The organism is Paraburkholderia translucens (genome assembly GCF_020881035.1).
Classification (GTDB): domain Bacteria; phylum Pseudomonadota; class Gammaproteobacteria; order Burkholderiales; family Burkholderiaceae; genus Paraburkholderia; species Paraburkholderia translucens.
This window is the reverse complement of record NZ_JAJITC010000007.1, coordinates 341,329-382,857: the sequence shown is the minus strand read 5'-3', so window position 1 is coordinate 382,857 and position 41,529 is coordinate 341,329. Positions and strand designations below refer to the sequence as shown.

Below are 41,529 nucleotides of genomic sequence, written 5' to 3'. Positions count from 1 at the left end.
AGGACCGTGAAACGACTCCACGCCGATGATAGTGCGGATTGCCCGTGTGAAAGTAGGTAATCGTCAGGCTCCTTACCCCAGACAGAAACCCCACCCAGCGCGGTGGGGTTTCTGCGTTTACGCGGCCTTTTACGCGCTTCGTTACTTTCCAATCCGCAGCGCGTCCGCGTAACCCGTCAGTTCCGGACACGTTCGCGCAACATCCGTGTCCTTTCGGCTCGCCTGATCAGCGCTTCCTCCAAAGAACGCTAAGCCCGTTTGCGCGCTGGCGCCCGATCGGTTCCACCGGAAATAAAGCGGTCAAGCTTTTCACTGGCCTCCGTAATCGCCCAGAGCGGAGCGCGATGCAGTTGTCGATCGTAGCAGGTTGCGATCGATGCAAAGAGCTCGAATCCTGCATCGTCCAGTTTCCATTCGTTGCGTTCCCGACCTGCATCGAACACCATCGCCGAGATTCGGTCGGCTGCATGGAGCTCTTCGCGGCTCATCGAACCAAAGCCGGCATCGGCCAGGTAGCTAGTCAGCAGCATCATCTGCGTCAGCGTCTGTGCGTCGCTCCTCGTGCCGACGCCGCGGCGCAGGGCGTCGAGCGACAGATGAACTCGCAACGCGAGATCGTCGGCGATTTGGCGCGCGATGGGCAACAGCATGGCCTTGGCATGTCGCGCGCGGGCGGCGCCAGAGTTGCGGAAGGGAATCGGTTGTGCCATGGAGATCCAATGGGTTTGCCTGAGCACATGCAATAACGGCGCGCTTCGCAAAAGGTTGAGCCTTGGTTGCGCTTGACCGCTTCGTCCGACGGAAACGTTTGCTGGCGGCCTTTTAAGCGCAGATTGCCGGCACCTCGCGACGCGCGTATCCGGGCGACTTCGCCTCCAACACTTACTGTCTGAAAGGCGCCGCGCACTGGCGCCTCGCGAACAACCGGCGATCTACCCCGACCACAACCTCCCTATCATGACAAATTGAACGACGCCGACCAGCAAGCCGAACGGAGGAAGTGCCTCAGGCCGAGGGCCATCCAGCAGTCTTCGACACGAGGAGGCATCGATGCAGGCTCGTCCATCCAACATTGTCTCGACGACCGCCGATCTATAGATCGATGGAGCGCGAATGTGGGACAGTTTCGTGCAGTTGGCGCAGATCGATGCGACCGACAAAGGCGGCGGATGCTCTCTCGTGCCGACCGACCTCGACCGGGAGGCGAGCGATCAGTTCGTCGCGTGGGCGAAGGAGATCGGCTGCGCGATGCGAGTCGATCCAATCGGCGATGCCTTCGTGCGGCGGCCAAGGCTCGAGGTCCCGGTATGCTGGACGAGACCAACGTGGAGCCGATCGCGCCGCTCAAGGTCACCGCGCGGACGAACGAGGACGGCTCGCCCTTCGAACCCGCGATGATGGGCTCCGGCGAATTCGCCGGCGCGTTCCCCTTGGAGCATGCGCCAGCGCAATACCCTCGCGACTGCGTGTCGGTTCGCGACGCGCTAGCGGCGATCGGCTATGCAGGCGAGCATCGCAAGGCTCACGCGGTCGGCGCATATTTCGAAGCGCATATTGAACAGGGGCCGGTGCTCGAAGCGCACGATAAGGTCATTGATGTGATGCCGGGCGCGCTTGGGCAACGCTGGTGCGACGTGACCCTGCACGGCACGAAAGCGCACGCGGGCTCGACGCCGATGGCGCTGCCCCGCTACGCGCTCATAGTCGCCGAGTATCCCATCCAGTCGGTGAACCGCATCGCGCTCGATCGTGCGCGGCATGGCCGATTGCCTCGAGGGTGCGTCCGGACTCGCGCAACTTCATGCCGGGCCCTGTGAAATTCAGCGTCGATACGCTCGCAGCCAATGACGCATCGCTTACTTCGATAGTTAACGCATCGCGTACGGCACGCGTGCAAGCTACCGCGAGGTGGCGCAACACCGCGGCCCACAGCGCCAGCCGCAGCCATTCGCCGCGCAATGGGGCGCCGACATTAGGTAGTGCGCCGAGCCGCTCGGTGTGTCGTCGATGAAGATAATCAGCGGCGCGGGCCACGACGCGGTCTATCTTGTGCGCGTCGCGCCTTCACCGGCCAGCGCGCCTGCATGGCACGCGCCGCGGTGCTCGACACCGGCGCGGTGAATATCGTCGTGACCGAGCGCACGCATGAGCCGTCGGATCTCGGTGTGTTCGAAAGCGTCGGCATCGATCCGCGCCGCGCGTTTTCTGTGCTCAAACCGCGCATGGATTGCCGACCTGTTTTTGTGCCGATCGCGGCGGCGCTCGTCGAATGCGATAGCCGTGGCGTCACGAGTTCGGACGACGGTCTATTCCGTTTCGAGCACGTAAAGCGGCCGGTTTATCGATTGGGCCCGCGCACCGAATGGACCGCGGCGAACTGATCAACACGCATGCATCGCGATAAATTGCGGCAAGGGCTTGTGCGGTCCTCGATGACTCTCTATAATTCGCGCCTCTAAAGGCTCGTAGCTCAGTTGGTTAGAGCACCACCTTGACATGGTGGGGGTCGTTGGTTCGAATCCAATCGAGCCTACCAACGCATCTGTGACGTAGACGAAAGCGGTTCCGCTTTCGTCTACGGTCCTGTCAAATCCATCCCGTCGTTCCCGCAGTTTCGCCGTTCGGCATCGCGTTCCCTTCGTTTCCATTGTCTGCTTGCGGCGCGCGTTCGTACGTGCTTTCTTGCTATCGCGTCGTCGTTCGTCGATGCGCGGTACAGTTAGACCTTCCGCTTTCGCCGCTGACCCGACTGCCATTCGTATCGCATCGTGTCGTCACATGATGCCGGCAGCATCCAACGGAGCTGACGCAATGAAGAAGCTCATCAACGATGTGTCCACCGTGGTCCCCGACATGGTCGACGGCCTCGTCGCGCTCAATCCTCATCTCTCGCTGTTGCAGGGCGGCACGATCGTCGTGCGAGCCGATGCCGAGGCCGCGGCCGCGCGCGGTGAAGTCGCACTGATCTCGGGCGGCGGCTCGGGCCACGAGCCCGCCCACGGCGGCTACGTGGGCCACGGCATGTTGAGCGCCGCGGTGGCCGGCGAGGTCTTCACATCGCCGTCCACCGACGCCGTACTCGACGCGATTCGCGCGGTGACCGGGCCCGCGGGCGCGTTGCTGATCGTCAAGAACTATACGGGCGACCGTTTCAACTTCGGCCTGGCGGCTGAAATCGCTCGCGCCGAGGGCATCCCGGTCGACATGGTGATCGTCGCAGACGACGTCGCGCTGAGCGCGAGCGGCGATCACGCGGGCCGCCGCGGACTCGCGGGCACGGTGCTGGTTCACAAGATCGCCGGCGCGGCCGCCGCGCGCGGTTTGCCGTTGACCGAGGTCGCGCGGATCGCGCGCGAGGCGGCCGCGTCGCTCGGCACGATGGGCGTCGCGCTGACGCCGTGCACGGTGCCGGCCGCGGGCAAGCCGGGCTTCGACCTGGCCGATGGCGAAATCGAATGGGGCCTCGGCATTCATGGCGAACCCGGCGTGGCGCGAGGCGCGCTGGAGCCAGCCGACGCGATCGTCGGCAAGCTGCTCGCGAAGATCGTCGACGATCTCGCGTTGCGAGCGGGCGAGCGCGTCGTCCTGCTCGTGAACAATCTGGGCGGCACGCCACCGAGCGAGCTCAACGTGGTGGCCGGCGCCGCGCTGCGCCAGCTTGACGAGCGCGGCATCGAGGTCGCGCGCGCATGGGCGGGCACATTCCTGAGCGCGCTCGAAATGGCCGGCGTTTCGCTGACGCTGCTGCGTGTCGACGACGACCGGCTGAGCCTGCTCGACGCCGTGACCGATACGAGCGCATGGCCGGCGCTGAGCGGGCGTGTCGCGCAGGTTGCGGTGCGTGCGGCGCCACGCGCGCCAACGGACGCGAGCGGCGCGACACTTGCGCGCGACGCGACGCTGCGTCGTGCGATCGAAGCGGTCTGCGAGTGCTTGCTGGCAGCCGAGCCTACCTTGACCGAGATGGACCAGCGTGTCGGCGATGGCGACCTCGGCATCAGCCTGGCGCGCGGCGCACGTGCAGTGCAGCTCGAACTTGATTCATACGCGTCCGAGACAACGCCGGGCGTGGTGTTGCGCGGCATGTCGGCGACGCTGCGGCGCGTGGTGGGCGGCACCTCGGGTCCGTTGTACGCGGTGATGCTGCTGCGCGCGGCGGCCGTGCTCGAACAGTCGGATGAGATCACAGCGCAGCAATGGGCGGCGGCGTTCAGCGCCGGTGTCGATGGGTTGATGGAGTTGGGCGGCGCAAGGCCTGGTGATCGCACGATGGTCGATGCGCTGAAGCCTGGTGCCGACGTGCTGCATATCGCGCTCGCTCAGGCGTCGTCGACGGATGCCGCGCTGCACGCCGCAGTCGATGCGGCAATCGATGGCGCCTCGCGCACCGCATCGATGCATCCGCGTCGCGGGCGTTCCAGCTATGTCGGCGATCGCGCACTGGGCCATGCGGACCCCGGCGCGCATGCGGTGGCGTTGTGGCTCGCGGCGATTCGCGACGAGCTGGCGTGAAGCGCATCGTTCGGATGGCGAATCAAACGAACGCGCGCGCTTGCAAGGAAGAGAGAAACAATGCGGCCTTCAGGGCCGCAGCAGATCGAACCCCGCGAGCGCCACGACACCGCTCAGGGCGATCAACGCCACCGAGTGCTGTCCAGCGTACAGCAGCCCGGCGGCGGACCAACATGTTGCGGCGAAGAGGGCAATATGCTTCATGCTTTTGTGTTCTACGGCGCAAACTCGAATACTGTTTCAAAAGCCCAGCGCAACGGCCAACAAACCACTGACGATACCGCACACCACCACCGCGCAGGCGACCACCGTCAGCACGCGCCGCGGAAACGACCGCGCAAGCATCGCGAACGACGGCACGCTGACGAGCGGCAGCGTCATCAGGAGCGCGCCGGCGGGCCCGGCGGCCATGCCGAACGACAGCATCGCCTGAATGATCGGCACTTCGCCTGCGGTCGGAATCACGAACAGCGTGCCGGCAATCGACAGCGCGATGATCCACAGCAGGCTGTTGTCGATGTCCGGGCCGATGTGCGGAAACAGCCACGCGCGCGCCGCACCCAGAATCAGTACGAGCACGATGTATTCCGGCACAAGCCGTAGCGTCATGCGCCCGAGAATCGTGATCCAGCGCGAGAACGCGGTCCCGGGATCGTCCGTGCTGACCAATTGCGCGACGGCCTCCCGCGACGCTTGCGCCTCCTGCGGCGTGACCATGCGGTTCACGACATAGCCCAGGCCGAATACCATCACGATGCCGAGGGCGAGTCGCAGGCCCATCCACTGCCAGCCGAGCACGAAGCCCATGAAGATGAGCGTCGCGGGATTCAGCGCGGTGTTGCCGAGCCAGAACGCAATCGCCGCGCCCGGTGCTGCTTCGCGTGCGCGCAGGCCCGCGACGACCGGCGCCGCGCAGCACGTGCACATCATGCCCGGCAACGACATCAGGCCGCCTTTGACGACGCTGTTGAAGTCGGCACGGCCCAGCGCGCGCGCAACCCACTGCGGCGGAATCAGCGCTTGCACGGCGGAGCCGAGCAGCAGGCCGAGCACCATTGCCTGCCAGATCGCCTTGCCGTAGGCGAGCGCGTAGTCGGTCGCCGCCTGCCACGAGGCCGCAGGCGCGCTCGCGGACGTGCCCATCAGGATCGACTTGCCGATCGAATGCTGGCCCGCGGCGACGAACGCGCGGTTGTAGTACGGAAACCACTTCACATAGAAGAGGCCGACGACGGCGATCAGCAGGAACACGATCCAGCCAGGCTTGACGCGGGGTTGACGAAGGGTTGATTGCATGGGGTGTCTAAATTGTCGTTACGGGTCAGCCGACGACGAGCGTGCGGCTGTCGAGCTGCGCGAGCAGCGTTTTCGCCTGCTCGACGACATCGGCGTCGTTCGGGCGGAAATCGAGTGGCAGTGCATTCGGGAGCTGCTCGAAATGCTGACCGCTGCTGCGCGCATAGGCGGGATCGTAATGCCGTTCGAGCAGCTCGCGCGCGAGCTCGGCGCGCCGGTTGTCGTCGACGAGCCGCAGCCAGCCCGTGACTCGCTCGCGGCTGTGCAGGCCGATCAGCCGTGACAACTGTCCCTTCAGGTAGTCGGGATCATCGAAAAGATGCGCGTAATCCTGCAGCAGAAACGCCGCGCGATCCTCGCGGCTCGAGCGCACCTCCACGCATGCGCCGCGATGAAACGTTTCGAGCAGCGCGAGCGGCAGCGTGACGGCGCCGATGCGCCGGCTTTCCGCCTCGACGAACACCGGCCGATTCACATCGAAGCCGCGCAGCTCGGTGACGAGCAGCGTGTCGAAACGCTTTTGCGAGGGCTGCGGCACGCCAGAATACGCGCCGAGCAGCGAACCGCGGTGTGACGCGAGCGCCTCGAGGTCGAGCGTTTGCGCGCCGGCCTCACGCAGCGCCAGGAGCAGCCGCGTCTTGCCGCTGCCGGTCGGGCCGACGAGCGTGACGTAGCTGAAGCGGCGCGGCAGCGTTTCGAGCCTCTCGAGCGTCGCGCGCCGGTAGCTCTTGTAGCCGCCGTCGAGTTGGCGCGCCGGCCAGCCGATCATGTTGAACAGCGTCGTGACCGAGCCCGAGCGCTTGCCGCCGCGCCAGCAATAGATCAGCGGGCGCCAGTTGCGCGGGCGGTCGGCGAAGGTGGTTTCCAGATGATGCGCGATGTTGCGCGCGACGAACGCCGCGCCGAGCCGCGTGCCCTCGAACGGCGATACCTGCTTGTAGGTCGTGCCGACCAGCACGCGCTCCTCGTTGCTCAGCACCGGCGCGTTGGTTGCGCCCGGAATATGGTCTTCCTCGAATTCGAGCGGTGTGCGAACGTCGACGATTTCGTCGAAATCGCCGGCTTTGTCGAGGCTGACTAGAAGGTTTTTCAAGGGAGTAGGGACAAAACGGACCGCGGGAAGACCGAAATTATCGCATGGGCGGCTCATTCGGGCCGCTTGCGTGTTTCTCCCGCGTCCTTCAGCGGCTTCGTTCAGCCGCCTGCCTCAGATGACTTCTACCCGCGCTTGCCCGCTCACCATTTCGCCGATCACCCGTGCGTCGGCGAAGCCATCGGCGCGGAACAGCGCGAGCACTTCGTCGACCGCTTCGGGCGCGCACGACACCAGCAGGCCGCCCGACGTCTGCGGATCGGTCAGCAGCGCGCGGCTGGCGGGCGGCAGCGTGGCCGGCAGGACGACGTCGTGGCCGTAGGCATCCCAGTTGCGGCCCGATGCGCCAGTGAAAATGCCGGCCTCGGCGAGGTTCGCGACGTTCGGCAGCCATGGCAGGTCCGCATAGCGCACCTGAGCTGTCAGCTTCGAGCCGCGTGCGAGTTCCAGCGTATGGCCGAGCAGGCCGAAGCCGGTGATGTCGGTCAGCCCATGCACGCCGTCGAGCCGCGCCAGCTCGGCGCCCGGCCGGTTCAGCTTGGTGGTCGCGCCGATCATAGCGGCATAGCCGGCATCGTCGAGCCGGTCTTTCTTCAGTGCCGCGGACAGAATGCCGACGCCAAGCGGCTTGCCGAGAATCAGCACGTCGCCGGCCTGGCTGCCCGCGTTGCGCTTGACTCGCTTCGGGTCGACGAGGCCCAGTGCGACGAGGCCGTAAATCGGCTCGACCGAATCGATCGAATGGCCGCCCGCGAGCGGGATGCCCGCGTCCGCGCAGACCGATTCGCCGCCCTTCAGCACGGCCGCGATCACGTCGTGCGGCAGCACGTTGATCGGCATGCCGACGATCGCGAGCGCCATGATCGGCCTGCCGCCCATCGCGTACACGTCCGAGATCGCGTTGGTCGCGGCGATGCGGCCGAAGTCGAACGGGTCGTCGACGATCGGCATGAAGAAGTCGGTGGTGGCGACGATCGCCTGGTCTTCGTTGAGCTTGTAGACGGCGGCGTCGTCGGCGGTGTCGTTGCCGACCAGCAGGTCTGGGAAAAACGGCAACGGCGCGCTGCGCTTGAGCAGATCGGCCAGCAGGCCGGGCGCGATCTTGCAGCCGCAGCCGCCGCCGTGCGACAGGCTCGTGAGGCGGGGCGGCTGGCTTGCTTGGGCTTGGGTCATGGAGACGGGAGTTCCGGTTCGTCGAATGACCGCATTATGAGGGTTGTTTTCACAGTGTGCAGGGTCGGCGCCGGCGCGAACGGCTTTATGCCGAACCCGTTTATCTTCACGACAAACGCCCGCGTAAAAAATACGAATGCCGAGAAGAACGGCGTCGACAATTAACAAACCGATTAGCGCGCGATTCTAGAACCTCATTTATTGCTTCCCGCGCCGGTTCCGTATAGGCCATTGTTAAATCCGCCGGCCCCCTGGGGTTTTTGTTCCTGGCCGGCGGTTTTACCGCGCGCATCACCTTGGCCGCTGTTTTCCGACTGGGGTTTCTTCGACTCGTGAACGGCCGAGGCGGCCGGTTCGGGCGTCGAACCCATCGAGGACGCGCGGCTTTCCATATGCGAGGAGCCTTGCGGCTGGGGAATTTGCGCGAGGCTGAGCGGGCTCGTGGCCAGCAACGCGGCGCCGAGCAGCGCCACCGAGGCCGCGCCGCCTGCCGCGCGACCGTAGAAGGTTGTGGAGTTCATAGAGCGCAATGGTCCATCGATGGGGTTAATGGAATTTCACTATTCGGGTAGGCAGCATGAACGGTGCCCGGCAGCGGGAATAAATCGTGCAGGGGCGCCGCCGCCCATTCAAGCGGACCTATCCGTGTCCCACTGACGCGGGTGACGAATGCACTACGATCTCGCAGCATGTCGCGAAACGGCATCTATAATCATTTTTGTCCCCAAAAGAGCCGAGGCCATGCAATGACGCAAATGACTCGGCGACAATTCCTGAAGGTCTCTGCCACGACGCTCGCCGGATCGAGCCTGGCCCTGATGGGCTTCTCACCGACTCCCGCGCTGGCCGAAGTCCGTCAGTACAAATTGTCGCGTGCGACCGAAACCCGCAATACCTGCCCGTACTGTTCGGTGGGCTGCGGCATCCTGATGTACGGCCTTGGCGACGAAGCCAAGAACGTCAAGACGAGCATCTTCCACATCGAGGGCGACCCCGACCATCCGGTCAATCGCGGCACGCTGTGCCCGAAGGGCGCGAGCCTGATCGACTTCATCCATAGCCCGAGCCGTCTGCGTTATCCCGAGTACCGCGCGGCCGGGGCGAGCGAGTGGAAGCGCATCTCATGGGAAGACGCGCTAGACCGCATCGCGAAGCTGATGAAGGAAGACCGCGACGCGAACTTCGTCGAGACGACCGCCGACGGCAAGAAAGTCAACCGCTGGCTGACAACCGGGATGCTCGCGGCGTCGGCCAGCAGTAACGAGGTGGGCTACCTGACGCACAAGACTGCTCGCAGTCTTGGCATGCTCGGATTCGACAATCAGGCGCGTGTCTGACATGGCCCGACGGTGGCAGGTCTTGCCCCGACGTTTGGCCGTGGAGCGATGACGAACCATTGGGTCGACATCAGAAACGCGGACTTGATTCTCGTGATGGGCGGCAATGCCGCCGAGGCACACCCGTGCGGTTTCAAATGGGTCACCGAGGCCAAGGCGCACCGCAAGGCGCGCCTGATCGTGGTCGACCCGCGCTTTAACCGCACGGCGTCGGTCGCGGACTACTACGCGCCGATCCGCACCGGCACGGACGTCGCGTTCCTGGGCGGGGTGATCAACTATCTGCTGACGAACGACAAGATCCAGCACGAGTACGTGAAGAACTACACGGACGTGTCGTTCATCGTCCGTGAGGACTTTGCGTTCAACGACGGCCTGTTCTCCGGTTACAACGCCGACAAGCGCAGCTACGACAAGACCTCGTGGGACTACGAGCGCGGCGACGACGGCTTCGCCAAGGTCGATCCGACGCTGCAGGACCCCCGCTGCGTCTATCAGTTGATGAAGAAGCACTACTCGCGCTACACGCCCGAGCAGGTCGAAAGAATCTGCGGCACGCCGAAGGACAAGTTCCTGCACGTGTGCGAGATGCTCGCAGCGACGTCGGTGCCCGGACGTGCGACCACCATCATGTACGCGCTTGGCTGGACGCAGCACTCGACCGGCTCGCAGATGATCCGCACCGCCGCGATGGTACAGCTCCTGCTCGGCAACATCGGCATCGCGGGCGGCGGCATGAATGCGCTGCGCGGTCACTCGAACATTCAGGGCCTGACGGACCTCGGCCTGATGTCGAACCTGCTGCCGGGCTACATGACGCTGCCGATGGAAGCGGAGCAGGACTTTGACGCCTACATCGCGAAACGCGCCGCGCAGCCGCTGCGGCCGAACCAGCTGAGCTACTGGCGCAACTATCGAGCGTTCCATGTGAGCTTCATGAAGTCGTGGTGGGGCGACAAGGCCACCGCCGAGAATAACTTCGCTTTCGACTATCTGCCGAAGCTCGACAAGTCCTACGACCTGCTGCAGGTCTTCGAGCTGATGAGTCAGGGCAAGATGACCGGCTACATCGCGCAGGGCTTCAACCCGCTTGCCGCCGCGCCGTTCAAGTCAAAGAACGGCGCGGCTCTGGCCAAGCTGAAGTGGCTCGTGATCATGGATCCGCTCGCGACTGAAACGTCCGAGTTCTGGAAGAACCACGGCCCGTTCAACGACGTCGACAGCGCATCGATCCAAACCGAGGTTTACCGTCTGCCGACCACCTGCTTTGCCGAGGAACGCGGCTCGCTCGTCAGTTCGAGCCGGGTGCTGCAATGGCACTGGCAGGGCGCGGACGGTCCAGGCGAAGCGAAGAGCGACCTCGAGATCATGGCTGGGCTGTGGCTGCGGATTCGCGAGGCTTATCGCAAGGACGGCGGCAAGTATCCCGATCCGATCCTGAACATGAGCTGGCCGTATGCGAGGCCGGACAGCCCGTCGCCCGAAGAACTCGCGATGGAATTCAACGGCAAGGCGCTCGCGGACGTCACCGATCCGAAGGACCCGACCAAGGTGCTCGCGAAGAAAGGCGAGCAGCTCGCGAGTTTCGCGCTGCTGCGCGACGACGGCTCGACTTCGAGCGGTTGCTGGATTTTCTGCGGCGCGTGGACCCAGGCGGGCAACCTGATGGGCCGCCGCGACAATTCGGACCCGAGCGGCATCGGCAACACGCTGAACTGGGCGTGGGCATGGCCGGTGAACCGGCGGGTTCTGTACAACCGCGCGTCGTGCGATCTCAACGGCAAGCCGTTCGATCCGACGCGCAAGCTGATCGCGTGGAACGGCAGTACGTGGTCAGGTGCCGACATCCCGGATTTCAAGGTTGACGAGCCACCTGAAAACGGCATGAACCCGTTCATCATGAATCCGGAAGGCGTCGCGCGGTTCTTCGCGCGCGACGCGATGGCCGAAGGGCCGTTCCCCGAGCACTATGAACCGTTCGAGACGCCGCTCGGCTACAACCCGCTGCATCCGGACAACAAGCTGGTCGTCAGCAACCCGGCGGCGCGCGTGTTCCCGGGCGACAGGGCCACGTTCGGCACGCACGAGAACTTCCCGCATACCGCGACCAGCTATCGTCTGACCGAGCATTTCCACTACTGGACGAAGCACGTGAAGCTGAACTCGATCGTCCAGCCCGAGCAGTTCGTCGAGATCGGCGAAGACCTCGCGAAGGAGATCGGTGTGGTGGCCGGCGATCGGGTCAAGGTCAGCTCGAACCGGGGGCACCTGATAGCCGTCGCTGTCGTGACGAAGCGCATCAAACCGTTGATGGTCGAAGGCAAGAAGGTGCAGACCGTCGGGCTGCCGATTCATTGGGGCTTCATGGGGGTCGCGAGGCCCGGCTATCTCGTCAATACGCTGACGCCGCCGGTGGGCGACGGGAATTCGCAGACACCGGAAACCAAGTCGTTCCTCGTCAAGGTCGAAAAGGCATAAGGTAAAGAGATGGCACTGCAATCACTAGACATCAGACGCGTCTCGGCCACGACCACGCAGCCGCCGGTGGCCCGCGAGCCGGCCACGGGGTCGGTCGCGAAGCTCATCGACGTATCGAAGTGCATCGGCTGCAAGGCGTGTCAGACGGCCTGCATGGAGTGGAACGATCTGCGCGACGAGATCGGCGTAAACGTCGGCGTCTACGACAATCCGCCCGACCTGACCGAGCATTCGTGGACCGTCATGCGGTTCGCCGAGTACGAGAATTCAGCAGGCGACATCGAATGGCTGATCCGCAAGGACGGCTGCATGCACTGCGAGGACCCGGGCTGTCTGAAGGCCTGTCCGTCGCCGGGCGCGATCGTGCAGTACACGAACGGCATCGTGGACTTCCATCAGGAGAACTGCATCGGTTGCGGCTTCTGTATTGCCGGCTGTCCGTTCAACATACCGCGCATGTCGAGGCAGGATCGTCGCGTGTACAAGTGCACATTGTGTTCGGACCGCGTGGCGGTCGGCCAGGAGCCGGCTTGCGTGAAGACCTGCCCAACCGGCGCGATCATGTTCGGCACCAAGGAGGACATGAAGCAGCAGGCCGAGGACCGCATCGTCGATCTGAAGGAGCGCGGTTTCCAGAACGCTGGCCTGTATAACCCGGAGAAGGTCGGCGGCACGCATGTCATGTACGTGCTGCACCATGCTGATCGGCCGTCGCTGTATCACGGCCTGCCGGACGATCCGCGCATCAGTCCGCTGGTGTCATTGTGGAAGGGGGTGGCCAAGCCGATCGGGCTCGTCGTGATGGGGCTCGCGGCGCTCGCGGGCTTCTTCCACTACACGCGCGTCGGTCCGAACGAGGTATCCGAGGCCGACGAGGCCGCGGCACTCAAGGAAGCCGAAGAAACGCGCCGTTCGCGGGAGGGCACACAATGAACCACTCGGAGCACACTGACCTCACGGACGTGAAGGGCAATCACCTGATCGTGCGCTATACGCCGAACGAGCGCACGAATCACTGGATCACCGCGATTTGTTTCGTCCTGCTCGCGCTGTCGGGTCTCGCGTTGTTTCATCCGTCGATGGCGTTTCTGTACGCGGTCCTCGGCGGAGGGCAGTGGACGCGGATTCTGCATCCGTTCATCGGCTGCGTCATGTTCATCTCGTTCCTGATTCTTGCGCTGCGCTTCTGGCATCACAATTATCTGGACAGCGCCGACGTGCAGTGGATGAAGCAACTCGACGACGTCCTGAACAATCGCGAGGAACGCCTGCCGGCGATCGGCAAGTACAACGCCGGCCAAAAGCTGCTGTTCTTCGTGATGGTGATCTGTTTGCTGCTGCTGATGCTGAGCGGAATCGTGATCTGGCGGCGCTACTTCTCGCAATATTTCCCGATCGGCGTGATCCGGCTCGCGGCGCTCGTGCATGCGTTCACGGCGTTCGTGCTGATGGTGGGCATCATCGTGCATATCTATGCGGCTCTGTGGGTCAAGGGCTCCGTAGGTGCGATGACGCGCGGCACGGTCACGTACGGCTGGGCACGCAAGCATCATCCGAACTGGTTCAGGGAAGTCATCCGCAAGTAAGGTACGCTTCATCTGCGCTGCACAGGCACGCGTTTCAATGCGCCAGATGCAGCCTCCGCGCAACGGGCCGCCGCGCCTCGTCGATGACGGGCGGCGGCTCTTCAGTTTTCAGAGGTCGATACCTTGGTTCAACGCATTCTCGAAGCCGCCGACATCGAGTCGCTCGATCCCTCCGCGATACCCCGCATCCGGATGCCGGAGCGGCTCGCGGTGTTCGCGCCGCGCGCCGCGCGCCTGCGTCAGCTCGCGTCCCGCAGCAATCCGATCGCCGGCTATTTGCGGCTCATGGCGGCCCTCGCCGATGCGCAACAGGCGGTGCTCGCACATTTCAAGGCGCAACCGCCGAGCCCCGAGCTGATCGCCAGCGCGCAGCAGTATTCGATGCCGCTGATTCCGGCGCTCTCCGGCGCGCGCGATCCGGCGTGGCGCGACGTGCTGCTGGAACTGCTCGACAGGGTCGAAGCCGCGGGCCCGCTGACGCCGCCGCTCGTGGCGCTGTTCGCGCACTTGCGCTCGCTGGACTTTGCCACGCTCGAAGCGCAGGCCGACGCGATCTTCGCGCAGCGCTTCGCCGACGTCGAACCGGCAAGCGCGCCATTCATCATGGCCGCGCTGCAGGTCGTGTGGACCGACCTCGCCGCCGACATCGACAAGCGCGCCGTGCCGTACCTCGACACGCCGGGCCTGTGTCCGGTTTGCGGTTCGCATCCGGTCGCAAGCACGGTGCGCATCGGCGGCGCGTACGACAACTATCGCTATCTGCAATGCGGGCTGTGCGCGACCGAGTGGCATATGGTCCGCAGCAAATGCTCGAATTGCGATTCGACGAAGGGCATCGCGTATCACGTGGCCGGCTCGCCCGACGCCGATACCGCCACGCGCGAAGCCGAATCGAAAAACGCCGCGTTGAAGGCGGAGTCGTGCGACGAATGCCATACTTACCGCAAGATCGGCGTCCAGGCGAAGGACTTCGAATTCGATCCGTTCGCGGACGACCTTGCGAGCCTTACGCTCGATCTGCTGATGGGCGCGGAAGGGTACCGGCGCGCGTCGCCGCATCCGTGGCTGTGGCCGGAGCAGACGGCCGGCGCAACGGAAGCGGAGGACGACGAGTCCGCATAGCGGCGGCCAGAGCGCATGCAACCTCGAATCGACATAAGGATGGCTCGTGAGCGACGTGAGCAGCTCCGAATTGCACGCGCTGATGGCGCGCGTACCGTCGGTGGACAAAGTCGTGGCGTCGGCGGAATTCGCACCGCTCGTCAGCGAATACGGCCGCACGCAGGTGCTCAACGCGCTGCGCGACGTGCTCGACGCGTGGCGGATCAGCGCGCAATCGGGCGATGCAACGGCTAACCCGGCGGTAAGCGCGCTCGATGCTGCGCAACTGCATGCGAGCGTCGCCGCGGCGCTCGTCGCGCGCAACGCGTCACGGCTGCGTAGCGTGTTCAACCTGACCGGCACGGTGCTGCACACGAACCTCGGCCGCGCGCTGTTGCCCGACGAGTCGGTGCGCGCCGTGATGACCGCCCTCACGCAACCGGCCAACCTCGAGTTCGATCTCGCCACCGGCAAGCGCGGCGACCGCGACGACCTGATCGACGGGCTGATCTGCGAGCTGAGCGGCGCCGAAGCGGCGACCATCGTCAACAACAACGCGGCCGCGGTGCTGCTCACGCTGTCTGCGCTCGCGGCGAAAAAGGAAGTGGTGGTGTCGCGCGGCGAGCTCGTCGAAATCGGCGGCGCGTTTCGCATTCCCGACATCATGAGCCGCGCGGGCGCGAAGCTGCGCGAAGTCGGCACGACGAACCGCACCCATCTGAAAGACTACGAACAGGCGATCAACGCGCGCACCGCTCTGCTGATGAAGGTCCACGCGAGCAACTATGCGATCAGCGGTTTCACGAAGGAGGTCAGCATCGAAGAGATCGCCTCGCTCGCGCATGCGCGCGGGCTCGCTGTCGCCGTCGATCTAGGCAGCGGCACGCTCGTCGATCTCGGCGAATGGGGCTTGCCGCGCGAGCCGACCGTGCGCGCGACCGTCGAGGCCGGCGCGGATCTCGTCACGTTCAGCGGCGACAAGCTGCTCGGCGGCCCGCAGGCGGGGCTGATCGTCGGGCGGCGCGACCTGATCGCGAAGATCAAGAAGCATCCGCTCAAGCGCGCACTGCGCGTCGGCAAACTGACGCTCGCTGCGTTGGAGCCGGTGCTGCAGCTGTATCGCGCGCCGGAAAAGCTGACGGAGCGGCTGACCACGCTGCGGCTGCTCACGCGGCCCGCCGAAGATATTCATGGCGCCGCGCAGCGCGTGTCGCCGGCGTTGCAGCAGGCGATCGACGCGCGCTACAGCGTGTCCGTGGAGGCGATGTTCAGCCAGATCGGCAGCGGCGCATTGCCCGTGGACGTGCTGCCGAGCTATGGCCTCGTCGTCCGGATGGCCGACGGCAAGCGCGGCGGCCGGCATCTGCTTGCGCTCGAAAAGCAGTTGCGCGAGATGGCGCGGCCGGTGATCGGCCGGATCGCGGACGACGCGTTGCGGCTCGATCTGCGCTGCCTCGAATCCGCTGACGAAGCGCAGTTGATCGCTCAGCTGGCCGCTCAACCGAAAAGCAGCTGAAGGACAGGCACGCATGATCGTCGGTACTGCTGGACATATCGACCACGGCAAGACGAGCCTCGTGAAGGCACTCACCGGCGTCGACACGGACCGGCTCAAGGAAGAAAAGGCGCGCGGCATTTCGATCGAGCTCGGTTACGCGTACGTGCCGCTCGAGAACGGCGACGTGCTCGGTCTGATCGACGTGCCTGGCCATGAGAAGCTCGTGCACACGATGACCGCGGGCGCGAGCGGCATCGACTTCGCGCTGCTCGTGATTGCCGCCGACGACGGCGTGATGCCGCAAACACGTGAGCATCTGGCCATCGTCGAATTGCTCGGTATCCGGCGCGGCGCGATCGCGCTGACGAAAGTCGATCGCGTCGACGAGCAGCGCCTGCGCGAAGTGCGCGACGAAGTGACCGCGTTCGTCGGCGAGACTGTGCTGCGCGACGCGCCGGTGTTCGACACCTGCGCGACGCGCGCGGGCGATGCGGGCGTCGCCGCGTTGAACGCGCATCTGCGCGAGCAAGCCGCCGCATGGCGGATGAAGCGCGACGACGGCCTGTTCCGCCTTGCCGTCGATCGCGTGTTCACGCTCGCGGGGCAGGGCACGATCGTCACCGGGACCGTGGTCGCGGGCAGCGTGAGCGTCGGCGAGACGATGCTGCTCGCGCCGAAAAATCAGGCCGTGCGCGTGCGCAGCATCCATGCGCAGAATCGCCCCGCCGAAACCGGTCGCGCCGGCCAGCGCTGCGCGCTGAATCTGGCGGGGATCGAGAAGAGTGCGATCGAGCGCGGCGACTGGGTCGTCGATCCTCGACTATCGCAGGCGAGCGAGCGCATCGACGTAATGTTGACGCTGCTTGGCGACGCGCCGCATGCGCTCGCCCATTGGATGCCGCTGCACGTGCACCTCGGCACGCAGCATCAGGTCGCGCACGTGGCGCTGCTCGAAGGCGACGCGCTGGCGCCGGGTCAGTGCGCGCGTGCGCAATTCGTGTTCGAGCGGCCGCTGTGCGCGGTGCCGGGCGATCGCTTCGTCGTGCGAAATCCACAGGGCAATCGCACGGTGGGCGGCGGCCACGTGCTCGATCCGTTTGCTCCGGCGCGCAAGCGGCGCTCGCCGGAGCGGATCGCGTGGCTCGACGCGATTCAGACATTGCTCGATACCGGTTCACTCGACGCGCTGTTCGCCCGCGCGCCGCGCGGTTTGTCGCGTGCGCTGCTGGAGCACTTGACCGGGATGCCGGCGGCCGCACTTGCATTGCCCGCCGATACACGCACGATCGAACTGCCGGGCCACGACGCGTTACTGGTCACGAGCGCAACATGGCGCGCGCTCGCGGAACGGCTGACGAGCGCGCTCGCGCGATACCACGAGCGCGCGCCCGATGAACTCGGCCCGGACGCATCGCGCCTGCGGCGCATCGCGGCGCCTCTGCTCGACGACGCATTGTGGCGCGCGTTGGTCGACGATGCGGCGGCGCGCGGCGAGCTCGTCAAACGCGGCCCGTGGCTGCATTTGCCCGGCCACACCGTGACGCTCGACACCGCCGATCAGGCGCTCGCCGCGTGCCTGCTGCCCGAGATCCAGTCGGGGCGTTTCGATCCGCCGTGGGTGCGCGACCTCGCGAAGGCGCACGGCGTGCCCGAGGAGCGCGTGCGCCAGTTGCTGCGCAAGCTCGCGCGCCAGGGCGAATTGTTCCAGGTCGTGCAGGATCTGTTCTACGACCAGCAGGTGATTCGCGAGCTTGCGTCGATCGCGGCGGGCGAAGCACAAAGGAACGGCGGCACCGTGGCGGCCGCACCGTTTCGCGACGCGACCGGACTCGGCCGAAAACGCGCGATCCAGCTTTTGGAGTTCTTCGACCGGGCTGGGTATACTCGCTTTCACCGTGGCCTGCACCTCGTGCGCGCGGATAGTCGCTGGCTTGATCTGTCCTGATCTGGCTGGCGGTCTGTTTCAACCGGCCACGCGTCATTCAATCACCGTGGGAAGGCATTCGTATCCGGTGGTGCGGCTGGGCTTCAAACCCAGTTGAGGGCGTCAGACGCTCTCAGGTCGGTTCGACTCCGGCTGCCTTCCGCCCAGTGGGCCTTCCGGGTCATTCCGGCTTCTTCCGTTGATGTCCTGTAGATCGCTGATTTTAAAGCGGTTTATGGGTAACGACGTGCTTGCGACTACCGTTGACGTCCCGCACAATTTCCTCACGAAGTATGGGTAGCGATGTGGGTTTGTGGGTAGGGAGGGCAACATGGCTGGACGACAGTTGCATCGACTCAGCGCTCTGCGGGTCGTGAAAGAGGTGACGCCGGGTCATTACGCGGATGGCGGTGGCCTCTATATGCAGATCGCGGACAGCGGTGCGCGCTCATGGGTGTTCCGGTTCAAACTGAACGGCCGTATGCGGGAGATGGGGCTTGGTCCGCTCTCGCGTGTTTCTCTGGGCGAGGCGCGAAAACTCGCCGCCGGGTATCGCGATATGGTGAGGGACCTGATCGATCCCATCCTTGCGCGGCGCGAACAGCAGCGCCGACAGTTGCTCGATATATCGCCGGACGCCAACGTGACGTTTCGGGAAGCAACTGAAGCGTTTATCCGTGCGCATGAACCTCAGTGGCGAAATCGCAAGCACGTCCAGCAGTGGGGTAACACGCTTAAGACCTATGCGTATCCAGTAATCGGTGACGTCCGGGTGCGCGACATTGACACCGCGATGATCGTGCGGATTCTTCAGCCCATCTGGACCAAGAAGGCGGAGACTGCGCGCCGCGTGCGCGGCCGCATCAAGGCGATTCTCGACGCTGAGACGGTGTTGGGTCATCGCGTCGGCAGCAACCCGGCACGATACGTCGATCATCTGCAACTCGTGTTGCCGCGGTCGAAGAAGCGTTCGCAGGTGAACCATCACCCGGCACTGCCCTGGGAGGACTTGCCTGCGTTTATCCACGAGCTTGAACAACGTCCGCGGCGTGCTGCACGGGTGTTGCATCTGCTGATCCTCACGGCGACCCGCACGAACGAGGTGCGTTTTGCGCGGCCGGAGGAGTTTGACCTCGCCGCCCGCATGTGGTCAATTCCTGGCGACCGTACCAAGAGCGGCCGGCCGCTTCGCGTACCGCTTTGTGACCGCGCTGTCGAGATCGTGCGCAGCGCATTGCCCAAGGCGAAATACGGCTATCTATTCCCGGGCTGCAAGGAAGGGCGTCCGTTGTCGAACATGGCGATGCTGACGCTTTTAAAACGTATGTCGCGACACGGAATCACCGTACACGGTTTCCGGTCGACGTTCCGCGACTGGGTTGCCGAATGTACGGACTATCCCGATTCGCTCGCGGAGGAAGCCCTGGCTCATGTCATCGCATCGCAGACAGTGGCGGCCTACCGACGTCGCGACCAACTCGAGCGTCGGCGCCTGATGATGGAGGACTGGGGAAGGTACTGCGGCGAAAAGAGAGAGGGCACTGCGATGATGGCCTCGGCTGCATAACATGCGTTCGCTGCATAGTTGTTGTTCAGGAGCAACTTAGGGGCGCGCAGAGCCTTACTGGGTGGAGATTGGCGGCTGCTTCTTGAATGGAAACGTGAACTTTTGCCTGCAATTTGCCTGCAGGAAGCGACTGCTGACTGCAGCAAGGCTTCTGAAACATAGCGCGCGGACCAGGAGAGGACTCGAATATTGGTCATAAGTGTATGAATATAAAGACTAAAATATACTATTCCAAATGGTATATACGCACCCGTATACGTAAAAATCGGGCATGTCAGCGACTTATCGCGCAGTGCGCCGAACAGATCCGTGCCCGACCAGTTATGGCGACCCGCTAGGGCATTCAGTTCAACGGTCTTCGCTAGCGTGACGAACATCAATCCGTCCCGATACGGATTCGCACTTCGGAAACGAGCCCGGCTACGCGTCTCAGATACGGATGGCGGCACAGGCTGGAGTGCCAAGCGCACAATTCATGTCAATTTCGAGGGGGCAGAGTTGTAATCGATGTCGTCGTTGCGAGTGACCATTGGCGCTTGGCAAGCGCAGGGTTCGATGGACATGTCCGATGACCTGCCACTTTGGCGCATCATCGAACTTAAGCGGACCGGGCAGTGCGCGAATGCGGTGGGATTTGTCGACCACTTGATGAAAGCGCAATGGCGAGCGCGACGGCAAAGTTCGCCCGTTGAGCAGTGGAGGGTGTGAATGGTGCCCAGTCGCGGCGTCGGGTGGCGCAGCCGCTTCGCCGCGTATGCGTCGATCTCGTTGTAATAGGTGCCTGTCGCAATTTCATTTTGCCCTCGTCGTGACCGGGTAGGTAGCAGGCACATGGAATGCGCTTTGAATAGTTTTCGCGCAATGCCGGCGAACTGACCAGGGCCTACCATGCAAAACCAATCCTGCGTGCCATATCGTGGATACACCATCGATGTCCGGGTCACCCAGACAAAATCTCCGTCGCTTGACGGCCAGCAGCTTCGGTACGCCGTCTCCTGGTTGATCCTTCCCGCTGCTCCGCCCGCATCGGCCATCGCAAGCTTGCCGGAGCACCTTAACTTCCTCTCGGCTGAGGCCGCGTTCGCGTATGCAGAGCGGCAGGCGCGGCGATTCATCGACGGTTGCAACAGCGATCCCGAACTTGATGGGGTGGCAACGTAACTTTGTCGGTTTCGCGTCGTCACGTTGCAACTCCCCCGTTCCGCTCACCTGTTTCCGGACGACAGCGCCATATGAGTGCGATTTGCCGGAATACTCCCAAATAAGACGATGTAACTCCTCGCATAGTCTGCGCTCCGACCCGTTGCTCGCGAGGCACGTGATTGTCGAGGTTGAACGAGTTTTGTCAGCAGAATGGGCACCCCCGCAGACAGTGAGGCCGACCGCGGGAGTGCCGTCATCATGCCTGCTCACCCGGCACGGGTCGTTCGATCACGATGGGCAGTCGCAGTGTGAATTCGCTACCGGCACCGGGCCCTGCGCTGCTAGCCAATACGGTTCCGCCATGCGACTCGGCGACGGCTTTCACGACGGCAAGACCTACTCCCAAACCGCCAGCACTCGCCCCAATCGTTCTGCTGGATTGAGCGAAGAGGTCAAATATATGTGGCAGAAGCGCTCCCGATATGCCCAGCCCATTGTCCTTGACCGATACGACGAGGTCCTTTCCTTCAGAAAGTACATTCACCGTGATGCAACCGTTCTCGGGTGTGTATTTCACCGCGTTCTGCAGGAGGTTGTTGACGGCCTGTGCAAGACGAACCGGGTCGCCCATAACGCGCAGCGTCCTGTCGGCAAGCTGCACCGTGAATGTCTGGCCACGTTTGGCCGTCGCCATTGCCGCCGCGGCGAACGGGGCGGCCAGAAACCCGACTACGTCGACGCGGTCCCGGCGCAGGCGAAGGACATCGCCGTCGATCCGTGTAGCGTCCATTAAATCCTCGGCGAGCCGCGATAACTGTGCGATCTGCCGGTCGATCGTGTCGAGCGACAGGAGCACTTCTGGTCGATCCGCTGACGCCCGGCGGATCAACTGCGTGGCGAGTTGCAGCGGCGTGAGCGGTCCACGAAGCTCGTGCGCCCCCATGGCCAGAACCTGGCTCTTCAATTTCTGCGTGCCGACATGGTCGCGAGCCGGATGGGACGAATTCAGGAGGAAGACTGTAGACTGCCGCGGACGGCGTTCGATGATTTCGTCTATCAAGTCTGCATGGCGCGCGTCACGCGTGCCATCCAAGCGTCGGAAAGACGTTGAACGTACTAACATGTTGATCCCCATATCACGCCTTTCGGGCGCGATGTACCAATACCAGGCGATTCGCTAATGCCTGCTACGCGAGCGTGATGCGAAGATCACTGCTACGGGCAGATTGGAATAGCACGATCCCATGGACGATGAGGTAAGTCTGTACGGTGGCGTGCAGGTTTCGCGTGCGAACGGTTGCCCGCTGCGTATCTGAAGTTGGTCGCTTCTGCGTCAGCATCCGGCTTCCTGGGCAGCTTCTGCGGGTGACATCCTCGCCATATTCACTCTGTAGGTCCTCCCGTTGATGGCACCCCCCTCATCTGCGCTCGACCGGGTCGACCTGAAGTCGATGCCGTCAGCCGTAGCGCGGTACCGTACGGTACCGACACCGATCTCAATGATGTGCAAGGTATCTCTGATGCTATGAGTCTTCAGTTTCAAGGCACTTTCGACGCGGCCGGGCGATTGTCTTCTGGCATGTGGAGGATGCGAAAAAGGCGGCGCTCGCCATCACGGATTATCGCGAGGCCATCGATGCGATTACCCATGGAGACCGCGATGAACCTTAGTCCTCTCGCCGGTAAGTCGGCGCCCCATGCGATGCTGGTCAACGTCCCACGGCTTGTCACGGCGTACTACACCGAAAAGCCGGACCCTGCGATCCCGGGCCAACGGGTCGCGTTCGGCACATCCGGCCATCGCGGCTCGGCGTTTGTGCGCAGCTTCAATGAGTGGCATGTGCTCGCCATTACGCAGGCCATCTGCCACTACCGGAAGCAGCAGGGTATCGACGGTCCGCTGTTTATCGGCATCGACACGCATGCACTGTCTGAACCCGCTTACGCGAGCACGCTCGAGGTGCTGGCTGCCAACGGTGTCGACGTCATGATCGCGCAAAACGGCGGATACACGCCCACGCCGGCAGTGTCGCATGCCATCCTTGCTTACAATCGCGGCCGGACGGCGGGTCTTGCAGACGGCATCGTCATGACGCCGTCGCACAATCCGCCAGAAAGCGGTGGTTTCAAATACAACCCGCCGAACGGCGGCCCGGCCGACGAGACGGTAACGGGCTGGATCGAAAGAGCGGCGAACGGCCTGCTCGAAAGCAGGCTCGATGGCGTGCTGCGCGTGTGTTTGCCGAAAGCACTGCGCGCCACGACGACGCATCGGCATGACTTCCTCAACGCTTATGTCGGAGATCTCGTCAACGTCATCGATATGGATGTGGTGCGCGGCGCGCCGATCCGTCTCGGCGTCGATCCGCTTGGTGGTGCGGGTGTGCACTACTGGGGGCCGATTGCCGAGCGTTATAACCTGGATCTCACCGTGATCAACGACGAGGTCGATCCAACCTTCCGCTTCATGAGCGTCGATTGGGACGGACGGATTCGCATGGATCCGTCGTCGCCGTATGCGATGCAGACGCTGATCGATCAGAAAGATCGCTTTGACGTGGCCTTTGCCTGCGACACCGATCACGATCGCCACGGTATCGTCACCCGGCAAGGGGGACTGCTGCCACCGAATCATTATCTCGCGGTCCTCGTTCACTATCTGTACACACATCGCCCGCTGTGGCGCGCTCAGGCGGGAGTGGGCAAGACCGTCGTCAGCAGTCAGTTGATCGATCGGGTGACGGAAGAACTCGGCCGCCCGCTTTACGAGGTGCCGGTCGGCTTCAAATGGTTCGTCGATGGCCTGCTCGACGGTTCGCTGGGTTTCGCCGGTGAAGAGAGCGCGGGTGCCAGCTGTCTGGCGCTAGACGGTACGGCGTGGAGTACCGACAAGGACGGTATCGTTCCCGCTTTGCTTGCTGCCGAAATCACGATCAGCACGGGCCGGGATCCCGCTGAAACTTACCGGGATCTGACCCAGCGGCTGGGCGAGCCGGTTGAGCGTCGCGTGCAGGCGGCGGCGACGGCGTCGCAACGCACGCTGCTTGCGCGGCTGGCGCCCGCGCAGTTTCCCCACACTGAACTGGCCGGCGAAAAGATCGAGCAGGTGCTTGACCGGGCACCTGGCAACGGTGCGGCCATTGGCGGCATCAAGGTGGTGACGAAGAGCGGATGGTTTGCCGCTCGGCCGTCAGGCACCGAAGATATCTACAAGATCTATGCGGAAAGCTTCCGCGGCGAGGACCACCTGACGCGTATCGTCGACGAGGCTGAGGCGTTGGTCGGCAGCGCGCTAGAGGCACAAGCGGCCACGGATGAGGGCACGTAGGGATAAGTTGCTCGCAACTTGAAGTGCGGACGGCACGCTCCCGTATCCACCTGTCCGCGCCACTTGAGCGGCTCGCTCGGTCAGCGGCGCGTCATTACCGATTGATGCAGCGGTTGAGGGGCCTTGACCGCTACCGTACAGACCGGTTCAGTCGCACGTGAGAACGTGACGGTACGCCCTGCGGGCACGAGCCATTCCATGATCGCCATTGGAAGGCTCGCATTGGCGTACAACCGGGCGCTGACTTTTTTTCTTTCCGGGAAGATTCTGGTGTCCCGAACATATCGACCCGCGTACCCGTTACCGGAGGTCATCATGCGCACCCATCGTCCCGAGAAACATCCGAATAGTGAAAAGAGTGAACACAACATCGACGAAGCCGTCGAGGGTACATTTCCCGCTAGTGATCCTCCCTCGATCGGTGGCGCGACGAAAATTTTCTCCGCACCCGATCAGCGGAAATCGCACAGGAAGACGTTGCAGGCGAAACACAGGTAGGAGTTTTGCCCATTTGATATCAAGTGGCTGCCGCGGTTGAGCGAACCGAATTCAACTGAAGAGCGAGCCATGATCCGATGGCTGCTGTTCGACGTGAGTGGCCAACTGCATCTCGATTCACGGCGTCTTTGTGGGTAATCGTACTGGCCGACTCCGGGCAGTTTGCGAATTTACGAATGAGACATGCCCGGCGCCCAGAACGGACGTCATGGATTGACATTGGAGAATCATCATGAGCAAAAGGCACGCCGCCGCGGAACCCGACAGGACTCGCTCCACTCAGGTCGCGCTCGTCGCATTGGCCAGTCACATCCAGACCCTGGTTGCTGATGGGTCGCTGGACGGTCGATGTGCAGCGAAGCTCGTTAAATGCCTGAAAAAGGAAGCAGTCGCCGTGGAGGACAGCAGCAGTGGGACGAGGGCGGAGCGAAAGATGCTACTGAAGACGTTTGATGCACTCGATACAGCGCTGTTTGAGCAGGGCGCGACGATGCTGGTGGCGGCCAACGCAGCACTTCGAGCGGATGACGTGTCAGACGGTGCGGAAAAGAAAAGGACGTCATGCGAAGTTCAATGCGTTGCCGCGCAGATGAACGTCGGTACATGAGCTGCTCACGTGCAGTATGCGCTGCGCCGGCAACTCCGGTTCTTCATCTGGCGTCTTCCCTGTCGGATCGAACGCGGGGTAGGCCCATTTCCCATAGGTTGAGCCCACCCCAATACAGGCTTTTTATGCTTCGCTACATGATTTCTCCGCAATCCGAAAGCCAGAAACTCGCCATATGGGAGATCCTTTGTGGGGCTCTCTAGAATGATGTGAGTCGGGTGACTTTCGTGCCTTGAAGCGATGCGCCCGCCATCAACCCTCCGTTCGCCAGAACAAAGGCATCCACCTGGCCTGTAGCCGTGCTCGTATCGACTGCGCCGTTCGCCCCGAGTTTCAGTACGGCCACCGACGCGTCTGCGCCAGCCGACCAGCCATCGGCGCTACGGAACCGGTTGAGCGACTGCTCGGTCATGAAGAGGAACACGATCGCGCGGGACTGCGCGCCGATCTGCCATCCGACCGAACCCGTTGCCGTGCTGTAGTACCCGACGGTATTTCCGCCAACGCGCAACGAGCCTTCCCCATACTGGCCACCGACTACGAAGCCCGCATCGATGACCGACGGAAATATCAGCACGCCGCGAGCCTTGCCGACCAGTTCACGCGAGCCATTTGCCGAGACATAAAGCCGGGCCAGGGTCGAGTCGACGCCTGCATCGATCGTATGGCGCTTGTCCATCTGCTGACCGCGGGCGTCGGTCGAGTTGGTTGTCGTGCAACCAGAGACCGCGAGGCCCAGAGCCAGGATCGACCCCGGCGTGGTCCATATGAAGGTTCGCCTGAGCATGATGTTCTCCTGATTTTCGATGGTGACTCTGACCCTACGCCCTGGCGAAAGTAGATGCGGTACGACAGCGTACAGACGCTAGGCTTCATTAGCTGCAGTATGTGTTACTGCTTCTCACTCGTTCCGCACTCCGCGGGAGGTGTCGACGCAATGCCTGCGATGAGCCGTCTCCCCCTTTTTCAAGGGAACACCATGACATACGCGATGTGGGGAATCCTGACCGGGATGGCGCTGATATTCGGCGTTTCTTTGTACCGCTCGGGGCATCCAGTCGAGCATGGGCAGCGTCCCAGTCCGTCGACCGGAGAGCGCGAGCAGGTCAGTTAATAAAAGGAGGCCATATGCCATTCCTGCCCGATGCAAATAACCCCACCCGGAATAGGCGGGCGGAATACGGTCACGCCGACGAGGAACGTGAGAAAAAGCGCACGCGCGATGACGCGGCCGGAATTGATCCTGCGGCGGTCAAGTGGAGATATCGACCCGCGAATGCCGCCACGAACACGAAGCGATAGAACCCGCTGTGCGGCCATGCCTGCCGTTGATGAAGTGGCCCCGACTGCACCTCCTGTCCCGATTGAAAAAGGCACCTTGATGTTCGCTTTCTCGCGCATCCTGCGGGGCCGTACCTTGCCTTCTCCATGGGACAGTAACGAGCCAGTCCGCGAAGAACTCTTCGGCGAAGAACGGTTGGCGCAACATGCCCGCAGCCTCGCCGCCGCGCAGAAAATTGCGCTGGGCTCCGCATCCGCCGGTTCACTCGTCGCACGACTCAAGGACAACGCACGCTACCTGGTGCGGGCGTATGAAGCGACGGTAACCGCGGCAGCGAATGACGAGGCAATCACGCCAGCGGCCGAATGGTTGCTGGACAACTACTATCTGGTCGACGAACAGGTCCGCAAGATACGCGACGACCTCCCGCCGGGTTACTACCGGCAGTTGCCCAAGCTCGGCGAGGGGCCGTTTTCCGGGTACCCGCGGGTGTTCGGCCTCGCGTGGGCATTCGTCGCGCACACCGACAGCCGCTTCGATCCGGATCTCCTGTGTCGGTTCGTCCATGCCTACCAAACGGTTCAGCCGTTGACGATCGGGGAACTCTGGGCTGTGGCGATCACGCTGCGTATCGTGCTGATCGAGAATCTGCGGCGGCTCGCGGACCAGATCGATCACGGGCGGACCGCCCGTCTCGATGCAGATGCTATGGCTGACCGCATTCTCGGCGTAGGCGGACAAAGCCCGGAGCCGGTCAGTGCGCTCATCGCGCGCTACGGACGTTCGGCGCTACTCGACACGTTTGCCGTGCAGTTGATCCAGCGGCTGCATGACCAGGACCCCGAGGTCACGCCGGCGGTGATGTGGCTGCACGAGCGCCTCGCCGCCCAGCACACCACGGCGGATCAGATTGTGGCCAACGTCCATCAGCAACAGGGCGCCGCCAGCGTGACGGTGCGCAATGTCATTACGAGCATGCGGTTGATCTCGGATGTGGACTGGACCGAGTTGTTCGAACGAATCAGCCCGGTTGACGAAGTGCTGCGCACGCATTCCGGTTTCGTCGAGATGGATTTTGCGACCCGTAACCTGTATCGCGGCGCGATCGAGGCGCTCGCGCGCGGTTCGTCGGTCAGCGAGCCCGAAATCGCGCGGCGGGCCGTTGCGGCGGCACAGGCTGCGGCCGCGAACGCACGCGAGCCAGGCAGTGAACCATCCGGCAGCACGATGCCCGACCGGGAGGCTGATCCAGGCTATCACCTGCTCTCGGGCGGCCGGCGCGCACTGGAGGTTGGGATCGGGTATCGGCCACCGATGGCAGTCTGGCTTCACCGTTTCACCCGTCGCGCTGGTCTTGGCGGCTATGTCGGTCGCATCCTGTTGCTGGCCGTGCTGCTCCTGGCGGGCGTGCTCGTGCTGCTGGCCGGTCTCACACCTGTTCCACGCATGTGGGTCTGGCTGGGTCTCGTCGGGTTCCTGCCCGCGGTGGACCTCACGGTGGCGCTCGTCAATCGCGGCGTCATGCGCGACGTCAACGCCATCGTGCTTCCCGGTCTGGCGCTGCGTGACGGAATCCCTGTTGCCTTGCGCACCATTGTCGCCGTGCCCACGTTGCTCACTACGCCAGAGGCGTTGGCGGAGCAGATCGAACGGCTCGAGATTTACCACCTGGCGAGCCCCGAGGGCGAACTGTACTACGTGCTGCTGTCAGACTGGACGGACTCTCACACGGCGCAAACCGATTCGGATAGCGATCTGTTCTCCGCTGCGGCGGCGGGTATCGCCGCATTGAATCAGCGGTATCCAGGCACGGCGGACAGCGAACGCTTCCTTCTGCTGCATCGGCGGCGCACCTGGAACGACGAGGAAGGTGTGTGGATGGGATGGGAACGCAAGCGCGGCAAACTGCACGAACTGAACCGGCTGCTGCGCGGCGCGTTGAATACCTCGTTTGTCGCCATCGACGGACGACCGCCTGTCTTCCCCCCTCGCGTACGCTACGTGATCACCCTCGATGCCGACACGCGTTTGCCGCGCGACACGGTGCGCAGGCTGATCGGCAAGATGGCCCATCCACTCAATCGCCCGGTATTCGATCGCGCGAGTCAGCGCATCGTCGACGGCTATGGGGTGTTGCAGCCGCGCGTGACGCCTTCGTTGCCGGTCGGCGCGGAAGGCTCGCTGTTCCAGCGCGTGTCGTCGAGTCCCAGCGGAATCGATCCGTATGTGGCGGCCGTCTCGGACGTCTATCAGGACCTGTTCGATGAGGGCTCGTACGCGGGTAAAGGGATCTACGATGTCGATGCCTTCGAGGCCGCTCTGGCCGGTCGCGTCCCCGATAACACGATGCTCAGTCACGATCTCTTCGAAGGCATTTTCGCGCGGGCGGGACTGGCGTCCGATATCGAAGTAGTCGAAGAATTTCCCGCGCGTTATGACGTCTCGGCGGCCCGCCTGCATCGCTGGGCGCGAGGGGACTGGCAACTGCTGCCGTGGCTGAAAGCCGCGCCAGCGCACCCGGAACACATGCCACAGGCCACCGGCCGCTGGAAGATGCTGGACAACCTGCGTCGCACGCTCACCGCCCCCGCGGCATTTGTCGCGCTGCTGGCCGGCTGGACGTTGCCGTTGCCGGCGTCGCTGTTATGGACCTGCTTCGTGCTGACAACCCTCGCGTTTCCGGTGCTGTTACCGACACTGAGCGCGCTGGTGCCGCCCTGGCGCCGTGCGCACGTGAAAATGACCGCGCGCAGTCTGTTTGGCGTCTGGCTGGCGGGCTTGCGGCTGGAGCTGGCGCGCTTTGGCCTGGCGGTGATTTTTCTCGCGCAGCAGACCTGGTCGATGGCTGACGCGATCGCGCGAACCCTGTTCCGGTTGCTGGTGAGTCGCCGGCATCTGCTCGAGTGGACCACGGCAGCCGAAGCGGCGGCACGCGGGCGGCTCACGCCCGGCAGCACGTATTTGCGCATGCAGAGTGGAATGGTGCTCGCGTCGTGCGCGGGTGTGGCGATCGCGCTGGTGGCAAGCCGGACGGGCAACTATGGCGGCTGGGTCGCCGTCCCGTTCGTGCTGGGGTGGTTTGGCGCGCCCGCCGTCGCCTGGTGGTCGAGCCTCGCGCCACAGCCCGCCGGCGATCTCGCCATCAGCGCCGACGATGCGCAACGACTGCGGCGTTACGCGCGCCGCACGTGGCGCTATTTCGAAACCTTCGTGACCGCTGCGGACCAGATGCTGCCGCCGGACAACTTCCAGGAAGATCCACGACCCGTCATCGCCCGTCGCACGTCACCGACCAACCTGGGGCTCTATCTGCTCGCAACGGTTAGCGCCCGCGAGTTCGGCTGGGTCGGCACGATCGAGACCGCTGAGCGACTCGCGGCGACGCTCGCCACGATGCAGCGCATGCCGCGTTACCGCGGGCATTTCTACAACTGGTACGACACCCAGGATCTGCGTCCGCTCGCCCCGAAGTATGTCTCGTCTGTCGATAGCGGCAATCTCGCGGGTCATCTGATCGCGCTCGGTAATGCGTGCCGCGCATGGGCGCGCCAGCCCGCGGGCGCGGATCTGCGCGTCGCCTTCACCGGCATCGGCGACAGCCTGGCGTTATTGCTCGAAGCCGTGCGCGCAAGCCCTCGCATTGGAAACACCGGCAATGGCAACCCGGCCGCCCTGCACGCGGACTTCGATCGGGCGGTTGCCGCGCTGCAGGTGGCGCTCGACCCCGAGCAAGCCACCGCGCCGTTTGGCCATGCAGCCGACGCAGCGCCGGCGCGGCCGACACTCGAGGCGCTTGCCGCCACTGTGGCCGACATTGCGCGCGCGTTCGTTGACGAGATCCCGGCGGCAGAGGACAGCCAGAGTGCCGATCTACTGTTCTGGGTCGACGCGCTGGAACGCGCGATCCACAGTCACTCTCGGGACGCCGCTTGCTCGCCGCAAGAATGGGGCGCGCTGGGCGAGCGCCTGAGCGCGCTGACCGATATCGCGCTGCAGATGGCAAATGCGATGGAGTTCGGCTTCCTGCTCGACCCGACGCGCAATCTGCTGTCGATCGGTTATGCCGTCGCTGATGGTCGACTCGATGCGAGCAGCTATGATCTGCTCGCGTCCGAAGCCCGGCTGGCGAGTTTTGTCGCGATTGCAAAAGGCGATATTCCCGCGCGCCACTGGTTCCGCCTGGGGCGTGTGGCGACGCCGGTGGCGGGCGGTGCGGCGCTCGTTTCGTGGTCGGGTTCGATGTTCGAGTATCTGATGCCGTCACTGGTGATGTGTGCGCCGGCCAGCAGCCTGATCGCACGGACCAACGGCCTCGCCGTGCGCCGGCAGATCAGCTACGGCGCAACGCTCGGCCTGCCGTGGGGCATTTCCGAATCGGCCTACAACGCACGGGATGTCGAATTCACCTATCAGTACTCGAGCTTCGGCATTCCAGACCTCGGTCTCAAGCGCGGTCTCGGTCAGAATGCAGTGATCGCCCCTTATGCGACCGCGCTCGCGGCAATGGTGGCGCCCGCGGCGGCCACGCGTAATCTCGAACGTCTGGACGCGGCCGGCGCATACGGGCGTTTCGGCTTTTACGAGGCGCTCGACTACACGCCCGCACGCGTGCCGGAGGGGCGGCAGGTGGCGATCGTGCGTGCCTTCATGGCGCATCACCAAGGGATGTCGATCGTTTCGCTTGCCAACGCGTTGCTGGGTGGGCGCATCCGCTCGTTCTTCCATGCGGAGCCGGCCATCCGGGCGACCGAGCTACTGTTGCAGGAACGCATGCCGGGCAGGGTGGCGGTGGCGCATCTGCGCGTGGGCGAAGATCGCGGCAGCGGGCCGATACGCGGTGTCGAGCCCGCCGTTGCCCGGCACCTGGTATCAGCAAGCGATCCCTCGCCTGCCACGCATCTGCTGAGCAACGGGCGTTACACCGTCATGCTGACGGCAGCCGGCTCCGGGTACAGCCGCTGGAACGACCTGGCGATCACCCGCTGGCGCGAGGATGCGACGCGCGACGACTGGGGTAGCTATCTCTATCTGCGCGACATCGAAAGCGGTGAGTTCTGGTCGGCTGCATGGCAGCCTGCCGGCGTCGTGCCGGATAGCTATTCGGTGACGTTCACTGAAGATCGCGCGGAGTTCGTCCGGCGCGATGGCACACTCACCACGTCGCTCGATGTCGTGGTCTCCGCCGAAGACGACGCCGAAGTGCGCCGGGTGTCGGTTACCAACTCGGGGTCCCGCGCTCGTACGATCGAGTTCACTTCGTACGCGGAGATCGTGCTTGCGACACAGGCGGCCGATCAGGCGCATCCGGCATTCAGCAAACTGTTCGTCGAGACCGAGTACCGGCCCGAGCTAGGCGCTATTCTCGCGACCCGAAGACGCCGCGCCGAAACCGAGCCCGAACTGTGGGCGGCCCATATCTCGGTCGTCGAAGGCGAAGCGCTGGGCGCGGTCGAATATGAAACTGACCGCACCCGCTTTATCGGGCGCGGACGGCACGTGCGCTCACCGCGGTGCATGACCGAAGTCCGGCCGCTTGCCAACTCCGCAGGCGTGGTGCTCGATGCGGCCTTCGCGATGCGCCGCCGTTTGCGCATCGCGCCTGGGACGGCCGCAAGCGTCGCGTTCTGGACCCTCGTCGCGGATTCGCGGGTGCGCTTGCTCGACCTCGTGGACAAACATCGCGATGGCGCCTCGTTCGCACGTGCAACGATGCTTGCCTGGACGCAGGCGCAAGTGCAGTTGCGCCATAACGCCGTGAGCTCCGACGAGGCCGCACTGTACCAGCGGATGGCCGGATGCATGCTGTACAGCGATCCGTCCATGCGGCCCGCCTCGGCAGCTCTCGTGCGCGGCGCGGCGGAACTGTCCGCGGCCGGGGGCGTGGGTGCTGCGCCACTCTGGGCACACGGCGTGTCCGGCGACCTGCCGATCCTGCTGGTGCGCATCGACGACATCGAGCACATGGGGCTCGTGCGACAACTCGTGCACGCCCACGAGTACTGGCGCATGAAGCGGCTCGCAGTCGATCTCGTCATCGTCAACGAGCGCGCGGAGTCGTACGTGCAGGATCTGCAAAGCGCGCTCGAAACCCTGGTTCGTTCGGGGCGACGGCCGCAGGCCGATGGCACTTCGCGCGGCGAGATCTTCGTGCTGCGCACCGACCTGATGTCCGCCGATGCGCGCGCACTTTTTCCGATCGTCGCGCGCGCCGTGCTGGCTGCGCGCAATGGACGCCTGCTGGACCAGTTGCGGCGGCTGGCGGTGCCGCCCGTGAACGTTTCGCCACGCGCGAGGCGACTGCCTGCGCCGGCGGAGGCGGCGTCGCCCGCAAAGGGCGCGCCGATCGGTGGCGACCTTGAATGTTTTAACGGTATCGGTGGCTTTGCGGACGACGGCCGGGAATATGTGACCGTGCTGGGACCCGACCAATGCACACCGATGCCGTGGGTCAATGTGATCGCCAATCCAGTCTGTGGCTTTCTCGTTTCGGCCGAAGGAAGCGGCTACACGTGGACGTCGAATAGCCGGGAGCATCAACTGACGCCATGGTCGAACGATCCTGTCAGCGACCCGCCCGCTGAGGCGTTCTATGTCCGTGATGACGATACGGGCGCGTTGTGGGGACCGCAGGCGAACCCGGTGCGCGACAGCGGTGCCGACGCCGCGCCCTACGTTGCTCATCACGGCCAGGGTTACAGCCGCTTCACGCACACGTCCAACGATATTGCGCTCGACCTGCTGCAATTCGTGCCGCTCGACGACCCGCTCAAGATCTCCCGGTTGACGTTGCGCAACCTGTCCGCCCGCACGCGCCGCCTTTCTGTGACGGCGTACCTGGAATGGTCACTGGGCGCATCGCGCAGCATCGTCGCGCCGCACACGATCAGTGAGATCGATGCTGCCACCGGCGCGATGTTTGCGCGTAACGGCTGGTCCCAGGCTTATCGCGGCCGCGTGGCCTTCGCAGATCTGGGCGGCCAGCAAACAGCCTGGAGCGCGGACAGGCGTGAATTCATCGGCCGCAACGGGAGCTTGAGCGATCCCGCGGGGCTCGCGGGGGCGGGCGCCCCGACACTGTCGGGAAAGGTCGGCGCGGGACTCGACCCGTGTGCGGTGTTGCAAACCGCCATCGACCTTGAACCCGGCGGCGTCGCGACGGTGCTGTTTATGCTCGGCGAAGCCACGGGGGCCGATACCGCGCGGGAACTGATCCTCCGCTACCGCGAAGCCGACCTCGACGCGTTGCTCGCCTCCGTTACAGCGTTCTGGGATGACACGCTTGGGGCTGTCCAGGTCGGCACGCCAGACCGCGCGATGGACCTGATGCTCAACCGATGGCTGTTGTATCAGACGGTCGCCTGCCGCATCTGGGCGCGCGCGGGCTTCTATCAGGCGAGCGGGGCTTACGGTTTTCGCGATCAGTTGCAGGACGGCATGGCGCTTGCCGTCGCGCGCCCGGCCCTGACCCGTGAGCATCTGCTGCGGGCGGCGGCGCGACAGTTCCCGGAAGGCGACGTGCAGCACTGGTGGCTGCCTCAGGTCGGCGATGGTGTGCGTACCCGGATCTCGGACGATCGCGTGTGGCTTGCTCACGCAGCTGCGCAGTATATCGACGTGAGTGGCGACCGGGCCATTCTCGACGTGACCTTGCCGTTTCTCGAGGGGCGACCGCTGGCCGACGGCGAGCACGACGCTTACTTTGTACCGGGCGTATCGGACACCCGCGTGACGTTGTTCGAACATTGCGTTCTGGCGCTGGAACAGAGCCTCGAACTGTTCGGCGCGCATGGTCTGCCGCTGATCGGGACGGGTGACTGGAACGACGGCATGAACCGGGTGGGTGAGGCGGGGCGAGGTGAAAGTGTCTGGCTCGGCTGGTTCCTGCACGCCACGCTGACGGCTTTCGTGCCGCTCGCGCGGGCGCGCAACGACAATCCGCGGGCTGATCGCTGGCTCGCTCGTGCACAGGCGTTGAGCGGCGCGCTCGAAAGCGCCGGATGGGATGGCGCATGGTACCGGCGCGGCTACTTTGACGACGGTACGCCGCTAGGCTCGATCAGTAATGAAGAATGCTCGATCGATGCTATCGCGCAATCTTGGAGTGTGTTGTCGGGTGCCGCCAACGCAGGACGGGCTCAAGCCGCGATGGCCGCCGTGGATGAGCGATTGATTCGTCGTGAAGACGGGCTTGCATTGCTGTTCACGCCGCCATTCGATCACACGGTGCCCGATCCCGGGTATATCAAGGGCTATCCGCCCGGCGTTCGGGAGAATGGCGGCCAGTACACACACGCAGCGATGTGGTCGGTGCTAGCCTTCGCCGGCATGGGCGACGGCGATCGCGCGGCGGAACTCTTCGCCATGCTGAATCCGGTCAATCGCAGTCGGACCCGAAGCGGCGTGAACCGATACAAGGTGGAACCTTACGTCGTTGCAGCCGACGTTTACTCTGTTGCGCCTCATGTGGGCCGAGGCGGCTGGACATGGTACACGGGCTCGGCGGGATGGATGTATCGAGCTGGCATGGAAGGTGTGCTTGGCATCCGCAAGCAGGGTGACGCATTATCGGTTGATCCCTGTGTACCGCGAGCGTGGCCTGGCTTCACGGTTGCGTTCCGCTATGGCAGTGCACGGTACGACATCGTGGTGAACAATCCTCAGGGCGTGAGCCATGGCGTGAGCTGCGTCGTCGTGGACGGCCTGCGCCTCGCCGACGGCAAGTCAGCCGTGAAACTGCTCGACGACGGCAAGCTACATAGTGTGACGGTGACGCTCGGCAAGCCGTAAGCGCCCAGACCCGATGCTGTTACCAGTTGGCTTGCACGGAGGGGCAGCCTAATCGGGCGCATATCTGAATTCGGGTAATGCCTTGAGCGATTCCTTGGTCGCGTCCGGCAAGCGCATTTGCCGGTCGACGATCTGCAGGCTGTTCCATGGCACCGCGACCAGATGAGTTCCCATGCCGAGAAAGCCGCCTACCGACAGGATCGCATAGGGTACCGGATTGTTGGGGCCGATGATCAGATCGTCGATCGTCCCGATCTTGTCGTGGCTGTGGTTGAACACCGGGGCTCCATCGATCTTCGATGCCCGGTATCCGGTCGCCAGCTGCACCACGTCAACGCGTTTCGCGTTGATCGGTTGTGGCGATCCCTGAGCCTGGAGCGTGCCGCTCGTCAGGGCAAGGATAAGCAGCGTCGCCGGCAGCGTCGCGATATAGCTTTTCATGGTGGACCTCTCTGTTCGCCTGCTCGTCATCTGTATGGCTGGTACGCGCTCGACGTCAACTTGACATCCAGAGGCGAAGCTGGCCCAGTTGCGCGGAGCATGAATACGGTGCTCGCAAGCGGAATTGATGTCGGTACGGTTCCGTACCAGAGACGACGGCAACGAACGTCGTGCCGGATGCATCGGCATCAAATGAGGTTCGTTGAGGGCGAAGATCGGCTTATGTCATGAAGCATTCTGTTGCTGGTTGGTTCTCGCGAAGGCAGTCGCGCGATTGGCGACGCGCGGCATAACGACCTTAAGATTGAACCTCATACGGCGGCAATGTGCAGAGGCGTTCATCGTCTACCGCACCACCAACGGTAAAGTGATACAGGCTTTGCCAGGCGTGATTCTTTACTCCGAGCAGCGTGTGCATTTCATCATCGAAAAAACAGCCTATCCCTGTTGCACGCACGCCAGCGGCTTCGGCCTCGAGATAGAGGACTTGACCGAGAACGCCGCATTCCCAGAACAGCTGGCGATAACGCCATGGTTGTGCGAGGGCGATCTCGAGTCTTGTGATCATTCCCAGCGCAAAGCAGGAGTCGGCGGCGATATCCTGGTGGCAGCAGATCGTCTTTGCAATGGCGCGTAAATCGTAGGGCAGCAGAAGATAGAGCGGCAGATACTCCGGCCCGGTCTTCTCCCACAGCCATTCTGGCCGCAGAGACTGTCTGAGATCCAGCAGCGCTTGCGGATTCCTCACGAGCATATACAGACCCGGCGTCAGGCCATCGATGCGGTGTACCAGTAGCGCTGCGTGCACGGCCACGGCGGATGTCTGTGCGTTCCACGGTGGTGTCTCGCGACCTGGTAACAAACACGCCAGCATGCTAAAAAACGCCGCCTCGGTGATTGACGTTTTCCCGTCGAAATTCACAGCGCTGCGGCGCTGCCGTGCGATGTGGGCAAAGCTGAGATCAAGGGCGGGCGTCGTGGGCGACGAATGGTGTTGCGGATTCGGCAAGTACGTTTCACGAGTACGGTACTTACGTGTGGCGCGTTGGATCGAATCGATCTCGGGCCACTTCACGTGTCCCGAGCTCAGCTGGTTCGCGTGTCCGTACCACGCAGCCTTATCCAAAGCGGTCAGCATGAGTTCAAGATCCGGCCGTCGTTCAGGATTGCCGATCCAGAGCAAAGCATCCGGCGCTTCCGCTTCGGCATCGACGAAATCTTCGCCGCGGTCCAGGCCGAGCAAACCGGCCGTAGCGTCATCGGCAGCCGCCTCCACTAGCCGCGTTTGCCAGCCGAGCGCTGCCGCCGCGTAACTCACCGCGGCGATGACATGGCCGCAATCGTGCTGGCAGTAGCGCCAGGCACGAAGACCGTATTTCCATATCTCGCGCCAATGAATCGAGCTTACGCCGACCAGGACACCGCTCCCGGCAAACGCCTGAGCCCATCGTGGATCATCCACCGCCGCGCGATGTTCAAGCGCATGATCCCGGCTCAGGTAGTGGTAGACGCCTCCGGACAAGCCGGGCAACGAAGGACACAGAAGATAGCCCTCGGTCGGATGCAGATTTCCGCTTGATGGATTGCAGCGCAATGCCCATCGCTGGGTGCCCCAGGATTTCCACGCCGACAGGCCGAGCGAGAGTTCGAACAGGATTGCCAGGCTAGGTAGATCGAATGCATGCGGGGGCGGCAGGGTACCGCAGCGCAACGTGTTGTAGCGAGTAGTCAACGTGTCCGCGGCTAACGGCAGATCCACGCGCGGTGCCCCGGAAAATACGCGGAACGGGTCAGGCTGCGTTGCCCAGTCGAGTTCCCGAGGGCCTGGAGCGTAGCGGTCGACACGATGCTTGCTGCGTTCGTGATATTCAAGCAGGGCATGTTCTAACGGTTCCATGTTCCCTTCCGACCAGGAATGTGCGCGTATGAGGCTGTACTTAACCCGCTGGCAGGCTGCTGAGCCAGGGGCTTCGTGACGTCGTGGCGCGATGTGCGGGATCGATCCTCGCGGTCAGTCTGTCGCCATCAGGCTGCACGATGACCAGCGCGTCCGACCCGAGGAGTGAGCAGAAGGACAAACGACATACCATTGCCGGGTGCGTCGACTCGACGTGTGGACGCTTCTACAGGGTCGCGCCCGATTCGCATGAACTGATCGCCAGATGGGAACCTGGCGATACCCTTAACGCCTGGAAGATCCTTGCGCACGCAGTAGATATGCAAGTACTCAAGGCGATCATCGCGCTTTAGGGGGACTCTTCGGGACGCGCCGTTTACAGGGCTTTGAGGTCTGGCAGCAGGCGGTCGAATTCCCGTCTGACCACGTTGTAGCATTCGCACACACGCTTTTCGAGTCCAGGGCGATCCAGCACTTCGATATGGCCGTGGCTATAGCGAATCAGCCCCGCATCCTGAAGTTTCAACGCCGCTTCGGTGACCCCGGATCGGCGCACGCCCAGCATGTTTGCGATCAGTTCCTGAGTCATCTTCAGTTCGTTCGATGGCAGGCGGTCGATGCTGAGCAGCAGCCAGCGGCACAGCTGCTGGTCGATCGAGTGGTGACGGTTGCAAACGGCGGTCTGTGCCATCTGCGTGATCAACGCCTGCGTATAGCGCAGCAATAGTCGCTGCACGGGTCCCGCGCGGTGAAACTCCTCTTTCAGGATCCGTGCATCGAGCCGGTACGCCTCGCCGGCGCTTTGCACGATGGCGCGGTTGGGCATGGTCTCTCCGCCCATGAAGAGGGCGATACCAATGATTCCTTCGTTGCCCACAATCGCAATCTCGGCGGAGGAGCCGTCTTCCATCACGTAGAGCAGTGAGACGATCGACGTGGTGGGAAAATAGACGTGATCGAGCCGGTCGCCGGATTCATACACGACGTGCCCCAAAGGCATATCGACGAGAACCAGATGGGGTGAAAGACGTGTCCACTCGATGTCCGGCAAAACGGAGAGCAGATGGTTGTCATTCGCCTGACACTCGTTCGCCATGTGCCGCTTCCTCAGAATCCTGCCTGAAAACTGCGCGATATGTGGTCATCGCAGCGATTCCGGATGACAAACCGGGTCGCTACTTCGGATTATAGCTCTCGCGCGTCTTGGGCACACTTTTGCATGTTTTAACAAATGGCGGAAAACGTCGCGTGTGTCCGTCAACGATTCCTTCGGTTGAAAAACGCTCCGCCAGCGCCGTCAGGCGCGCGGGGGAAATTCCACGTGTTCTCCTGTTCGGCGATGGCTGGTCAAGACAGCAGCGTGCGGTCTGGATTACGTGCCGTTCCTGCTAGCGAAGCTGATCGGTATGAACAAACTGAGGGTTTGGAACACAGGCGTCAGTTTTCTGATGCCCTCGGCATGCGCGTCGGCGGCCTGACCGTAGGACTTGAGATCATCCATGGCGCTCATGTTGTTCATTTGACTCATGCGAGTTTCTCCAGGCGCGTGCATCGTATTCTCATTGTCGCGCATGACCTGCGCGACCTTTTGCCAGAGCGCTTCCTGCGCCTGGATGATCTGAAGCCTGCTGTGAAGACTGTTGATGCGCGAGCCAATCGACTCGTGTGTCGCGCCCGCCAGCGTTTTCCTGTCATTGCGGGCGAGCTTTGATCAAACAATTGAGGTGTGCGCTGATTCGTGACCGGCGTCTGTCCGGTGCCGGACGCATCCCGCAACCGAAGAAATGGGTCACCTGGAAAATTGTTGGCTCGATCATCAGCGATGCTGCCCAAAGTGCGAAGGACCACTTGTCCGAAGCCAAACGAAACGCGAGTCACAAGATGTGCGCCTGCACGCACGTTGCGCTACTCGACCTGCATCGTTCTGGCTCCATAGAGTAGGCAGAGCGGTGGTTTGGTGACGACATCACGTGAAATTGACGGCGACAGACAACCTGGGTGGCTCGCTCCCGACAAGGAAAGGCGCAACCGGCGTGCCACTCCGTCGGCATCTCATCCAATACTGCGGCTCCAGCCATCAAGCACCCAAATCGTGCTGTCCGCGTGATAGCGAGCCGGATGACCGCCGGCGAAGGCGGTTGCCCATTTTGAGTTCGGCTTTCCGAAACGCTTATACAGTCGCCGGTCCCGTGTAACCGAGGTGGCAGTGCACCTGCAATGCTGATTCGCTACAGTCATCACCACATCGAGGTATTAGACGGTAGGACTCGAAAAGCGTGTGTGCGAATGTACGCCGGAGTGAAGCGCGCCGCTGGACCGGCCTTGAATCCAGAGGCGCTCCTGGCATTGCGATATCACTGACGCTTCGAAGCCTCCTTCTTCAACTTCTTCGCGTCTTTCTTTTCCTTCGGTGTTCTGGTGGCGGTTTTCTTCTCCGTCTTCCTGGCGTCGTGGGCTTTGGTCATGATGGACTCCCTTTATGTAGAACTCTCACAGAGGACGACGCGACGCCCTTTCTACGCAGGCATGCGTCGATTCAGAAATATTTCGAGGCGTTTGCAACCACGGTCGCGTCGTCACCCGGGCGTTCGAGGATGTCTTTTTTCAAGTGTAGTCCTGTTATGCCCGGAAATCGCTAACTATCGGTCGGTCCATCGGGCAAACTTCCGCGCGTCCCGATGTCCGGGAAAGCGGACGGCGACCGTCTTGCTGGCGACGACGATCGAGCACGACAACGCGACCGCAGTGGGCATATGGGTTGCTCAACAACGTGTTCTACCGTTGCAGTCAACCGCATGACCGAGGGGATAAGCATGGAAGCAACAAAACAGGACAAAGGCGAAGCAGCATCCACGGCACCCGATGCACTGGCCTTTCTCGAGGCGGAGCATCGCGCGGTCGAGAAACTCTTCACGGCTTTCGAAAAGGCCGACGACCTTGAAGCGAAAGCTGCACTTGCGCAGCGCGCTTGCGAAGAGCTATCCATCGACACGATGCTGGAGGAGGAACTGCTGTATCCAGCCGCGCAGGAAGCATTGCCCGACAGCGACAGGGTCGACGTTGAAGAGGCGTATATCGAACATTTCCTCGTCAAGACCCTGATTGCGAAATTTGAAACGTTGAGGGCCGGCTACAGGGGCTTCGATGCGACCTTTAAAGTGATGAGCGAGATGGTAGACCATCATATCGAGGAAGAGGAGCGGGAACTCTTTCCGGAACTGCGCAAGTCAAAGTGCAACCTTCGGGCGCTCGGCGAAAAAATGGCCAAGCGCAAAACCGAACTGCAGCTCAAGCTCGACGAGGTGGGCAGCAGATCGGTAGGCGACACGACCACGACGCTTTAGGTCGGGCCCGCGATTGAAGAGTGCGCGGCGTGAGCCGTGGGGCGCATGAAAATCGTGCGCCGTCCACTGTGTGCAATAGCTTATACGGCCTGAGCGATCACCTTGCGGGCTGTGCCCGCCAGCAACGCGGTAATCCCCGCACGTCCCGCTATTCTGAGTGTTCTGTGAGGCCCTAGGGCGATTGCGCCGACGCATAAAGCCAGCAACAGCGTGACGCGCGGTGCGTCCGCAAGCGAAGTCATCAGACTGGCTGCGGGAGGTCTGCTCAGTCCGCGCGAGACCGGGACCGAGACTGGCGTAGTGCGGTTCGCTACGAGTAACGCTGTTCGCGATGCCGCCATGCGCGTCAGGATCTCGCTCTCTGCTTTGTTAGCGTCAGATGCACGGTTCATTTGAGGGCCTCCCTCAACGTATCGAGGTCGCTCCGGAATTCGCTTTGCAGAACGTGAAGCGATTGCCCAGGTTTCTGCGAGCGAACGATCAGCAGGGACACGACGGACACCACAAGCCACATCAAGGCTACGCCCCAGACCACGGGAAGAAAATTGGATGTCCCCAAGCCGTAGCAATGACCGCAATGCACACGAACGACAGCGTGAAAAGGCCAGCGGCCGCGAGTGCCACGAGCGCGCTCAAT

The 41,529-nt window shown here is 63.2% G+C and carries 28 protein-coding genes, 2 tRNA genes and 1 pseudogene; 20 read left to right on the top strand and 11 right to left on the bottom strand.

Translation table 11 applies throughout. The features are described 5' to 3' along the window. Nucleotides 1-248 precede the first annotated feature (248 nt). Complete coding sequence (locus LJ655_RS16090) at nucleotides 249-710, bottom strand: hypothetical protein (protein WP_230562232.1); 462 nt, start codon at nucleotides 708-710, stop codon at nucleotides 249-251. Between the two features lie 597 nt (nucleotides 711-1,307). Between LJ655_RS16090 and LJ655_RS16085 the strand changes: the two genes are divergently transcribed. From LJ655_RS16085 to dhaK, 4 genes and pseudogenes are all read left to right on the top strand, one after another. After that, complete coding sequence (locus LJ655_RS16085; protein WP_230562231.1) at nucleotides 1,308-1,817, top strand: hypothetical protein; 510 nt, start codon at nucleotides 1,308-1,310, stop codon at nucleotides 1,815-1,817. A 246-nt stretch (nucleotides 1,818-2,063) separates the two neighbouring features. Continuing rightward, a pseudogene (locus tag LJ655_RS16080) lies at nucleotides 2,064-2,381 on the top strand (MlrC C-terminal domain-containing protein); the annotation flags it as partial. A 78-nt stretch (nucleotides 2,382-2,459) separates the two neighbouring features. Then, a tRNA-Val gene (locus LJ655_RS16075) sits at nucleotides 2,460-2,536 on the top strand. 275 nt (nucleotides 2,537-2,811) lie between these two features. After that, complete coding sequence (gene dhaK, locus LJ655_RS16070; protein WP_230562230.1) at nucleotides 2,812-4,512, top strand: dihydroxyacetone kinase subunit DhaK; 1,701 nt, start codon at nucleotides 2,812-2,814, stop codon at nucleotides 4,510-4,512. Between the two features lie 69 nt (nucleotides 4,513-4,581). On the opposite strand, the gene LJ655_RS30115 is transcribed toward dhaK, so the two are convergent. The 5 genes from LJ655_RS30115 to LJ655_RS16050 all read right to left on the bottom strand — a co-directional run bounded on the left by LJ655_RS30115 (nucleotide 4,582) and on the right by LJ655_RS16050 (nucleotide 8,595). Further along, nucleotides 4,582-4,716, bottom strand: coding sequence for a hypothetical protein (locus tag LJ655_RS30115; protein WP_268991508.1), 135 nt, complete (start codon nucleotides 4,714-4,716; stop codon nucleotides 4,582-4,584). A gap of 36 nt (nucleotides 4,717-4,752) precedes the next feature. After that, nucleotides 4,753-5,808, bottom strand: coding sequence for a permease (locus LJ655_RS16065; protein ID WP_230562229.1), 1,056 nt, complete (start codon nucleotides 5,806-5,808; stop codon nucleotides 4,753-4,755). A gap of 25 nt (nucleotides 5,809-5,833) precedes the next feature. Beyond that, nucleotides 5,834-6,901 carry a tRNA 2-selenouridine(34) synthase MnmH gene (gene mnmH, locus LJ655_RS16060; protein ID WP_230562228.1) on the bottom strand — a complete coding sequence of 356 codons (1,068 nt, stop codon included), beginning with the start codon at nucleotides 6,899-6,901 and terminating at the stop codon, nucleotides 5,834-5,836. Nucleotides 6,902-7,015: 114 nt separating this feature from the next. Further along, entirely contained in the window at nucleotides 7,016-8,074 is a 1,059-nt protein-coding gene (gene selD / locus LJ655_RS16055) for a selenide, water dikinase SelD (RefSeq protein ID WP_230562227.1), read from the bottom strand. Nucleotides 8,075-8,268: 194 nt separating this feature from the next. Then, entirely contained in the window at nucleotides 8,269-8,595 is a 327-nt protein-coding gene (locus tag LJ655_RS16050) for a beta-xylosidase (protein ID WP_230562226.1), read from the bottom strand. A 225-nt stretch (nucleotides 8,596-8,820) separates the two neighbouring features. On the opposite strand from LJ655_RS16050, the gene fdnG reads away from it, so the two are divergent. The 9 genes from fdnG (at nucleotide 8,821) to LJ655_RS16005 (ending at nucleotide 20,726) form a co-directional block, all read left to right on the top strand. Further along, nucleotides 8,821-11,889, top strand: a complete 3,069-nt coding sequence (gene fdnG, locus LJ655_RS16045) for a formate dehydrogenase-N subunit alpha (protein WP_230562225.1) — start codon at nucleotides 8,821-8,823, stop codon at nucleotides 11,887-11,889. A 9-nt stretch (nucleotides 11,890-11,898) separates the two neighbouring features. Then, a complete protein-coding gene (gene fdxH / locus LJ655_RS16040; protein WP_230562224.1) occupies nucleotides 11,899-12,822 on the top strand; it encodes a formate dehydrogenase subunit beta in 924 nt (307 codons plus the stop codon). Continuing rightward, entirely contained in the window at nucleotides 12,819-13,475 is a 657-nt protein-coding gene (locus tag LJ655_RS16035; RefSeq protein ID WP_230562223.1) for a formate dehydrogenase subunit gamma, read from the top strand. Before fdxH ends, LJ655_RS16035 begins: the two co-directional genes overlap by 4 nt. Nucleotides 13,476-13,598: 123 nt before the next feature. Further along, nucleotides 13,599-14,597 carry a formate dehydrogenase accessory protein FdhE gene (gene fdhE, locus LJ655_RS16030; RefSeq protein WP_230562222.1) on the top strand — a complete coding sequence of 333 codons (999 nt, stop codon included), beginning with the start codon at nucleotides 13,599-13,601 and terminating at the stop codon, nucleotides 14,595-14,597. A 46-nt stretch (nucleotides 14,598-14,643) separates the two neighbouring features. Continuing rightward, nucleotides 14,644-16,092: an L-seryl-tRNA(Sec) selenium transferase gene (selA, locus tag LJ655_RS16025; protein ID WP_230562221.1), complete on the top strand. Its 1,449-nt coding sequence runs from the start codon at nucleotides 14,644-14,646 to the stop codon at nucleotides 16,090-16,092. Between the two features lie 13 nt (nucleotides 16,093-16,105). Further along, on the top strand, nucleotides 16,106-18,019 hold the full coding sequence (gene selB / locus LJ655_RS16020) for a selenocysteine-specific translation elongation factor (RefSeq protein WP_230562220.1): 1,914 nt from the start codon (nucleotides 16,106-16,108) through the stop codon (nucleotides 18,017-18,019). Nucleotides 18,020-18,068: 49 nt separating this feature from the next. Then, nucleotides 18,069-18,161, top strand: a tRNA-Sec gene (locus tag LJ655_RS16015). A gap of 168 nt (nucleotides 18,162-18,329) precedes the next feature. After that, complete coding sequence (locus LJ655_RS16010) at nucleotides 18,330-19,565, top strand: tyrosine-type recombinase/integrase (RefSeq protein WP_230562219.1); 1,236 nt, start codon at nucleotides 18,330-18,332, stop codon at nucleotides 19,563-19,565. A gap of 888 nt (nucleotides 19,566-20,453) precedes the next feature. Next, nucleotides 20,454-20,726, top strand: coding sequence for a hypothetical protein (locus LJ655_RS16005; protein WP_230562218.1), 273 nt, complete (start codon nucleotides 20,454-20,456; stop codon nucleotides 20,724-20,726). A gap of 238 nt (nucleotides 20,727-20,964) precedes the next feature. Here the strand turns inward: LJ655_RS16005 and LJ655_RS16000 are convergent, their stop codons facing one another. Continuing rightward, nucleotides 20,965-21,843 (bottom strand): sensor histidine kinase, encoded by an 879-nt coding sequence (locus LJ655_RS16000; RefSeq protein ID WP_230562217.1) that lies wholly within the window; start codon nucleotides 21,841-21,843, stop codon nucleotides 20,965-20,967. 513 nt (nucleotides 21,844-22,356) lie between these two features. On the opposite strand from LJ655_RS16000, the gene pgm reads away from it, so the two are divergent. The 3 genes from pgm (at nucleotide 22,357) to LJ655_RS15985 (ending at nucleotide 25,141) form a co-directional block, all read left to right on the top strand. Next, nucleotides 22,357-24,036 carry a phosphoglucomutase (alpha-D-glucose-1,6-bisphosphate-dependent) gene (gene pgm, locus LJ655_RS15995; protein WP_230562216.1) on the top strand — a complete coding sequence of 560 codons (1,680 nt, stop codon included), beginning with the start codon at nucleotides 22,357-22,359 and terminating at the stop codon, nucleotides 24,034-24,036. A gap of 315 nt (nucleotides 24,037-24,351) precedes the next feature. Next, nucleotides 24,352-24,534 carry a hypothetical protein gene (locus LJ655_RS15990; RefSeq protein WP_230562247.1) on the top strand — a complete coding sequence of 61 codons (183 nt, stop codon included), beginning with the start codon at nucleotides 24,352-24,354 and terminating at the stop codon, nucleotides 24,532-24,534. A gap of 232 nt (nucleotides 24,535-24,766) precedes the next feature. Beyond that, entirely contained in the window at nucleotides 24,767-25,141 is a 375-nt protein-coding gene (locus LJ655_RS15985; RefSeq protein WP_230562215.1) for a hypothetical protein, read from the top strand. A gap of 199 nt (nucleotides 25,142-25,340) precedes the next feature. Here LJ655_RS15985 and LJ655_RS15980 read toward each other — a convergent pair whose 3' ends face one another. Further along, complete coding sequence (locus tag LJ655_RS15980) at nucleotides 25,341-25,928, bottom strand: BPSL1445 family SYLF domain-containing lipoprotein (protein WP_230562214.1); 588 nt, start codon at nucleotides 25,926-25,928, stop codon at nucleotides 25,341-25,343. Between the two features lie 192 nt (nucleotides 25,929-26,120). Between LJ655_RS15980 and LJ655_RS30110 the strand changes: the two genes are divergently transcribed. Together LJ655_RS30110 and LJ655_RS15975 are read left to right on the top strand one after the other, a co-directional pair. Next, on the top strand, nucleotides 26,121-26,255 hold the full coding sequence (locus LJ655_RS30110; protein ID WP_268991507.1) for a hypothetical protein: 135 nt from the start codon (nucleotides 26,121-26,123) through the stop codon (nucleotides 26,253-26,255). Nucleotides 26,256-26,522: 267 nt separating this feature from the next. Beyond that, nucleotides 26,523-35,210, top strand: coding sequence for a glycoside hydrolase family 94 protein (locus tag LJ655_RS15975; protein ID WP_230562213.1), 8,688 nt, complete (start codon nucleotides 26,523-26,525; stop codon nucleotides 35,208-35,210). 48 nt (nucleotides 35,211-35,258) lie between these two features. Here LJ655_RS15975 and LJ655_RS15970 read toward each other — a convergent pair whose 3' ends face one another. The 3 genes from LJ655_RS15970 to LJ655_RS15960 all read right to left on the bottom strand — a co-directional run bounded on the left by LJ655_RS15970 (nucleotide 35,259) and on the right by LJ655_RS15960 (nucleotide 38,644). Beyond that, on the bottom strand, nucleotides 35,259-35,651 hold the full coding sequence (locus LJ655_RS15970) for a PRC-barrel domain-containing protein (RefSeq protein ID WP_230562212.1): 393 nt from the start codon (nucleotides 35,649-35,651) through the stop codon (nucleotides 35,259-35,261). 298 nt (nucleotides 35,652-35,949) lie between these two features. After that, on the bottom strand, nucleotides 35,950-37,548 hold the full coding sequence (locus LJ655_RS15965; RefSeq protein ID WP_230562211.1) for a SagB/ThcOx family dehydrogenase: 1,599 nt from the start codon (nucleotides 37,546-37,548) through the stop codon (nucleotides 35,950-35,952). A gap of 376 nt (nucleotides 37,549-37,924) precedes the next feature. After that, the gene (locus tag LJ655_RS15960; RefSeq protein ID WP_230562210.1) at nucleotides 37,925-38,644 is read right to left on the bottom strand and encodes a Crp/Fnr family transcriptional regulator; all 720 of its coding nucleotides are present in this window, start codon (nucleotides 38,642-38,644) and stop codon (nucleotides 37,925-37,927) included. Between the two features lie 177 nt (nucleotides 38,645-38,821). Here LJ655_RS15960 and LJ655_RS15955 point away from each other — a divergent pair, with 177 nt between their 5' ends. Then, the gene (locus tag LJ655_RS15955) at nucleotides 38,822-39,259 is read left to right on the top strand and encodes a hypothetical protein (RefSeq protein WP_230562209.1); all 438 of its coding nucleotides are present in this window, start codon (nucleotides 38,822-38,824) and stop codon (nucleotides 39,257-39,259) included. A gap of 1,102 nt (nucleotides 39,260-40,361) precedes the next feature. Further along, on the top strand, nucleotides 40,362-40,892 hold the full coding sequence (locus LJ655_RS15950; RefSeq protein WP_230562208.1) for a hemerythrin domain-containing protein: 531 nt from the start codon (nucleotides 40,362-40,364) through the stop codon (nucleotides 40,890-40,892). Nucleotides 40,893-41,529: the final 637 nt, after the last annotated feature.

Bases quoted from the DNA above. Each gene is read 5' to 3' on its own strand.
- LJ655_RS16090 (WP_230562232.1), bottom strand. From the start codon at position 710: ATGGCACAACCGATTCCCTTCCGCAACTCTGGCGCCGCCCGCGCGCGA.
- LJ655_RS16085 (WP_230562231.1), top strand. From the start codon at position 1,308: ATGCTGGACGAGACCAACGTGGAGCCGATCGCGCCGCTCAAGGTCACC.
- dhaK (WP_230562230.1), top strand. From the start codon at position 2,812: ATGAAGAAGCTCATCAACGATGTGTCCACCGTGGTCCCCGACATGGTC.
- LJ655_RS30115 (WP_268991508.1), bottom strand. From the start codon at position 4,716: ATGAAGCATATTGCCCTCTTCGCCGCAACATGTTGGTCCGCCGCCGGG.
- LJ655_RS16065 (WP_230562229.1), bottom strand. From the start codon at position 5,808: ATGCAATCAACCCTTCGTCAACCCCGCGTCAAGCCTGGCTGGATCGTG.
- selD (WP_230562227.1), bottom strand. From the start codon at position 8,074: ATGACCCAAGCCCAAGCAAGCCAGCCGCCCCGCCTCACGAGCCTGTCG.
- LJ655_RS16050 (WP_230562226.1), bottom strand. From the start codon at position 8,595: ATGAACTCCACAACCTTCTACGGTCGCGCGGCAGGCGGCGCGGCCTCG.
- fdxH (WP_230562224.1), top strand. From the start codon at position 11,899: ATGGCACTGCAATCACTAGACATCAGACGCGTCTCGGCCACGACCACG.
- LJ655_RS16035 (WP_230562223.1), top strand. From the start codon at position 12,819: ATGAACCACTCGGAGCACACTGACCTCACGGACGTGAAGGGCAATCAC.
- selB (WP_230562220.1), top strand. From the start codon at position 16,106: ATGATCGTCGGTACTGCTGGACATATCGACCACGGCAAGACGAGCCTC.
- LJ655_RS16010 (WP_230562219.1), top strand. From the start codon at position 18,330: ATGGCTGGACGACAGTTGCATCGACTCAGCGCTCTGCGGGTCGTGAAA.
- LJ655_RS16005 (WP_230562218.1), top strand. From the start codon at position 20,454: ATGCAAAACCAATCCTGCGTGCCATATCGTGGATACACCATCGATGTC.
- LJ655_RS16000 (WP_230562217.1), bottom strand. From the start codon at position 21,843: ATGGGGATCAACATGTTAGTACGTTCAACGTCTTTCCGACGCTTGGAT.
- pgm (WP_230562216.1), top strand. From the start codon at position 22,357: ATGGAGACCGCGATGAACCTTAGTCCTCTCGCCGGTAAGTCGGCGCCC.
- LJ655_RS15990 (WP_230562247.1), top strand. From the start codon at position 24,352: ATGCGCACCCATCGTCCCGAGAAACATCCGAATAGTGAAAAGAGTGAA.
- LJ655_RS15985 (WP_230562215.1), top strand. From the start codon at position 24,767: ATGAGCAAAAGGCACGCCGCCGCGGAACCCGACAGGACTCGCTCCACT.
- LJ655_RS15980 (WP_230562214.1), bottom strand. From the start codon at position 25,928: ATGCTCAGGCGAACCTTCATATGGACCACGCCGGGGTCGATCCTGGCT.
- LJ655_RS30110 (WP_268991507.1), top strand. From the start codon at position 26,121: ATGACATACGCGATGTGGGGAATCCTGACCGGGATGGCGCTGATATTC.
- LJ655_RS15975 (WP_230562213.1), top strand. From the start codon at position 26,523: ATGTTCGCTTTCTCGCGCATCCTGCGGGGCCGTACCTTGCCTTCTCCA.
- LJ655_RS15970 (WP_230562212.1), bottom strand. From the start codon at position 35,651: ATGAAAAGCTATATCGCGACGCTGCCGGCGACGCTGCTTATCCTTGCC.
- LJ655_RS15965 (WP_230562211.1), bottom strand. From the start codon at position 37,548: ATGGAACCGTTAGAACATGCCCTGCTTGAATATCACGAACGCAGCAAG.
- LJ655_RS15960 (WP_230562210.1), bottom strand. From the start codon at position 38,644: ATGGCGAACGAGTGTCAGGCGAATGACAACCATCTGCTCTCCGTTTTG.
- LJ655_RS15950 (WP_230562208.1), top strand. From the start codon at position 40,362: ATGGAAGCAACAAAACAGGACAAAGGCGAAGCAGCATCCACGGCACCC.